A 41,819-nucleotide genomic window follows, 5' to 3' on the forward strand; every position below is an offset into this window, starting at 1 on the left:
ACATCAAATTGGTGTAGTGGTATTTGGGTGGAATCAGGGACAAAGACAAGAAGCGCAGTTAGGTAGAACAACGCAATCATTTGTGCAGATACCAACCGCCAAACTCAAAAAACAAGTTAAACAGTTATGCGAGTACCACGGCATCAAATTTGTAGAAACTGAAGAATCCTATACCAGTAAAACTAGTTTTTTAGATGGTGATTTTCTACCTACTTTCGGCGCAAAACCTGAAGGGTGGAAACCAAGTGGAAAACGAGTAAAACGCGGTATATATCGCACTGGTACAGGAATTCTAATCAACGCTGATTTAAATGGTGCAGCGAATATACTTCGCAAAGTAGAGACACAATTAGGACTCGTCCTAGTCAAGGTCTGTAGGCAAGTTTTGACCCTTGCTACCAGATTTCGTATCTGGGAAACCAAAACTAAAAAGCGAAGTGGTACGGGTTCAGCCTACCACGTAGCATCAGTTTAGAATCCCCGTGTCTTTAGACCGGGGAGAGGTCAACTTCCTTCTCTTTCTTTGCGTACTTTGCCTCCTTTGCGGTTCGTTTCCATCAAATTCTCTCCCCCCTGGGGCTAATTTACTTTCCTCCTCTTTCCCAGCGTCTTGGCGGTTCGTTTCCATAAATCCCCCTCCAACCCTGTGGCAAAATTTAGTAGAGTCCCTGCAAATTTAGTTTTCCCAGCATGACCGCAACTATTCCTAATCTCCCCAGTCTCTATGAAGCCTTCTCCACTGAAGCCAAATGGCAAAAATTCTGGGAAGACAACCAAGTTTACAAAGCTGACCCCAACCACAAAGGCGAACCCTACTGCGTCGTCATCCCCCCGCCTAATGTCACCGGCAGTTTACACATGGGTCACGCCTTTGAAAGTGCGTTGATTGATACCCTCGTGCGTTACCACCGGATGCAAGGGCGTAATACCCTGTGGTTGCCGGGAACTGACCACGCTAGCATTGCTGTGCAAGCGATTCTGGAAAAGCAACTCAAGGCTGAGGGTAAAACTCGCTATGATTTGGGGCGGGAGAAGTTCCTAGAACGCGCTTGGCAATGGAAGGCGGAGTCTGGGGGTACAATTGTTAATCAGCTACGGCGTTTGGGCGTTTCGGTTGACTGGACGCGGGAACGCTTTACCCTGGATGAGGGTTTGTCGAAAGCTGTTGTCGAGGCATTTGTTCGCCTGTATCAGGAAGGCTTAATTTATCGCGGTGAGTATTTAGTTAACTGGTGTCCAGCTTCTCAGTCGGCGGTGTCTGATGTGGAGGTGGAAAATCAAGAGGTTAACGGGAATCTTTGGTATTTCCGCTATCCTCTCAGTGATGGTTCTGGTTATTTGGAGGTGGCGACGACTCGACCGGAAACTATGCTGGGTGATACGGCGGTGGCGGTTAATCCCAATGATGAAAGATATCAGCACTTGATTGGCAAAACTCTGACTCTGCCAATTATGCAACGGGAAATTCCGATTATTGGCGATGAGTTGGTTGACGCTGCTTTTGGTACGGGTTGCGTGAAGGTGACTCCCGCCCATGATCCTAATGATTTTGAAATGGGTAAGCGTCACAATCTGCCGTTTATCAACATTATGAATAAGGACGGGACTCTCAACGAAAATGCCGGGGAGTTTCAAGGACAAGACCGCTTTGTGGCTAGAAAGAATGTGGTTTCTCGCCTGGAGGCTGATGGCGTTTTGGTGAAGGTGGAAGATTATAAGCATACGGTGCCATTTAGCGATCGCGGCAAAGTACCTGTTGAACCCCTCCTCTCAACTCAGTGGTTTGTCAAAATTCGCCCCCTAGCTGACAAATCTCTAGAACTCCTCGACCAGCAAAATTCGCCGGATTTTGTCCCCCAACGCTGGACAAAGGTCTATCGTGATTGGTTGGTGAACCTCAAAGACTGGTGTATCTCTCGGCAATTGTGGTGGGGTCACCAAATCCCGGCTTGGTACGCTGTCAGTGAAACAGGTGGACAAATTACCGACTCGACGCCTTTTATCGTGGCGCAAAATCAAGGGGAAGCTGAGGAAAAAGCAAAATTACAATTTGGTGAAAATGTCCAGCTAGAACAAGACCCAGATGTGCTAGATACCTGGTTTTCTTCTGGACTCTGGCCGTTTTCAACTTTGGGCTGGCCGGAACAAACTCAGGATTTAGCGACTTACTACCCCACCACCACCCTAGTTACAGGCTTTGATATCATCTTTTTCTGGGTTGCCAGAATGACGATGATGGGGACACATTTTACGGGACAAATGCCGTTTAAAACTGTTTACATCCACGGTTTGGTGCGGGATGAGAACAATAAAAAGATGTCCAAATCGTCTAACAATGGCATTGACCCGCTGTTGTTGATTGCCAAATATGGTACTGATGCTTTGCGCTACACCTTAATTAAGGAAGTGGCGGGGGCTGGTCAAGATATCCGCTTGGAGTACGATCGCAAAAAGGACGAATCTTCATCGGTAGAAGCTTCCCGCAATTTTGCTAATAAGTTGTGGAATGCTGCCCGGTTTGTGATGATGAATTTAGATGGACAGACGCCGCCACAATTAGGTCAACCCCAAGCCACAGAACTCAGTGATCAGTGGATTCTTTCCCGCTATCATCAAGTAGTTAAACAAACTACCACTTACATCGACAACTACGGTTTAGGGGAAGCAGCAAAGGGATTGTATGAATTTATCTGGGGCGACTTCTGCGATCAGTATATTGAACTAGTTAAATCCAGGTTGCAAAAAGATGCCGATCCGGCATCGCGCCGAGTTGTACAACAAATCCTCGCCTACGTGCTGGAAGGGATTTTGAAGCTACTGCATCCCTTTATGCCCCATATTACTGAGGAAATTTGGCAAACTCTCACCCAACAACCAGAAGATGCACCGCAAATTTTACCATTACAACTTTATCCCCAGGCAGACGCCAACTTGATCAATCTGCAACTTGAAGAACAGTTTGATTTGTTAATTAACACTATCCGCACAATTAGAAATCTGCGGGCTGAAGCGGATATTAAGCCAGGGGCAAAAGTAACGGTGAATTTGCAAACTGCTAGCGAAAATGAACGGTATATCCTCACTGCTGGAAAGTCTTACATTCAAGATTTAGCCAAGGTCGAGAGTTTAACAATTACTGACGAAACCATTACTGGTGAGCAAGAAAGCCAAAAAGTTGCTGGTAAATCGCCTTTGAGAGGTTTGAAGACTATAGGCTTAATTATCTTGGCAATTGTCTTTGTTCGCTTGGGTTTTGCTGCGGCGGATACAATTAATCAGGTTCCTGTTTTAGGAACCATTTTTGAATTAGTTGGTCTACTTTATACAATGTGGTTTGTTGCCCGCAATTTAATCACCGCTCAGGGGAGACAAAAGTTATGGGCAAGGTTGTTTAAACCAGCTACTGACAACATTCTACCCCAGACAGAATCACAACAGCTTCAGGAATCAGACAACAGTATCGCTGGTGTTGTCGGTACAGTACAAGTACTAATTCCCCTAAAAGGTGTGGTAGATATTGAAGCCCTACGTGCCAAGCTAGAGAAAAGCATCAGCAAAGTGGAAGCGGAAGCTAATTCATTAACTGCTAGATTAAGCAATGCTAAGTTTGTGGATAAAGCGCCAGCAGATGTAGTTCAAAATACTAGAGAAGCTTTAGCAGAGGCAGAGAAACAAGCGGAAATTTTGCGCGATCGCCTGCGTGGTTTAGTATAAGCACAATGGGTAATGGGAGAGTTATCAATTCCCATTTACCCATTACCATTTACCAAAAACTTTTTTATCTCACTTTTTGTAATTTTATTTTGAATTTTAAATTGGAGCGAAGCAAAAGTTATGCTATACCTAGCCCAGGTATGTAAAAATGAGTTTTTAGATCAGTACCAGTTACGCTTGTTAGCACGTCAGGAGGGTGAAAATCTCTGGATAATTATTTCAGAAGAGGCTTTCATTCTATTGGGAAAGGGAAACACTATAAATGAGAAATTACTGGTAATAGTGGAGCTTTCCCCCGCAGGAGTGATTCAAAAACTCGAAGACGCCACCAATTGGGTACTTTATCTAGTGCAAACTTACCTCGCCACTGGCGTTACCCCAGAATTTTTGCAACAAGAAGCAGAGCGAGCAGAACATTGGCGACAATCCCTAACCTTACAAAGCCAAGATTTAGCGCGTCGTTCTTTGGAATTAGAGGCCCGTCGCGAACAAATTCAAGCAGTAGAAGAAAGTATTAAGCGCGATAAAAATGGTCATGATGATCAAAAATAATCTGAATTTTTGAGTGCTGATTTGTCAATGATTGTGATTAACGCAGGGATAAAAAAATTCTTACCCCTGCTGTTACCAACCCTCATCTTTTAATCTTCATTTTTCATATTTGACACTTTCCTCCGCCGCCAACAGTTCCCGAATTATCCTAGCTATAGCCTTTTGGGCGAAGCGGCTGGCTATTTGTTGACCTAAACGCTGCACACCTGGATTAACAAGTATTTGGGCTAGTTGAGGAGCAAATTGGGCGGGGTCAAACCCACGGGTTTGCTGGAGAATTTTAAAGATACGTTTGATATGCTCTAATGTCTGTTGTTGCTCAACTGTCGCCCCTGGGGTTTCATTGACTGCTGTCAATCCTGCTTCTGATAGTAGGTGTGTGAAGTTATGCAGTACATTTTTACCTACAGCATTGAGTCCGTTGATAAATTCATCTACCAATTTGTCGCGAATAAATGAGCCGCGTTCGGATGATAGGAACTCTACCGTCTCATTCAGTACCAAACTGAGATCGTATTCTTGGTTTTTGCGCGCATTGGTTAACAAGTTTTCTAAGCGATTCCAGCGAAATTTGCTATCTTTAAACAGCAAATCTTGCAGTGATGTTCTTAATGCTGGTGCTGGGTCGGTTAACAGGCGTTTAGAAACATAGGGATAAGCTTCGCTGAGAACTTTAAAGTCGGGGTCTATATAGATAGCAATTCCTTCCAGGGTGACGAGGGAGCGAATAATTAATGCATAGTATGGTGGTACGCGGAAAGGATACTCATACATCAAAGCTGATAGTTCATCGGTGATGCTTTTGATGTTGAGGTCGGCTACACTGGCTCCTTGGGCATCAGCGAAGACTCGCGCAAAAGCTGGAATAATTGGGGTTAAATCTGTTTCTGGTGATAAGAAATCTAATTTGACGTAGTCTTTTGCCAAGCCTTCAAAGTCGCGGTTGACTACGTGGACGATCGCTTCAATTAAACCATAGCGTTGGGCTGGCTGAACCTCACTCATCATCCCAAAGTCGAGATAAGCTAATTTACCCTCTGGGGTGGCTAATAAATTACCTGGGTGGGGATCGGCGTGAAAAAATCCATGTTCTAGTAACTGGCGTAGAGAACACTGGACGCCAATTTCAATCATATAACGGGCATTTATCCCTTGGGCACGAATTTCTTCTGTCTGGGTTAATTTAATGCCATTAATCCACTCCATCGTCAACACGCGACGATTGGTGTATTCCCAATAAATTTTTGGTACATATATGTTTTCCATCTGACCATATAACCCAAAAAAGCGCTCGGCATTTTCGCCTTCATGGATGTAGTCCATCTCTTCAAAAATGCGATCGCCTAATTCATCGAGAATCCCGACTAAATCACTCCGCACCCGTTTTACTCTTTGCTGTACCCAGGCGGCTATGCGGCGCAAAATGTATAAGTCAATGGTAATTCGCTCTCTTAAATCAGGACGTTGAACTTTAATGGCGACTTCCTCACCAGTTTTCAACTTACCTTTATAGACTTGTCCCAATGAAGCCGCCGCAATTGGCTGGGGCGAAATTGTGGCGTAAACCTCATCTGGGGTTGCTCCTAGTTCTTCTTCAATAAACTGGTAAGCTATTTCGTTGGGAAAAGGCGGTAATTGGTCTTGTAGCCTAGTTAGTTCTTCTAAATATACTGGCGGTACTAGATCCGGTCTGGTGGACAAAGCTTGACCAATTTTGATGTAAGCAGGCCCTAGTTGTGTCAGCAATTCTCGCAGTTGAATCGCTCTGGGGCGGTCATTTTTGACGACAATTCCCCGCTTGTTATCCCACCATAGCCCCACAACAAAGGCTAGAGTTGGTCGTAAAACTGCGAAAATCCGCCGCAAAACTTGTAGGGGTTTCCTGGCATAATGAGCTTCTATCTCGACAGGATCGTAACCCAAGGACTCAGGTTCATCTGTTGCTAAGTGTCTTGGCGATGGGCTACGCCCGGCTGGAGGCAATCGCACAACCTTCTCTGATGTAACTTGTTTTGGCACTACATCAATCACGGATAGTTCGCCGCCGTTACTATCCTCCGGATTTGGTCGGGTACTAGGGGGAAGTGTCTTCACAATCATGAAAAAGGCCACCGGTGGGATTGAATATGTAAATTATTGTAACAATATGTTGCGATTCCTGCATCATTCTGAGCAGATATTGAGTTCTCAGTTAGCTACTCAAAAAATTCGACTGCTCTAAGCAGAGGCAATTAACAGGTTTGCTACACTTAAATGGGCGTGCTAGTTCAATATTAGTTGGTATTACTGGTTGCTGAAAGATCAAGTTCATACTGCTGAAAGTTGAACTGATCCGACATCTACCCTTATGGAGAATTTTGCTCGATGTTGCTATGCCTGCGAATTGAAAACTTTGCCCTCATTGACCAACTGGAACTGGAATTTGGCCCAGGACTGAATGTATTGACAGGGGAAACCGGCGCAGGAAAATCGATTATCTTGGATGCCATTGATGCTGTCTTGGGCGGTAAAGTCTCTAGCCGAGTCATTCGCACTGGCACTATTAGGGCAATGGTAGAAGCCACTTTTGCCTCTACACCCTGCTTCGCGGCTTGGTTGAGCGAACAGGAAATTGATTTGATTGATGATAATTCTGTAGTTATTAGCCGAGAAATCAGCGTCACTGGTAGTAATATCCGCAGTCGCTCACGGATAAATGGTGTATTGGTGAATCGGCAGATGATGGGGGGATTGCGCGATCGCTTGGTGGAAATTACCGCCCAAGGTCAAACTGTTCAAGTGGGACAATCTGCCCAAGTCCGAGACTGGTTAGATTTGTATGGCGGTGATTCTTTGATGCAGCAGCGGCAAAAAGTGGCGATCGCCTTTACCGCATATCAACAAGCACATTTAGCACTAGAAAAACGCCGGATTTCAGAACGGGAACGCCTGCAACAACTGGATTTGCTCACCTATCAAGTGCAGGAATTAAAAGCAGCCAACCTCAGCGATTCCCAAGAAATGGAACAACTGCTGCAAGAACGGGAACGGCTAAATCATGTCGTGGAATTGCAACAGATGAGTTACAAGGTATATCAGGCTTTGTATCAAAATGAAGATGAAACCCCAGCCGCCTCAGATTTGTTGGGAGACAGCGAGGCTACTTTAAATCACATGGTGGAATATGACGCCCAACTGCAACCGCTGTTGGACTTGGTGAGGGATGCACAAGCAACATTAATGGAAGTGGGAAGGCAGATTAATGCCTATGGGGAAGGATTGGAAGCCGATCCCCAGCGGTTAGAGGAAGTAGAGGAGCGGATTCGGGAATTAAAGCAGATTTGTCGCAAGTATGGCCCGACTCTCACGGAAGCGATCGCCTATTACCAACGCATCCAAGGAGAATTAGCAGAACTCAATGACAGCGAACAATCTATCGAAACTTTAGAACAGCAACAACAAACTTGTTTAGATCAACTCATCCTCTTTTGTCAGCAGCTAACTCAACTGCGGCGGAAATCTTCTGGTAATTTAGAATCCCGATTGCTAGCTGAACTCAAACCTCTAGCGATGGATAAAGTCAGGTTTCAAGTTGAGATTTTGCCTAGTTCCCCAACCCTGGCCGGTGCAGACAAAATTACTTTTATGTTTAGTCCCAACCCCGGAGAACCCCTACAACCGATGATTGCGATCGCCTCTGGTGGGGAAATGAGCCGCTTTTTATTAGCGCTCAAAGCTTGTTTTACCCAAGCTGATACCGCTCAAACAATGGTTTTTGATGAAATTGATGTGGGGGTTTCTGGAAGGGTAGCCCAAGCGATAGCGGAAAAATTACACCAGCTAGGACAACTCCACCAAGTATTATGTGTTACTCATCAACCTTTAGTAGCGGCAATGGCAGACCGTCATTTTCGTGTCGATAAACAAACAATCAATCAAAACAAGGGTAATAAAGCAAACAATGGCAGCACCGAACAGCGGACTGTTGTGCGAGTCACCAACTTGGATAATTTAACCACCCGTCGGGATGAATTGGCGCAATTAGCCGGGGGTAAATCGGCAAATGAGGCGATCGCATTTGCCGAATCTCTACTATTGCAAGCCGCTAATCATCGTCAACGAAATGAAGTGAAGTAGTTTTAACAACCTCAAAAATTACAATTCTCTTAGTCAGAATAAAAACAATTTTGAATTAATTAATTCCGAGTACAGGCTCCCACTGATTGTCTTTAATTTTGAATTTTGAATTTTGAATTTTGAATTTTGAATTTTGAATTTTGAATTCCCCGTTCGCCTTTGGCGTCCCGTAGGGAAGGGGTTGACGCTGGTTTGTTTGCTTAATCAATTAACCTTGATATGCCGTAATTTCTACCCCAGAAACTGTATAACTAATCTCTGTAAATTCGCTCAAGTCCACCAATTGTTTAATTGTAGCATTCACATACAGCTTGCCAAATTCCCCTTTGTCTTGAGCCATTTTAGAAGCAATATTCACCGGCATTCCGGCAATATCTTTACCGCCCACAGCCAAATCAGAAATCAAAACTTGCCCAGCGTCAATACCTATACGTGAAGCAATATCTTGTGCCGCTAGTTCGTAACGAAATGCTTGGGCAAAGTTGAAAGCTGCGGTAGCTTCATCAAAAGTATAAATTCCTAAAGAACCAATTACCTTGATTTCCTCACCATTGCTTTGGGCAAGGAGGCGCAAACCGATATCTTTCATTTTAGCAGAAAATCCCAAGTTCGTAAACATGAAAATCTCACGGGCTGCGGCATCTTTATTTTCCCGTTCAATGAGGACAACTACTTTGTTTTGCAAATACTTATCTGCTAAATATTGCCGAAATACAGGATCATTTTGTCGGTTTTGATAAGCGATTAAGTCAGCATAGAAAGGTTCAGAATAGGGAATAGGATATTGTTTATTTCCAGGAGGTACATTAGATAAAGTCGGCCCATCTAAAACCCGAAACATATTGCCAATTATAGTTTTTACTTCATCTCTTTGAAGAATACTAAAATTGTGGTTAGATGGCAACCGCTCATAAAAGCCTTGGCTGATAGCTATTTCTCCACCTTCGGTTTGATTTTCAGTAATCTCTTCTATAGTGTCGGCTTCTAAACCATACAATCCACCATTAATGTAGTAAAAATCTCCATAATGTGCGCCAATTCCAATTTTAATTTGGCAATTTTTGCTAATTTCTCCTTGGATTGTCAGCAACGCAGATAAAAGAGTTTCTGAATTAACTGATGCTGGGTAAAACATTTGTGTGTTGTCAGCAGCCCAAATACCAACGCTATATCCACCAAGAGCAATACCAAAGCCATAGAGAATTTCTTTTGGCTGATTAATAATTGCTAAAATTTCCAGTAAGCCTCTTTGCTTCGTCAGTTTGGTTAATCCAACGGAATCAGAAGATACGCTATAACCTTTAACTTTATATGGCTCAAGTAACTGCTGGGCTATTTCTTGAGTTTGCTCACTCTCCATCCACTTGGCAATTAGTTTCAGTGGCAAGGTGCCAATGATATCCTGGGTGGTGTCAAACAGCGATGGAGAGTATTGATATTTTTTTAATTTGTTAGTCATGCTCTCATGGCTACTACAGGTTCTAGGTTGTAGGTACAGCAACTTTCCTCAAGATAGTCATTGGGCCATATTCTTTGAGAATCTGCATTTGCTCTTGATTTTTCACCAGCAGCGCTCCTGCGAAGCCTAATGAATTCACAGATATTTTCTCAAACTCTTCATGCGATCGCACAACGATCAACATCCATTCTCGCGTAGCTAGCAAATTATAAGCACCAGATGGCTTTAAATCCACAGCCTGTAATAGGCTATAATAACGCTCAAGTGTTGCTTCAGCGCCCATTAGGGGATTTAGGGTGGTGAAAGCGTGGACAAATGGAAATCTTGGGATAGTTGCGATTGCATCCTGAAATTTTGCCTCTGTCAGCAAGGCTTCCATGGGTATCTGCACCCCTGAAGGTACAAGTGGTAAAGGGACAATTTGCAAATGTTTGTGTCGCTGACTAGCCCCCGCAATTTTCCCACTATTGTAAAATACCAAACCATTGAAATCAGCCAAACACGCCCACATAGCCGCAAAATCTGCAAAAGTGAGTAAGCTTTCCTGTTCTTCAAAAATACGGGTAATCAGCAATAAGTGATAGTCAACAACATTAAATTTATTCAAAATACAAACATGAGTGTCGGAAATATCCGCCACAAACAAATCCTTTTCATAAGGTAAAAAAGGATTAAACTCTTTACCAGAGATAGCGCTTTGTTTATCTTGTTTCTTTTTAGCTGATTTTTTGCGGTTCAGATTAGACAAAATCCGCACCAAGAACCGCACCCCATCCTGTTCGACAAATTCAAACTCTGTCGGTATCGACAGCAACGCCCCACATTGTAAAGCGTGTTCAGTCTGTTCTTTGACACTTGTCCATAAAGTGTCAGGTTTCAGTAATATTTTCCCTAGTGCCATTTGATTTTCCTTCCGGCATAGAGAAATATTTTACCAGTATTGGCAACTACTCACCAAAGGTTCAGAAAATTTAAAATTTCTTTTCCTGAAGTATTGAAATTTTTGCCGGTTTAGGATTTAAACAATATTCAATTGTAATTTCTTCCCAATTATTAGCTACTAATTTTTTACCCAACTTATACAAGTTAGTACTTCTACCCTACCCGAATACAGTCATCCTCACAATCAGGTTGCTGCAAGTTGGATATCAGCAATATCTATCTGTAAGCAGATGCAAAGCCAGCTTTTGAGGATTTAAGATAATTGGTGTTCTAGTATGCAGAATTATTAACTAGGATTATGGTGTAACGGCTAAAACTATAAAGTTGGATAATGCACACGCCGTAGCAATTTGTATACTGCATAACATATAAATTAGACTGATGGGTGTGGCACTTGATGGTGCTGGTACAGCATGGCGCAAGCACTGCAACCCGGAACAGTAGATTGAATAGTATTATTTTGTTAATTGATAGAAAGCTCCTAGTGGCGATCGCACTCCTGGCTGGAGAGGTGATCGCTCCTTTATTTTAAATGGACAGTTTAACCAAAAAGTTCTACAATTTCATTTATTGGGGTAAAATTACTGGTTGTCCAAATTACTAAGGCATAGTAAAGATTTTCTAGTGATTCTGGCTGAATTGAGAAGCGCTCCATTAATATAAGAAAGTCTTTAGTCAAGGACAGCAAAAAAATGGATGTAAAGCTGATTTTAGCCGGATTAACAGTTATATTTACTGTTTCGTGCTTGTTTTTCGGCACGAAAAATGGTTTTTATGATTCAGATGACTATCATGGCAATGGTTCTGCACATTGAGACAAGTCTGTAGAAGTCTCTGCGTCAATCAACTTTCAGAACATCGGAAAAGTGAAAAAGCCAGAGGCAAACTTTCTTAATCGTAGCTTGTGAGCTGCTGATTACTCAAATTTTCTGAACTAACTTGGTTGAACTGGAGGCGTCCTCCCCAATCAAAAAACCACATTCTCAGGGTGTAGGGGCGGATGATTTAACTTACCCCTAGGTCACAAAACCAAAATCCGGATAATTTTTGGCTTTTGGGATATATCCATGAAGAACAGGTACGAGGGGAGGAGCGCATGAGGGATAATCTATCGGCATTCTCTCGCCTTGATGCTGGGGAAGCGGCTAGTGAATTAGAATGTTTGCCCTATAGTGTCCAGCATCAGGATGAGGGTGTATGTTTACTAGTACGGATGGGGCCACACCGCATCCTGCTAGATTGTGGTGTGGGCGATATTTCTTTTTTGGCGAAGGAACTCACTAAATCAAGACGCTTACCAGCAGATTTAGTCTTAATCAGTCATGCCCACCCAGATCATGCCAGAGGGTCTCTGGCACTGCACAAAGCTTTTCCCCTATTACCTATCTATGCTAGCGAAGTGACTAGCAAGTTATTGCCGTTGAATTGGCTAGATCAAGACCCCGAAGAAATTCCGTCATTTTGTCAGGCTCTACCGTTGCGATCGCCTGTGGAATTAGAAGATGGTCTAGTGGTAGAATTATTTCCGGCAGGGCATTTACCGGGAGCTGTAGCAATTCTACTCACCTACACTACCCAAGAACGTGCTTACAAACTACTTTATACAGGGGATTTTTTCTTATCTAATTCCCGGTTAGTAGAAGGCTTACGTTTAGAAGAATTGCGGGGATTAGAGTTGGATGTGCTGATTATCGAAGGGACTTATGGCACATCCCGTCATCCCCACCGCCGCAACCAAGAAAATCAACTAGCCGAGCGAATTAATCGGGCAATTGCTGACCATTATTCTGTAATTCTGCCTACACCTGCTTTAGGGCTAGGTCAAGAACTGCTGATGTTGTTACGTTCTCATCATCACTTTACAGGGAAGGATTTAGATATTTGGGTTGATAGTGCTGTTGCCGTTGGCTGCGATGCTTATCTAGAACTGCTCTCCCATCTCCCCCCATCAGTACAAAACTTTGCCCGTCATCAACCTTTATTTTGGGATGAACGAGTACGTCCCCGTGTGCGGCGGTTGCAGCCAGAATATCGTGCTACCGTGGGCAAATCTCCCTGTATTGTCCTCACCGACTCTACAGATGATTTGGGCAAATACTGCCAACCAGATACAGGTCCTTGGCTGATCCTCCTGCCAGAAAAAATTGATATTAAAGTTAACAAAGAATATTTAGCACCTACCATTGTTGAAAGCTATATCCTCGCCCAACATAGTGATGGCCCAGGGACAACACAGCTAATTCATAACTTACGACCCCAGCACGTCGTTTTTATCCACGGTTCCCCTGCCTATTTAGCTGATCTGACTGGCTTAGAAGAGTTACAAAACCGTTACCACGTGCATTCTCCAGCAGCTGGTATTTTAGTAGAACTGCCAATTGGTGACACATTTCTACAACCAGCTGCCCCAGAGACTAACTATGAAGGCGAACTGACAGAGCTAGGAACAGTAATTACAATCACTATCCCTGAAGCAATTACAGCTGATCCACGTTGGCGGGAATTTGCTGATACTGGTTTAGTCGAAGCCCGTTGGCAGGGCGAAGAACTAGTATTACGGGGGTTATCACCAAGAGAATTGCTTAACCAAAATAGCGATCGCTATACATTGTCTGATGTAGATTGCTGCGGTACTTGTAGACACCAAAGAGGACAGCGGTGTTGGAATTCCGCGTCCCCGTTATATAACTTCAAAGTCACCCTTGAAGGTTATTGCCCTGCCTTTGAAGGCTTATTTAGTCCTGAGTCCTGAGTCCTGAGTTTTGAGTTATGAGTGCTGAGTCCTGAGTGATACCCAATAAATAAATCTACTAGGTGATTTTGGGAGATTTTATACTGAGTGTATTTTTGAATTTATTCACTCAGCAATAATTACTTACTACTCAGCACTCTTGTGATGACTCAACACGCATAACTGGGTACTTAGCACTTATTAGTCTGGATTCGAGTCCGTGTAATGATTACGGATTCGCTCGGCTTCAGGACAATCTTCAGTCGTTAGAGGTTCTACATTACCGCGTGGCACTGAAGCTAATTTTTGCGTTACAGCGCCAATGCTTTCGAGACGAACCATTTCCTCCCAAGAACAAACCTCGTCCTCTTCATCTGTTTCATAGCGTAGGGTCACTAAATCCCCCTCGATATCGATAATGCGGGCACGCTCAATCCAGCGTTGCTGATCCCGCAAAAAAACACATACCTCCCGCCCGTCGCAACACAGTTGATAAATTTTGCGGTGTAGCATGTACTGCTTCTGCCTTTTTAAACAACGTAGTTAAACTTGTCAAAATTTGGGTCTTACCCTTGTAGATTACACCCTTAAGAGATCAAATTCATAGTTTAGAACCACTATCTGTCTTGACCCAATCCAACAACAGAGTTGTAATTGTCAGATATAGGGGAATCTTGGGTCATAAAATTGTGGTGACTGCGCCAGCTAAACTCAATCTCTTTCAGGGTTATTCTAGGAAAAATTCTACTTCGTAGAAGTCAAACAATTCAGGAGTTGTCCTATCCAGATTAATAGTTGTTGGTGAGTCCTTACTACCATCTTGTAATAAAAAGTACTCGAAAACAAGCGATGATTGCGGTTGTTTGAGTTGCCTACTTGTATTCATTGGCATTACTGGTAACTCTGGGGACTCGGCTTAACTTTTACCCCTAATGTATTTGATCTTAACTCATTCTCTGGCTGACCTTAATGGTTTTCGACAACAACACCAGAATAGTTTTGCGTTTAGGGTTGTTGCCTAAGGTGGCACGTCCGTCTTTCACCGACAACACACCGACAGAGCCACCTGTTGCTGGATTATCCGCAATATTTTTAGACTATGGGAAGTTGTATGAGCAGTTTTGAGGTCGCTTCTCGTTTAATTTTACCTGTACGAACTGCATCGTATAAGGCGTTAAGATCAGCCAAATCCTCTGGCTGATAGCACTTTGTGGTTAATACTTGATGAAGTAGACCCTCAGATTCAACACTAAGACATCCAGTTTGAAAAGCAGATTCAATTATTGTGCGAATCATGATAATTAGGGCATAGTAAGCAATTTGTTATTACCTAATAGTGTGGAACACTTTTACCCCTAACTACATTGACAGAGAACAGCCTATCTTAGTGATTCTCATTACCGTTTAATTGTGATCTAAATCACATTAGTCAGCGCAAGGAATCTAGATATTAAGCCACTTTGCTCATTTACTGATAAATAAACCATGTTAATTGTTACAGCAATAAGGCTAATCAATCAGTTGTAGGCATTGTGTTAATCTATACGACCAATATTCAGGATATCCAAAAAAAAAGCGTATTGAAATACAATAAATCCAAAGCCTCTACTGAACTAAGGAAAAAACTGGCGGAAATCTTCATCTTTTTGACTTAATTGCACCCAGTCTAAGTTGAGGGAATGAAATTTTTGTACCAAGCGATCGCAAGCAGGGCGTTCGGTAGCGTAATGTCCAGCGTCAATTAAAATCAGTCCACAATCGCGACTTTCTTGGAATTGATGGAACTTACAGTCAGAAGTCAGATAAGCTTGGGCGCCAGTTTTGGCTACTGCGCTGATAAAACTGGCTCCAGAACCACCCAAAACAGCAACTCGTGAAATTTTCTGCTGTAAGTCAGCATTTGGTGACAAAATCAAATGTGGTGGAGTCAGTCGGGTATGAATTGCCGTGAGTAATTCTTGTAATGTCATCAAAGGCTCTAGCACTCCCACCCGTCCATATCCTAACCCTGCTTGTGTCGGTATGATGGGAGTGACTTTCTGGAGTTCTAAAATCTGAGCTAAAACATCAGCAGTACCGTCCTGCACTTGGTCAAAATTCGTATGGGCGCTGTAGACAGCGATATTGTGGGTAAAGGCTAACCGGATCATTTCTGCGATCGCCGAACCACGACGCAGGGACTTGAGGGGGTTAAAAATCAGCGGATGATGGGCAAAAATCAAATTAGCACGAATGGCGATCGCTTCTTCCATTACCGCTAAAGTTGGAGTCAAGCACACTAATACCCGTGGGTTTTCCTCCAAAATTCCCGGCTCAACCTGCCAGCCACAATTATCCCAACTTTCACACCAAGCGGGATTTGCCCATTCCTCAAACCAGATAATTAAATCAGCAATTTTCATATATATTTAGATACAATTAGATACAAAAGTTTACAAAGTTCCCAATTCAAACCCCATTACTGTAAATCCATTATTTTTTATTCCCGTAGCGTGCCCCAGCCATAGATTGCATTTTAAATTTTCGATAGGAGCGATCATATCAATTTATCTGTTGCGGAATATTAAGTTCTAATGATAACTGTTCACGCATAGTCTGGAAAGGTTTATTCCATATAGGTTGAGTATTCCAATTCCAGACAGCAACCGGGATAAGTTGTTTTTGAGCAAGATAACTTAACAACCGATACTCATCCTCCGGTTCACGGGAGAAGCAGAAAGGATTGCGATAGCCTGTCTCAGACAGTTTATAAGATGTTGTAGACTGATTGAGGTTGATATTTTCTAAAATATCCTTTCCTTTAATGAGTAAATAATCCAAAAAAATCAGACTAAAAGGCTCTATATTCGCGCGAGTTTGTGGTTCCTTTTTTACCCATCTTGCCCATTCAAATCCATAAATAAAATCGTGAACATAGCGAAAGCGAATTTCTGTTTTAATTCCGCACAATTCAGTTATAAATACCATCTTTTCCCGAAAATTATCTAAAAATAAAACAGCGCCATCATCCTCTAATAAAGCTTGTTTAAGCATACTACTGACCATAAAATCAAAATCCCAGAAGATATTTTCTGGAAAATTTTCTAATTGGGCATGGATGATGATTTCTAGTGTCTCCCGCAGCTTTGTGATCAGTTGACTGTCGGTAGTTTGTTCAGCAATCAAATCGCCCAATTCAGCAAAACTGGTAGTTAAAGTTTTACAGGGATTAAGCGACAATAGATGAACAGAATGCTCAGACAGAATTTGATCAAGCGTCCAGAAACAATGAGTTGACACTGAGTTTTGCTTCATAGTCAGTCAAATTTTATCTAATAAAAAATATTTATCAGGAAGCAAAGGGTGTAATATCCCTACCTTACAGAAACGCCAAGGGTGTACCTCCAGATTTAGCTGGTGTTTGAGTCGGTGTTGAAATCCCCTTATGTAACCGTCTTGAATGAGATAATTTTGAATTTTCTAATTAGTTTATATCGAAGCTCATATACTTATTAAATAAAATCAAAAAAATTAACTTTAACTTCCCGAAAAAGCTAAATATTAATTTAATTCATGACTGATATAAATGTTTTTTTAGAGTATTTACACAGTTTAGACAGCAAACACAGGGCGGATATAATCCACGCAGTTACACTGATATTTAACCTTTAACTGTTAAGCAAACTTTCAGAAGTTACTACGCAGAAATGTGAACTACCAACTCTCTCACCTGACTATGGTGACGATGCTCCCAAATATAGATTCCTTGCCAAGTGCCTAGCACCAATTGACTGCGATTAACAGGAATGTGTTCCGAAGTGTGAGTTAAGGCTGTGCGAATGTGTGCTGGCATATCATCTGATCCTTCAGCATCATGGATGTATTGGCCAGATTCTGGCACGAGTTTGGCCATGAAGTTAGCTAGATCCACAAGTACATCGGGATCGGCGTTTTCTTGAATTACTAAACTGGCTGAGGTATGACGCAAAAATAAGGTACAAAGGCCAGTTTGTACCCCTGACTCGGCAACTATGGCGGCAATTTTGGGGGTGATGTTGTAAAAAGATTTGCCCGTTGTGGGAATTCTCAGTAATTTTTGGTAATGAGTCATTTGTAATGACAGTTAGTTCTATATATAGCTAAAGAGAGTGTTTGAGGTTAATGCTTGCCCATTTGTATTATATAGCCGTGAACTACCCACACTGACTTGGAGTACCAAATTCAGTGGGGGACTTACGGCGTAATAGTTAAAGGCTGCCAAAATATTGGATTACAGCATCAGCTATCGCTTCAATGCCATCAGAAGCAATTGCATTTTTGTGCTTTGGTGGTTGGGGTAACTCATGGAGAAAATCCCAAGTCCCTTGAAAAAACTCAGATGGGGTGAGGATTTGATGCTGGTTGTAATTAGCAATCCCTTCTAAGAGAACAGGTGCTTCGGCAAAGTCGTCACGGGGGATGGTAACGATAGGTACTTGCAATTTGGTAGCTTCTGCAAATGTGCTGTAACCAGGTTTAGAAAAGATTCGTCCACAAATGGGCATAAAATCCACAGGGCGGTATTGACGAGTTGTTACTTTCACTAAATTAGGTAATTCAGGTGCAGATTGGTCAAAAACAATAAATTGCCAATCGGCAAATTGCCGCAGGTTTTCGTAAGGAATTTGCTGCAAACCCAAACCGCCAAAGGTGAGTAAGATAGTTTTTTCTCTTTCTGCTGTTATTCCCCAAGTAGCGCGAACATCATCAGCAGGGAAACGGGGAGAACCACTGACTAAGCCGACATCTGTGATATTTGGAAAAGCCGACATCGGTTCGTGGAAAGGGAGACGAAATAAGCGATCGCATTTTGAGTACCAATCACTAATCCAATCAGCAATGGCTGTAAATTCCCCTCCCCAATCTCGGTATATAAAATCCCAGCCAAAATTACTCATCATCCAACAGGGAATATTTGCCGCTTTGGCAAACCCAGCCGCAAGAAAGGGAATATCCGCCAAGATCAGATTTACACGGTTTTGGCGGAGAAAATTCACCTCCGTTGCTATCAGCGAATTTTGCCGCTTTTGAATTTCTCGCAATTTTGCCAAGGTAGCTTCTTTATCCATTGTCAAGCTATCTGATTGCACCACACCCAAATCAAATGCCCGCTGACGCAGGACAAAATCGCCTTCTATATAGCACTCTAAGAACCACCTGGGGGCAGTAGTTACTAAAATTAACAGAACTTCTGGACACAATTTTTGAATTCTTGCGGCTAGTGATGCTGTACGGGTAGTATGACCAAAGCCGTGGTTAGTCATAGCTAAGTATAGAATTGGGCGTTCCATATTCAATTAATCACCCTCGTATAGCAATCCTAAATCATTTGTGATAGCGAACAATATACCCAACCTTTCTAAGAAGTCAGGGATTTGCAGCCCTTTGATTTTCACAAATGGAGCAATAAATTTGAATCCTAGAAGATTTTAATCAGCAGAGCGCAAAATTTCTACCTCAGCACCTTTATTAAATGCTGACAGCAGGATAATCAACCGATTTTTCTAAAAATCAATCTTCTCTGCTTCTATCTATTACATCATCAATTAAGCGTAAAATGTTAACCATTTCATCGCTTTTATAGCAGTGGCTAAGGCGGTTAGGACATTCTTAAAACCTCAAATTCAGTGATGACAAGGGTTTTACTTTTGCATGAGTGCAAGAGCGCCTTCTGCTATATCACATTTTACTTGGTAGCGCTTGTCTGCAAGATGGTTTTTAACATAATGCGAAACGCATTATGTTAATTTTTTTTGCCCTGAGAAAATCAAAAGCTTATTTCTCTAGATTTGGCAAAAATTTTGAATCACATCAACCAATTGGTTGATTTCTGATTCTAGAGTCAAGTAATGAAGACTGACGCGGATACAGTGAGGGTTAGCAATTGTCCGCGTTAATAACCCTTGTGACTCTAAAAATTGCACCAATTTGAGAGGCTGGTGATTAGTGAGTTGAAAGGAAACAATACCGCTTTGGGGTGGGGAAGTTCGCAAACATTTGACTTCGGGTAAAGCCGTCAACTTTTTCCAGAGATATTCACTATGGCGGCAAATTTGCTGATAACGTTCCTCTGCTGTTCCCCATTGCCGATGAATGGCGATCGCTTCCCTAAGACCAATATAAAGCGGATAAGCCAAGGTAGACACTTCGTATCTTCGCCCATCTAGTTGCCAACTCACAGGCTGTCCTTGACTATCGACGACAATACCATTCAAGCCGATAAACGTGGGTTTTAAACTTTCCCGTGTTTCTGGGCGAACATACAAACCACCGACACCCGCCGGGCCACATAACCACTTATGACCGGTGAAGGCATAAAAATCTACCCCTAATTCAGTTAAATTTAAAGGCAGAGCACCCGCTGATTGGGCAGCATCGACGAGTAGTAAGGAATGATTAGTTCTGCACACCTCAGCAATTTTGTCAAGAGGTAAAACTTGACCCGTATTCCAAAAAACATGACTTAAGACTACCAGGCGAGTATTAGGGCGCAAATGTTGGGCAATGACTGCCACAGGATCGGCCTCGTTTAAAGTTGCCATTAGGGGGCAAGTGGTAACTTCCACAGCAAACCTGCGTCCGATTTCTTGGGCGGTAGCAATTACCCCTGGGTGTTCGCAGTCAGAGAGTAGCAAATGGTCGCCAGTCCGCCACTCGATACCCCACATGGCAATATTACAGCCCACAGTCACATTTTCTGTGAGGGTAATGGCTGGGGTGGGGACATTCAACTCTAAAGCGATCGCCACTCTAGTAGCTTCTATCTGGGGTGCAATCCAGCGATATGCCTCAGAACCAAAGGGGCCAATCTGCTGGATGTAAGCTTGACTTTGGGTGATGGCATCCATTGCCCCTTGGGGCATCGGCCCTTGCCCTCCGTAGTTAAAATAAGTCTTATTAGCTAAAGCGGGAAATTGTTCTCGATGGCGATGCAACAACATAGTCATATCAATTTCAGATTTTGGATGGCTGTACTTTTAATTACAGTAACTTTAGTCATCTGAGTTACTGCCAGAGCGTCCTAATTATTGTTAATTTAAAAGGATGTTAATTAATGCTGAAATCCTACTGCAATATCAACGCTGTAAGCGGCGACCTTTTTTAGATACTCACGGTGACAAAAGCCAGCGAGATGCTCCCAATGAGCTGCTGCTAAAAGTGCAACAGGACAAAATCGCCCATCATCGGAGTGTTTTGGCACAGTTGACTTATCATCGACCAGATTATCCACGAGGAAACTGGCAAGCAGGCGCAGCAGCAACTTTAGAATTGATGGAACAAGGGGTTGAGTACATTCGTAAAGGAGTGTTACTAACCACTCATTATGAAGGATACACCTTGTTGAGTCGTCCCGATTTACTTGTGAAACAACCAGGAAGATCCTGCTTTGGCGATTGGATGTACGTTCCGGCGAATATTGAACTAGGTAAGCGTCCTAAACAGGAATACCAAGTTGTAGTTGCATTTCATGCCCAAGTTTTGGCAACAGTGCAGAAAGTCGCACCGGAAACAGCTTGGCTAATATTGCGTCATCAAGACGAGGGCTATGAAGTGGATTTAGCCAAATGGATTCCACAAATGCAGCAAATCCTGGAAGAATATACGCAAGTTATCAAGTCACCTGATGCGCCAGAGATATTTATTTCCCGTCAAAAGTGCAATCTCTGCCATTGGTACAATTATTGTTATGCGATCGCTCAATCTCAGCAACACCTGTCTCTCTTACCAGGTGTAACGCCAGTTCGTTACAATCAACTCCAAGCAATCTCCATCACCACACTAGAATCTCTCGCTAATACCAGTCCCCACACCCTAGAAAACCTGCCTGGTTTTCTCGGCGAAGTTGCACCCAAACTAATATTACAAGCCCAATCGACAGTAGAAAGACGCCCATTGATCTTACCGACAGCGCCACCAAAAAAAAGTCTCACATTCACAGCGCCGATAGAGCTTTATTTTGATATTGAAGCCCAGCCAGACTTAAATTTACATTATCTCTTAGGGGTTTTGGTCGTTGACAGGCAAGCTAACACAGAACAGTTTTATTCTTTTTTGGCAGAAAAACCAGCAGACGAAGCCTTAATTTGGCAACAATTTCTAGATTTAGTTTCCCAATATCCCAAAGCCCCAATTTATCATTTTTGTGTTTACGAATTTGATACAGTCAAACGGCTAGCCAAGCTTTATCACACACCTGACACCGCTGTGCATCCCATCTTAAATCGATTTGTAGATGTATATGAACAATTAATTCAAAGTGTGGCCTTACCAGTAGAAAGCTATGCCTTAAAAGCAATCGCCCGTTGGATAGGGTTTCAGTGGCGTGACAAAGAAGCTAGTGGTGCTAAGTGTATCTACTGGTATGATCAGTGGCTAGAAACAGGCGATCGCACCTTACTAGAAATTATCCAACGCTACAACGAAGACGACTGCCGCGCCACACGCAACGTCAAAGACTGGCTAGTAAACTTTTTCCAAGACCCATAGCTATTGATGTCAGTGTTTTCATTATCATGGTAATTCTGAGCTCACCCCTTACCCATAAACTATTAGCAATGCAGATAACACAAGCATTATTTCCCTATCTCCTAAGTGGAGATTTTTATTTAATCAGTCATTTTCACACTTCAGTAACAAGTCTCTATGCAGCTAATCAAAAAAGTCTTAAAATTCCCACTAATTATTTACTTTAGTATTCCCATTCTAATTATCAGTCTCTTCTTTTTTATCAATTTAGACTCCATACCTGTTACCGTCAGTGGCATTGAGTTTATTGGACAAGCGACCTTACCCACAGGATTATCTTTTCAAAAAACTGAATTGGGAGGACTATCTGGAATTACTTACGACGTCAAACAAGACGTTTATTATCTAATTTCCGATGACCGGGGACAAAAAGCTCCCGCCCGATTTTATACCCTAAAAATTGACCTGAGCAAAGGTTACCTCGACAATAGCGGAGTTATTCCCCTTGGTGTAACCAAACTATTAAACGAAAATAGCCAGACTTATCCCCCTGAGACAAGTGATACAGAAGGTATTGCCTTGACTAGCAAAGCAACTGTATTCATTTCTTCAGAAGGAGATGTTAAGAAATTAATTAATCCTTTCATTAAAGAATTCTCCCTAGCTACTGGCAAAGAAATCACAAACCTGCCAATTCCTAATAAATTTTTACCAAATAAAAGTGGTCAGCAAGGTATCCGTAACAATTTAGCCTTTGAAAGCCTCACTATCACACCAGATAAAAAGTCTTTATTCACAGCCACCGAAAACGCTCTAATTCAAGATGGCCCAGCAGCCAAAGCAAACACTGGTACTCCTTGCCGCATTTTGCAATACAACTTACTCACCCAAAAGCCTGAAAAAGAATTTCTTTACCAAACAGAACCAATCACACCTATTTTTAATCTTCCTGGCAAGTTTGCTAGTGGATTACCTGATTTAATTTCCCTTGATAATCAAGGAACCTTCCTCAGCTTAGAACGGTCTTTTACAGGTTTAGGCTTGACTATTTACCTGTTTCAGATTTCCCTAAAAGGAGCCGATGATATTCACAATATTGATAGCCTTTTGACTACTGACTCCACCAAGATCAAACCAGTTCAGAAAAAAATGCTGTTAGATTTGCGAACCCTAGAAGTGTTACTAGATAACATCGAAGGCTTAACCCTTGGTTCCAAGCTACCAGATGGACAACCCTCATTAATCCTAGTCAGCGATAACAATTTCAATTTCCTGCAACGCACCCAAATACTAGCCTTTAAACTCAAAATTGAACCACCACTGATCAGCTTCTTACGTCATCTGATACCGAAAAGTAACAACTAACTACCACTAGGGATTGGCTATTGCTTACGGGAAACTATTTTTCCTTGTACCCAAAAGCCATAGCCATCGTATCTTTACGTTTATTTACGGCTACAACCAGGCAAATCAATCCAGATTACTTGTATCTCTAGTATAATTACTTATAGGCTTCTATTTATAAATATGTTACACAAGAATTAAGATATTTTCCCTAGGCAGAAACCCTAATTTTTTAAGAAGTACACTTTTTTGTATTGCATTTCATCTGAAAATAATTTGAGGACTAATTGAGATAGTTGGATCTCACAAAATATTATCCACTAACCTTTGCAAAATGCAAAATAGTAAGAGATCATTAATGTCCGGAAATAATTAATATTTGGATAAGCAAAACAATAGTAAATTTTCTCTAAAGCCAAATTTAATTAAGCATTTTTCATGGTAAAGAACCATAATAAAAATATTTCATGCCACCAAACAAAGTTCAGAATATGGACAGGCAAAAAGCTGAGTTAGACATTTACATTGGAAAACTCTTAAACAATCGTTATTTAATCAAAGATTTAATTGGCAAAGGGGGAATGGGTAGGGTTTACCTAGCAGAAGATGTAGCCAAAGGTGGCTTGCGAGTCGCAGTTAAAATTCTCTTGCTGAATCTGATAAATCAGCATATGTCACAACGCTTTGGCAGAGAAATTTTTATTGGTGCTCAATTGGGTCGAAAAAGTAAAAATATTGTCCGCGTGTTGAGTTATGGGGTTACTGAAGAAAAAGTTCCCTTTTATGTAATGGAATATCTCGAAGGTAAAAACCTAAAACAAATTCTCAGAATCCAGCCTTTAACGATATCCAAATTTTTAGATATTTGTCAGCAAATCTGTTTAGGTTTACAGTGTGCTCACCAAGGTATCAGCCTGAAAGGAGAGATTTATCCTGTTGTTCACAGGGATATTAAACCAGAAAATATATTTATTAACGATAATGCCAAAAAATCTGAGGTGGTGAAAATTCTCGATTTTGGTATTGCTAAGTTTTTAACAGAGCGCAGTGGGATGACGCTGACTGATTCTTTTATCGGGAGTTTACCTTACTCTTCGCCAGAACACATGGAAGGACGTAAGCTGTTGGATGTGCGCTCTGATATTTACAGTTTGGGAGTGCTGATGTTTGAAATGCTAATAGGAAAACATCCATTCCAACTTACAAGTAATTCCTTTGGTAGTTGGTATCAGGCGCACCGTTTTCAAGTTCCACCTACCTTTGCAGAAGTTAATCCCCTAGTCAAAATTCCGCAGGAATTACAAAAATTAGTAATAAATTGTTTAGCCAAGGAGGTACGCGATCGCCCCCAAAATATGGGACAAATTTTAGAAATATTAGCTCATATTAATGAGCAGCTTGATGATGAACCTCTGATTAGTAATAGCAATGAATGTTTGCTTCCATCTCCAGTGCAATTAGTTCCTGTAACGACATTTTCAGAAAAAGAGTGTTTGCAGAAGACTTGGCCTAAGAATAAACCGGTTGCAACCATTGGGTTTCCCCATTTATTACATACTCCACAAGGTACAATACCAACTTTTTGGGCTATGTTACCCAAAGCAGAAATTGCCAAATTTTTAGATAAAACACATAGTACTGAATTTCTGACTAAAATGGACTTGTACCCAATGGTATTGTGGGTAACAGTGCTATATGATGACCAGTTTTCTTTGACAAGATGGCTATCTTATTTTTTAGATATCAAAGACAATAAAGGGCAAAAAGTAACCCATACTTTAGCAGAAATAGGCTACTATCATATATTATTTTTTGCTCTAGAAGAACCGACTACCTGCCACCAGGTGATGACTTTTAGTCTCACAGCTAGCCAGCGCCAGCAACTCGCAGATTGTTTAGATGTGAGTCAAAAAACAACTGAACTAATTTTGCCAACTCAAGCCAAAACTATTCTGAAAATAGAATATGAAAAACTGAAGTTAGAAGTTAACCAAAGATTAACTACACCTCATAAAAAAGAAGCAATAGGTTTAAAAGGTTGGATAACTAAATTATTTGATAATTTGTTTTAATTTTTATTATATCCAGCAAATTCTATATGGGCGAAGAAAAATTTATCGGTTAAAATTTTATTTCTGAATTGCATAACTTAGTAGAGGCAATCAAAAGTGAATACAAGCCCATTTTCATCTCCAAGAAGCAGTACGGAATTGCTTGCCAACCGTTATCAACTTAAGCAGTTAATTGGCAGGGGTGGCATGGGTGAAGTTTTTTTAGCAAATGATGTTTTGTTAGGAGGAATACCAGTCGCCATCAAGTTTTTGTCTCAGACTATGTCAGATGCCAAGTTGCAAGAGAACTTTGCTCGTGAAGCTCAGATGAGTGCCGCTTTGAGTCAAAAGAGCCTACATATCGTGCGGGCTTACGATTACGGCTTGAGTGAAAATGGCAAACCGTTCTATGTGATGGAATATCTATGTGGCAAGAGTTTAAAGGATTTAATTCCTCTGTCTTTGCCCATGTTTATGACTCTCTCTCGCCAGATTTGTTTAGGCTTGCAGTGTGCTCATCAAGGGATGAATATTGATGGCAACATTTATCCGCTAGTTCATAGAGATATTAAACCTGCCAATATCTTAGTTATCCCTGATCCGATATTGGGGCAGTTAGTCAAAATTTTAGACTTTGGGATTGCGAAATTCTTAAATTACAAAGCGGTAGTCAGCACGAACAAAGGATTTAATGGTACTTTGCCCTACTGTTCGCCAGAACAACTTGAAGGGGGAGAATTAGACAGTCGCTCTGATATTTATAGTTTAGGTGTGATGATGTTTGAGATGCTCACAGGCGAAAAACCCTGGCAACCAGAGACGGACTACTTTGGCGCTTGGTATAAAGCACATCACTTTGAACCGCCACGAGCGATCGCCGATGTCAATCCCAATCTTAAACTACCTCAACAGCTAAATGATTTAATCATGGCTTGTCTGGCTAAACAAGCCAGCAATCGTCCGCAAAATATCGCCAAAATTCTCCAAATTTTGGAAAGTGTTTCCAATTCTATCAGTCTGACTTTACCCACCAGTTCAGCAGCCAAATCCACCTCTAGCAGTTCTTTATCTTCTGGTTTACTAACGAAAATCGAAGAAACCTGTAGGCAACTTACATGGCCCCAAGATAAACCCATTCAGGAAATTGTGTTTCCCCAGCTTCTAGACACCAACCCAGGATCTATACCTGCACTATGGTTGATGTTGCCTGAGCAAGAAATCAAGAACCGGGCCCTTTCTATCCGTCATAACCAGTTTATCTTTGTCACATCCCCCCATCCCATGCTGTTATGGGTAACAGTACTCTACAGTCGGGAACTAGGCCCTAAATGGCTACCCTGTTACCTAGATATGCAAAATTCCCAGAATCAGAGACTTGTGTGGACATTGGTGGAAAATGAACGCTACCCCTTGATTTTCTTTACTATGGAAGCACCCCACTCCTGCGCCAACGTTCTCAGTAGTCGCATCGCTTCAGCACAGCAGCAAATATTAAAAACTTGGGTAAAACAGAGTCAGAAACTACCACCCTCTTCTGCGCCCCAGTTGAGCAAAAATCTGTTAAAGCAACAATATAAACAGATGCAATTCCAGATATTGCAGAATCTGGAATCTAAGGCGCAAACTATAGCGACAAAACCAATTTAAGATGCTATGATGGCGTAGAGGCAGCAAGAGACATGGAAAAAATCTTTAAATCTCAGCCTCCGAACTACTTGACAAGTAGAAAAAAAGCAGCGATAATGGCAAAGTTGCCAACTGAGGGACTGTAGTTCAATTGGTTAGAGCACCGCCCTGTCACGGCGGAAGTTGCGGGTTCGAGCCCCGTCAGTCCCGTTCTAAGTTATGAGTCCTGAATCCTGAGTGTTATTATCTTAGATTCAGGATTCTTGGCGTAAATATTTTGTGAAAGAGAGAATTAACTGTGACTGTTAGAGTCCGTATTGCTCCGAGTCCAACGGGGAATTTACATATTGGTACAGCGAGAACGGCTGTATTTAACTGGTTGTTTGCCCGTCACCACGGCGGGAAGTTCATTTTGCGAATTGAGGATACAGATTTAGAGCGATCGCGTCCTGAATATACCGATAATATTGTGGAAGGACTGCGCTGGCTGGGTTTGAACTGGGATGAAGGGCCATTTTTTCAATCCCAACGCCTGGAGCTTTATAAAGTAGCAGTACAACAACTACTAGACCGGGGATTTGCCTACCGTTGCTATACCACCTCTGAAGAACTAGAGGCCATGCGGGAAGCTCAAAAAGCTAAGGGCGAAGCTCCCCGCTATGACAACCGCCACCGCCATCTTACCCCAGAACAACAGGCGGCTTTTGAAGCCGAAGGTCGCTCTTCTGTGATTCGCTTTAAAATTGAAGATGAGCGGGAAATTGTCTGGAATGACCTAGTACGGGGCAAAATGTCTTGGAAAGGTAGCGATTTGGGTGGTGATATGGTGATCGCCCGCGCCTCTGGAGACGGTATTGGGCAACCACTGTACAACTTTGTGGTTGTGGTAGATGACATTGATATGCAAATCAGCCATGTCATCCGCGGAGAAGACCATATAGCCAACACGGGTAAGCAAATTTTGCTGTATGAAGCAATGGGAGCCAAAATCCCAGAGTTTGCTCATACACCGCTGATTTTGAACATGGAAGGGCGCAAGCTTTCTAAACGGGATGGCGTCACTTCCATTTCTGACTTTCAGAAAATGGGCTTCACCGCCGAAGGCTTGGTAAATTATATGACTTTGCTGGGTTGGTCGCCCCCAGACTCAACTCAGGAAATATTCACCTTAGAAGCAGCAGCTAAGGAATTTAGCTTTGAGCGTGTTAATAAAGCGGGGGCTAAGTTTGACTGGGCAAAACTGGATTGGTTAAACAGCCAATATCTCCACAGTATGCCGGTAGATAAACTCACAGATTTACTCATACCTTACTGGGAAGCGGCTGGGTATAATTTTGCTGGTGGAAGAGAGCGTCCTTGGTTAGAGCAGCTAGTCACATTACTGAGCGCCAGTCTGACTCGGTTGGTGGATGCTGTGGCTATGAGCAAACTGTTTTTTAGCGATGAGGTGGAATTTAGCGAAGAAGGAAATACACAACTTCAGCAAGCTGGTTCGGCTGCGGTGCTTGAGGGTGTTCTCACAGCTTTGGCAGATCAACCCCAATTGTCAGCAGACACCGCCCAAAACATTATTAAGCAGGTGGTGAAAGAGCAAAATGTGAAAAAAGGCTTGGTAATGCGATCGCTCCGAGCAGCTTTAACTGGAGACGTCCATGGCCCCGACCTGATCCAATCCTGGCTCTTATTAAATCAGATTGGTTTAGATAAACAGCGATTGAGTCAAGCAGCCGCAGCAGCCAATTAGCGCTGAATTGCCAGTTTAGCTATTTCGCCGTAAGCCTCCCACTGAAACGGTACGACCTTCTGTGGTGAGATATAAGGCGGTTAAAAATAACGCGACCTCCGACCAATTCAATCCGCAGGATTGACAGGAAGGGGGTCAGCGTTATTTTTAACCCTCTCTGTTTCGACTCCGCTCAACACAAGTAGATTTGGCAGTCTATCAACCCAGTCTTCTACTATCTGCGTGACTGTTTTATCTTTCATTACAGCATAAGAGCGAAGTTTGTTCAATCTACGTTCAGACATCCTGACATTTAATCTAGTAGTTTTCATATTTGTCTACCCGTTGTTGTCACTTTATTGTATTATAGTCTTGATGGTTGAGGATAAACAAGTGAGGACAGCGTACCAATACAAGCTACGACCAACAGCAAAACAAGCCATAGAGATAGACAGATGGCTGGCTATGCTATGCGCTCAGTACAACTATCTGTTGGCTGATAGATTTGATTGGTATGAGCGTAATCGTTCATCGATTAATGCCTGTCCTCTTGTCTGCCATATACCAGAATTGCGGGATAACCCAGACTATTATTCACAAAAGAAAACGCTACCGCATCTGAAAAAAACTCATCCTTGGTACGGTGAAATTTACTCGCAGGTTCTACAGGACATAGTTAAACGAGTGAAGGTGACATTTGACCGTTTTTTAAAAGGTGATAGCAATGGCAAACGTAGTGGTAAGCCGAGATTTAAGCCCCGTGACCGTTATCGCACATTTACATATCCACAGATGAAAGATGGGTGTTTGCCCTCCGGGTTCGGCAGTTCCCCATCGCCGGAAACCGCCAAGACGGGGACTGCCTCACAAGGTAATTTAATAACTTTACCAATGTTCGGCATAGTTAAAGTTATCTTGCATCGCCCAATACCTGACGGATTTAAAATTAAAACCGCATCAGTAACAAAAAAAGCTGATGGTTATTATTTGACCTTGAGTCTTGAAGATACGACAGTCCCGAATATTAAGCCTGATTTCAATGCGGATTTAATCACGGGTATCGACCTTGGCTTAAAGGAATTTTTGACAACTGCCAATGGTGATGTTGTCCCAATCCCTCAGCATTACCGTAAATCTCAAAAGCGATTGCGCGTCATTCAAAAGCGTGTTTCGCGTCGTAAAAAAGGCAGTAATCGGCGCAAAAAAGCTATCAAGCAAGTTGCCAAACAACACAAAAAAGTAGCTGATAAGCGCAAAGACTTTCACTTTAAAACTGCCAATAATCTCCTGAAAAAATATGACGTTGTAGTTCACGAAGATTTAAACGTCAAAGGTCTTTCTAGTTCGATGCTAGCAAGATCTGTGCATGATGCTGGATGGTCAAGCTTCCTGTCAATTCTAACAACCAAAGCCGAAAATGCTGGGTTATTGGTAATCGCAGTGAATCCATCAGGTACGTCACAATATTGTTCTAATTGTGGTGTGAAAGTTCCTAAAAAACTGCATGAACGCTGGCACGATTGCCCTAATTGTGGGTGCAGTCTTGACCGTGATCATAATGCAGCGTTGAATATAAAAAATAGAGCGGTAGGGCATTCCGTTCTTAAAGCCAAGAGCCTCCTAAGCAATAGCCGGATTGTCTTGGAAGCCTACACTTACTGCGAAGCAGAAGTGTAGGAGTATGTCACGGGTATACATTCATGTGCCCCTATTTATCATCCAAATTTTCCCAGGGTAAATCTAAAATAGGTAGTTAATTTCTCTCATGTTGGGAACTTGGCGTGTAATATTCATGTCATCATGGATACCTAGGAATGAATGTAATTACAATGCCGAAAAAAGCGCTCAATAGAGGGATAAGATTATCGTTCATGATAGTTACGCTCTTCATCACATCGATGATTAGTGCCATTGCTGATGCTCAAGAAGCACCACCAATATTTGGAGATATCACTATCAACCAGAAATTTTCCCCAGACCCCCTGACAGTTCGCGGGATGAGTGGTGGCTCAGTTCCTGGGAAAAAAGTGGCTGGCAGAGCTGAAACAGCTACCGGCCCTTGTACTGGATTTGTTGATCAAGCACCAGATCATAAACTGCAACTAACCAGTAAATTTGACTACCTAAAGCTGCAAGTAGAAAGCCCTGAAGACACTATCATCATCATTAAGGGGCCTGGGGGTACTTGGTGCAATGACGATTTTCAGGGCAAAAATCCTGGCATTGTTGGTGAATGGCTGAAGGGAACTTACCAAATTTGGGTCGGTTCCTACAAAAAGGGCAAGTATTTCCCTTACACACTAAAAATTACAGAAGTGAAGTAGGGGATGGGAGTGCTGAGGAGCCAGTGCTTTGATCGGCCCCATAGACTTGTTAGCGTAGTCACGGGAGCAAGAAGCAGCCCCTGGCGTTGTTAAGTAGGGGAGATGAGGAAGGTATTTCTCCGGTGACTTTCTCTGGTTCCTCTGCTCTCTTCAGCAGCCTAGTTTTTTTTTGTAATGAAATATTGTATGAGAATTAAGTTAAATTTAGTTAAGATTATTGATAGGCGTCATAAATCTACCGTAAGAGCTTTATGGCTCTATGGCGATCCATGACCAGATATCAAATTAAACAAAATGGATTTATAAACATCCGTTACACAGCATGGTGGCTCAAAGACAAGGATTAAGCATGGAGGATAAAAAAGTCTGACCAACCGGACATCATAGCCATTTGGTCAAAATGAGGAATTTTATACTTCATACTTCATCCTGAGTATTTGGTTGCTAAAGCTGATGAATTTTACTGGCATCTAGAGGCAAATAAAAGATGAAATTCTCTTGGAGAGTCGTAGCACTCTGGTCTGTGCTTGCTTTGGTAATTGGCTTTTTCTTCTGGCAAGGGGCATTTGCTGGTGCGCCTGCGGACATGAGTAAGAATGCAGCCAATACCCGCATGACTTATGGTCGTTTTTTGGAATACTTGGACGCTGATCGCGTTTCCAATGTGGATCTTTACGACGGCGGTAGGACAGCAATTGTCGAAGCTGCGGATCAAGACATTGAAAATCGTGTCCAACGGTGGCGAGTAGATCTGCCTGCTAACGCTCCTGAGTTAATCAACAAACTCAAAGAAAAAAACGTGAGTTTTGATGCCCATCCGATGCGGAATGATGGGGCTATCTGGGGACTTTTGGGCAATTTGGTATTTCCAGTTTTATTGATTACTGGGCTGTTCTTTTTGTTCCGTCGTTCTAACAACCTCCCTGGTGGGCCAGGCCAAGCGATGAATTTTGGCAAATCCAAAGCTCGCTTTCAAATGGAAGCTAAAACCGGAGTTAAATTTGACGACGTAGCAGGGATTGAAGAAGCGAAGGAAGAACTGCAAGAAGTCGTTACTTTCCTCAAACAGCCAGAAAGATTTACTGCCGTTGGCGCACGTATTCCCAAAGGAGTGCTGTTAGTTGGCCCTCCAGGAACTGGTAAAACTTTACTCGCAAAAGCGATCGCTGGGGAAGCTGGTGTACCTTTCTTCAGTATTTCTGGTTCAGAATTTGTAGAAATGTTCGTCGGTGTGGGTGCTTCCCGCGTCCGCGACTTGTTTAAGAAAGCTAAAGACAACGCCCCCTGTATCATCTTTATTGATGAAATTGACGCTGTAGGTAGACAACGGGGTGCTGGTATTGGTGGCGGTAATGATGAGAGAGAACAAACTCTCAACCAACTGCTCACCGAAATGGACGGTTTTGAAGGCAACACAGGGATTATTATTATTGCTGCCACCAACCGCCCCGACGTACTAGACTCAGCATTGTTGCGTCCCGGACGCTTTGACCGCCAGGTAACTGTTGATGCGCCGGATATTAAGGGACGCTTGGAAATCTTAGGTGTCCATGCTCGAAATAAGAAATTAGATCCTAGCGTTTCTTTGGAAGCGATCGCCCGGCGTACCCCCGGATTCACTGGCGCTGATTTGGCTAACTTGCTCAACGAAGCAGCTATTCTCACAGCCAGAAGACGGAAAGAAGCTATCACCCTTGGCGAAATTGATGACGCTGTGGATCGGGTAGTTGCGGGGATGGAAGGTACTCCCTTGGTAGATAGCAAGAGCAAGCGCTTGATTGCATACCATGAAGTTGGACACGCCTTGGTAGGTACTTTGATCAAAGACCATGACCCTGTACAAAAGGTAACTTTGATTCCTCGTGGACAGGCTCAAGGTTTGACATGGTTTACCCCCAATGAAGAACAGGGTTTAATTTCCCGTTCTCAGTTGAAGGCCCGGATTACTGGTGCTTTAGGTGGTCGCGCCGCTGAAGAGGTGATTTTTGGAGCTGCGGAAGTGACAACGGGCGCTGGTGGCGACTTGCAGCAGTTGTCAGGCATGGCACGGCAGATGGTGACTCGGTTCGGAATGTCCACTTTAGGGCCACTGTCACTGGAAAGCCAACAGGGAGAAGTGTTCTTGGTCCGTGACTGGACAACCCGATCTGAGTATTCTGATGCGATCGCTTCCCGCATCGATGGCCAAGTTCGACAAATTGTCGAAGAGTGCTATGACTTAGCTAAGAAGCTTGTTCGTGACAATCGTACTGTCACTGATCGCTTAGTAGATTTGCTGATCGAAAAAGAAACCATTGACGGCGCAGAATTCCGGCAAATTGTGGCTGAGTACACTGAAGTACCTGAAAAAACCCAGTTTGTACCTACTCTGTAAGCTTTGAATTAATCGTGAAAATTGACTGGGGATGGATTTTACCATCCCCCTTTTTTTAGTTCCCTTTTTTAACAACAAGATCCCCGACTTCTCTAAGAAGTCGGGGATCTGAAACCCTTGAAGACCCTGGTTACCTTTCTACTTCATTTACTGCTTTAGGAACTCCTGCTGTTAACACTTCATTTCCGTCAGGTGTAACTAACACATCATCCTCAATGCGAATCCCAATCCCCACCCAACGGGGGTCAATTTCTGGTTGATCTTCTGCTGGTTTGGTATCTGGAACAATATAAAGTCCTGGTTCTATTGTCAGCACTTGGCCAGATTGCAAAAGTTGCGGTTTATCTTCACCATGTTGGTAAAGACCGACATCATGAACATCTAAACCTAACCAATGACTGGTACGGTGCATATAAAATGGTTTGTATTTTTCTTCTTCAATTAATTTGTCGATTTCTCCTTTGAGAATGCCAATTTCAACTAAGCCTTCTGTGAGGACGCGCACGGCTGTATCATGGGGTGCTGTAAAGGGGTTGCCTGGTTGCACTTGGGCGATCGCTTTTTCCTGGGCTTCTAAGACAATTTCATACAGAATCTTCTGCTCTGGGGTAAACTTACCATTGACGGGAAATGTCCGGGTAATATCGGAGTTGTAATAGCCGTAGGCACAACCTGCATCAATCAGCAGCAAGTCTTGATCCTGCATCTGGCAATTATTTTCGATGTAGTGCAGGACGCAGGCATTAGCACCAGCAGCCACAATTGAAGGATAAGCTGGGCCCATGCCACCCCGCAGCCGAAAGATGTGTTCTATCTCCGCTTGAATTTCGTACTCATAACGTCCTGGTGCGGTGATTTTCAGGGCGTGATTGTGTGCTTCAGTAGCGATCGCCACCGCTTGCCGCATCAAGTCTAACTCAGCTTGGCTTTTAATCAGTCTCATGCTGTGCAATATGGGGCCAGTATCTTCAATGGCAATTGGCCCGGTACCGCGTTTGGGATAAGTCCGCAGTAAACCTTGGTAATGTCCCAGAATGTTGTCATTGAAAGGGCGATCGCGTCCCAAGTGATAGTAAATGCGATCGCACTTTTCCAAATACTGCGGCAACTTTTCATCCAACTCAGCAATCGGGTAAGCTGCATCTGCACCATAAATTTCCTTCGCTGCATCTACCCCACAGCGATAACCACTCCACACTTCCTTCTCTCTATCCTTCGGTTGGACAAACAGCACAAACCGATGTTCTGGGTGATGTGGGGCTAATACTGCCACTGTCTGGGGTTCGTTAAAGCCAGTCAGGTAGAAAAAATCGCTCTCTTGGCGATAAACATACTCGACATCGTTGTGCATCACTGCCATTGGCGCACTGCGAAAAATGGCTGTACCATTGCCAATTTTTGCCATTAACTGCTCACGACGTTGCCGATATTCTGCTTGCATAGCTAATCTATTTTTGAAACTATTGTGTTATTTTACACTTTTGCTCACTAGGGACTGCACAGATTATGTCTCTGAGTAGTTGCTAATTCTAAGTTATTCTAGCCAATATTTATTTCACCCCAAGTTATAAATTATTGCTCAAACATCACTTCTTTAAATTATAGGAAATCTTGATGAAGCCAAATAATCGTTTAGATGCGCTCCTAGCCCTACGGGCTTTTGCTTGCTTAATGGTAGTGATTCTCCATAGTAATCCTCCTAGAAATTCGATTATTTATCGAGGTTATGATCTGAGTTGGCTAATATTTAGTCATGGCTGGGTAGCAGTTTGGATATTTTTTGTCCTTTCTGGTTACTTAATGGGGAAAGCCTTCTATGCCGAAAGATACACTGCTGACGTTCCAGGAGTTATCAACTTTTGGCGTAACCGTTTTGTCAGAATTGTTCCTCTTTATTATTTTTCTATATTAATTTTAACTATATTAGTTTACCCAAATTGGTTGAAAATAGAAAACTGGGGTTATTTATTGCGGCTCTTTACATTTACTTATGAGTTTTCAGTAACTTCTCAACCAGGAATGAATTTTAATGTTGTTTTTTGGTCGCTCTCCACTGAAGTTCAGTTTTATATTCTTGTCCCCTTTATCTTTAGCTACTTTAAACAGCGATTCTCACAACCTAGACAAATTTATATCGCCGGAATTTTAATATTCTTGCTGAGTCTTGCCATCCGTTTTATATTCTGGGTTTCCTTAAGAAGAGAGATTGGCGACCAATTTACCTATGTTGTCAAATATTGGTATACTCCACTTCTAACAAATTTAGACCTATTATTGTGTGGCTTTTTAGTTAATCCTTGGCTGAAATATAAACCTTTTAAGTTAAAGCCAAAAGTTAATGATAAACTTTACAAAATATTTCATCTAGACAAAGTAAGCAAAAAGCACGTCGCCGTAATTCTCATTGTCATCCTATATTTATTCACAGCATATTACTCATATCATCAAGAACTAACAAATTTACCAGAGCGTGCTGGTAAAGGGATTAGAACTGCAACAACATTTTTTATTCTGCCACCAGTCACGGCATTGATTACATCTTTTTTTGTTTGGGCATTTGAGTCAGACATTTATGATTCTTTAAGTAAAAATGAAAATCTATCATTTAGCACTATTTTGAGAAATCCCTTCAGAATACTCGAAGTATTTGGCAATATCTCTTATGGTGTTTACATCTGGCATAAGCCAATCATCGAAAATATTACACCAATTTTCACCTCAAATATCCCAATTGAAGCATTTTATGCCAGACTCACAGCAGCAATCATTTTATCAACCTTGCTAGCAACTGTTACCTATTACTTAGTTGAACTTCCATCTGCCGGGTGGAAGATTTATCAACGGACAGATCAATAGTCTACAACCTTACAAAGGGCTGGGGAGCTTGAAACTGCCTCTGGAGATAGGGGAAATGGGAACTGGGGAAAGAGAAATTATTGCATAAGCATCTTTCAATTACAGCTTACCGCAAGAAATGCATTGACATACATAGAAGAGCAATCAAATATCTGCAAATACATTATCTAGCATTTAAAAAATATCATTGAACACAAATTATCATTTGTCTGCAAAAAACGATATTTATTAAATAAAAATATTTGTGAAGAAAATGTAAAGCTCATATAAATGTTCTTTATTTACAGAATCTTCATAAACAAATAAGTTAGAAAAATATAACAACCAGCCATAAAAAAAACACACCATGATTGAAAGTAGAAATCTCTCCGGCTTATCTGTAAATACAAGCAGTTGGGCATCAGAGTCTCTCAACAGATCAGAAAGTTTGACAACTTCGCTTAATACTGCAAATTCTGATTCATATCTGGGAGTTAGGAGTTCGTCAGAGTCAACACAAACTACACAAACTAGTGCGTCAGACCAGTTACCAATAGAGGCAGAAAACAGTAATCCTAATCCTTACTTAGCTAGTGCAGCAGTTGCTCCTGACTTCAACGCTGACGGCAAAATAGACAAACTTTGGGTTAATACTGAAACTGGTGAGATTGTGGTTCGGCTGATGGATGGTACAAAGACTCTTGAACAGGGTTCTTTGGGTCAATATGACTTAACTGCCTACGATTACAAAATTGCCGATTTCAACAATGATGGCAAGACCGACTTCTTATTACGCAATAAGACAACCGGTCAGAATAGTATTGTGCTAATGGATGGAGTTCGAGTTTCTAATGCGGCTTCTCTAGACAGAGTTGATCCCACTTGGACTGCTAGCATTGCCGATTTCAATGGCGATCGCAAAACTGATATCTTCTGGCATAATTCTGAAACTGGTGAGAATGCTATTTGGGAGATGGATGGCACAACAGTTCTGACTGCAAATGTACTAGAAACCACGGCCGTGGGGTTGGATGCCACCATTGTTGATTTCGACGGTAATGGCAATAGTGACATCTTCTGGCGCAATGAGACAACCGGCGAGAACAGCGTTTGGTTTATGGATGGCACCCAAGTTAGTAACTATGCGCTGCAAACACAAGATGCATCCTGGACTTATAAGCTTGGCGATTTCAATGGCGACTACCGGACTGACATTTTGTGGAGTAACTCACAAACCGGTGAGAACAAAATTTGGAACATGAATGGCATCTTCGTCACAGAGGGTAGTCTACAAACCCTTGACTCAACCTGGACATCCAGCATTGGTGATTTCAACGGCGATGGCAAAACTGACATCTTCTGGCACAATACAACCAGCGGCGAGAACACTGCTTGGTTAATGGATGGCATCACCGTTAGTTCTGAAGCTTTCCTCCCCAGCAATAGCGCTTCCCTCACACCATCATTTGGCGATTTCAATAATGATGGCAAAACCGATATCTACTGGCGTGATCAGGAAACAGGTGCTGACACCATCTGGACGATGGATGGCACAAAAGCAACTGAAACTGTCGTATCTGATGCAGATAAACTGACCTCAGAATGGTACACAGCCTAAGACTTAGAGGTTTAGCAGTGTTTGGGTTGTAGCACCGTTTCCACCCAAGCTATTAATATTTGTGGCGTTGCTGAATATGGGGATGAACCAGTTCTAAATCCCGGAAATCAGCAACGTTTCCTCATAAAAAAACACTTTTTGATGGGGAAATTATCCTTTACATCATTCACTAAACTGGGTGAAGCGATATGCATCACCCACCTCAAAAACCTTAAAACTTATAACTCAAAATCTGAATAGCCGCATTTTCGGGCAAATTATTTGAGGTAATAGAAATACTGTCACTATTGCTACGACGAACATTTACGTCCGGCATCAAAGAGAGAAACTCATCCACTGGGGAAATATCGCACGCAGCCGTATCAGCAGCCTGTGTCCGGTAATGCGTGGGAATCACCAGTTTGGGATTTAAAACTGCGATCGCCTGTTTTGCTTCCTGGGCATTGTAAGCCTTAGCACTACCGCCCACGGGAATCAATGCCACATCAGGACGCCCCATCAGGATTTTTTGCTCAAGAGAAATCGGTGCAGCGGCTCCCCCTAAATGTAGGATACTAATACCCCCTTGTTTCCATGCCCAAGTGATATTTTTACCAAACTGCTTGCCATTTTTGCGATCGTGGTCTGTAGCAATTCCCTGGAACTTAATACCCTGGAACTCATAAACTCCCGGTTCATAGACTAGCTTTGGATTCCCCGGTAGTTCTTCCACTGCGCCTTCATCCAGTAGTTGACTGCTAATCAGTACTAAATCTGCCACAACTTTTGGTGGACGATATCCAGCAGTGCAGCCAATCGGCCGAAAGGGATTAACAAGAATTTTTGCACCGCCACCAGTAAACAGAAAGCAAGTATGACCCAACCACTGAACCGATAAACCGCTAGATTGTGCATCAGCTTGAAATCCAGAACCCAAGTTAGTAACCAAAGCTGTTGCTAAACCCGCCCCAGCATAGCCCATCAACTGTCGTCGTTTCATTCACTACACTCTCGACTGTAATTGTTCCAGAAAATTTCGCATTAACTGCTTTCCCGAAGATGTCAGGACACTCTCTGGATGAAACTGGACGCCCTGAATGTGAGGATAGTTCCGGTGTCGGACTCCCATAATGGTGCCATCATCAACCCAAGCGGTGATTTCCAATACTTCGGGGCAAGTCTCGCGGTCAATCACCAGACTATGATATCTGGTTGCAGTCATAGGATTTTCTAATCCTTGAAAAACCCCAACCCCACTGTGAGACACCAGAGAAGTTTTGCCATGCATCAACTCTGGAGCAGAGACAATTTTACCACCGAACACTTGACCAATACTTTGATGACCTAAACAAACACCCAAAATTGGCAATTCTTGTCCTAACCTGGCAATTAAATCTAGAGAAATTCCCGCATCTTCCGGGCGACCAGGCCCTGGAGAAATGACTACCACATCAGGATTTAATGCCCGAATCTCATCTACGGTAATCTTATCGTTACGAAAAACCCTAAGATCAGATGCGACTGGAAACTCTGCGGCTAGTTCTCCCAAATACTGCACTAAATTATATGTAAAGCTGTCGTAATTATCGATGACTATAATCATAAAAAACCTAATTTTCAATACTTTTCTGATGATAATTTAGCTATTTTTCTTAACTTTCTAGTCATTATCCGAGGAATATAATCACAATTTTCACCAGACTTACTAATAGCTATAAACTTGGATTTTTACCCATACCTAAAGGCAGGGGATTGTTTTCCTCTGAGGGGCTAACGAATGGAAGCAGACACTGCGAAGTTAGGCTTGAAGACAAAACCTCAAACCAATTGGCGAAGCCATAGCGCTGACTACAATAGTGTCCATGTATCGCAGATACTTTCTACGTATTTTATGGAGTCAACTCTATCTAAACGGCGATTAAAATCACCTATGTCCTGATCCCCATGTCTAAAGCCCTTTTTTCTACAGGCTTTGATTTTCAGTCACAAACCGTATCTAGAAAGCAGAAATAATTAACGCTACTAGAGGGGGGAGTAAGAGAATAGCAGCTACCAGCAACGCTACCAAAGCAGAAACAAGTACGGCACCAGCAGCACAGTCTTTGGCAATTTTTGCCAAATCGTGGTAAGTTTGCTTAACCGTTAAGTCCACAAGGGACTCGATAGCAGTATTCAGTAACTCCAAAGCTAAAACTAAACCACTAGTTATACCAATTACGGCTATTTCCACTGCTTGCAGTTGCAAAAAAACGCTTAAGCCAATGGCCAAAGTACAGACGCTTACGTGGATGCGAAAGTTGCGTTGAGTCTGAAAACTATAGCTAATTCCAGCCCAGGCATACTTAAAACTAACGAATAAATTAGAGGCAACTTGCCAGGAAAGCTCCCGTTCATTGGTCACAAGCGTTGATAAGCTCTTTGACATTGGTGGAGGCGAAACTTTTGGGGACATAGGCTTAAAAATACAAAAACAGAGTAGGGAAGGTGGGAGTCTTCGCCGATTTTAATGGCGCGATCAACTTCAAGGCAATTTTAGGCAATTTTTTTACGGAAGCATTATGCATTATAAAAATATCACCCAAGATTAATACTTGCAGACGCGCGCACAACTACTATTCTATGTCAATAGTAATACCTATTGAGTACAGCAATACCACTTGTTGTTTTAACATTTGCATCAGACTTTCTTCATCAGGATGATCCCAGCCCAAAAGATGCAATAAGCCATGAGCAGTTAACCAGGCTAACTCGGTTGTCAAACTATGACCCTGCTGATCAGCTTGGCGTTGTGCTGTATTTATAGACACAATAATGTCGCCTAAATACAAAGGTAATGAGGCTAGCATTTCCTCGCTTTGCGGCAAGTCTGCTTCTAAGGCTGCAAAGGCTAAAACGTCTGTCGGCTGATTCTTTTGGCGATACTGGGCATTCAGTGCCTGAATTTCCAAATCGTCTGTTAAACGCAGCCCTATTTCGTAACTTGGCGCTGGTGGAAGATGAGAATTAAGCATTTCCAACCAGCCATGAAACCAGTTTTCCCAGGTAGCGGGAGCAACTTGGGACTCTGAGTAACCCATATTCACTGCTTCAGATGGGGATGACTCGGAAAAACAATCCTCCACATATAGTTCGACTCTCAGGGGCACAAAGTCTCCTAGGCTGAGATGATAGTTTGTCGTTAGCGAGTTAGATAAGCAAGACCAATGAGGGCGGCTAAAAGCCCTACAGCAGTCATTGCAAAATGTTTCAAGGAAGTGCCACCTTTCCTCACCATGTTTCGCATGGCAAGTTTCACGTAGCTAGGTTGAGGTTCTGTTGAAGGAGAGGTGCTCATGATTGTTTGAACATATACTCTTTTATAACTTTAACAGCTAGCTCCGGGTAGAGTTGCGATTGCCTGATAAAGGAGCGCACCCTGCACCGGGTGAATCTCCAATCTTTGACCTCTCCCCGGTCTAAAGACACGGGGATTCTAAACTGATGCTACGTCGTAGGCTGAAGCCGTACCACTTCGCTTTTTAGTTTTGGTTTCCCAGATACGAAATCTGGTAGCAAGGGTCAAAACTTGCCTACAGACCTTGACTAGGACGAGTCCTAATTGTGTCTCTACTTTGCGAAGTATATTCGCTGCACCATTTAAATCAGCGTTAATAAATAGTCCTTTTCCTGTGCGGAACATACCGCGGTTTACTCGTTTTCCACTTGGTTTCCACCCTTCAGGTTTTGCGCCGAAAGTAGGTAGAAAATCACCATCTAGAAAACTAGTTTTACTGGTATAGGATTCTTCGGCCTCTACAAATTTGATGCCGTGGTACTCGCATAACTGTTTAACTCGTTTTTTGAGTTTGGCGGTTGGTATCTGCACAAATGATTGCGTTGTTCTACCTAACTGCGCTTCTTGTCTTTGTCCCTGATTCCACCCAAATACCACTACACCAATTTGATGT

Annotated in this window: 35 protein-coding genes and 1 tRNA gene; 17 read left to right on the forward strand and 19 right to left on the reverse strand. The window is 42.4% G+C overall.

Annotated elements, in window-relative coordinates; all coding sequences use genetic code 11:
- From H6G32_RS21590 to H6G32_RS21600, 3 genes are all read left to right on the forward strand, one after another.
- On the forward strand, positions 1-475 hold a 475-nt coding region (locus H6G32_RS21590; protein WP_190461987.1), incomplete at its 5' end, for a zinc ribbon domain-containing protein.
- 215 nt (positions 476-690) lie between these two features.
- Positions 691-3,714: a valine--tRNA ligase gene (locus H6G32_RS21595; protein ID WP_190461989.1), complete on the forward strand. Its 3,024-nt coding sequence runs from the start codon at positions 691-693 to the stop codon at positions 3,712-3,714.
- A 120-nt stretch (positions 3,715-3,834) separates the two neighbouring features.
- Entirely contained in the window at positions 3,835-4,266 is a 432-nt protein-coding gene (locus tag H6G32_RS21600) for a hypothetical protein (protein WP_190461990.1), read from the forward strand.
- 96 nt (positions 4,267-4,362) lie between these two features.
- Here H6G32_RS21600 and H6G32_RS21605 read toward each other — a convergent pair whose 3' ends face one another.
- A complete protein-coding gene (locus H6G32_RS21605) occupies positions 4,363-6,366 on the reverse strand; it encodes an ABC1 kinase family protein (protein ID WP_190461993.1) in 2,004 nt (667 codons plus the stop codon).
- Between the two features lie 264 nt (positions 6,367-6,630).
- Between H6G32_RS21605 and recN the strand changes: the two genes are divergently transcribed.
- A complete protein-coding gene (recN, locus tag H6G32_RS21610; RefSeq protein WP_190461995.1) occupies positions 6,631-8,382 on the forward strand; it encodes a DNA repair protein RecN in 1,752 nt (583 codons plus the stop codon).
- A 208-nt stretch (positions 8,383-8,590) separates the two neighbouring features.
- On the opposite strand, the gene H6G32_RS21615 is transcribed toward recN, so the two are convergent.
- Together H6G32_RS21615 and H6G32_RS21620 are read right to left on the reverse strand one after the other, a co-directional pair.
- Entirely contained in the window at positions 8,591-9,841 is a 1,251-nt protein-coding gene (locus tag H6G32_RS21615; RefSeq protein WP_190461997.1) for a family 3 adenylate cyclase, read from the reverse strand.
- Between the two features lie 22 nt (positions 9,842-9,863).
- The gene (locus H6G32_RS21620) at positions 9,864-10,742 is read right to left on the reverse strand and encodes an ATP adenylyltransferase family protein (protein WP_190461999.1); all 879 of its coding nucleotides are present in this window, start codon (positions 10,740-10,742) and stop codon (positions 9,864-9,866) included.
- A gap of 1,137 nt (positions 10,743-11,879) precedes the next feature.
- Between H6G32_RS21620 and H6G32_RS21625 the strand changes: the two genes are divergently transcribed.
- Positions 11,880-13,535 (forward strand): MBL fold metallo-hydrolase, encoded by a 1,656-nt coding sequence (locus H6G32_RS21625; RefSeq protein ID WP_190462001.1) that lies wholly within the window; start codon positions 11,880-11,882, stop codon positions 13,533-13,535.
- Between the two features lie 180 nt (positions 13,536-13,715).
- Here H6G32_RS21625 and H6G32_RS21630 read toward each other — a convergent pair whose 3' ends face one another.
- Both H6G32_RS21630 and H6G32_RS21635 read right to left on the reverse strand, forming a co-directional pair.
- A complete protein-coding gene (locus H6G32_RS21630) occupies positions 13,716-14,027 on the reverse strand; it encodes a DUF6679 family protein (RefSeq protein WP_190462002.1) in 312 nt (103 codons plus the stop codon).
- Positions 14,028-14,241: 214 nt separating this feature from the next.
- Positions 14,242-14,406 (reverse strand): hypothetical protein, encoded by a 165-nt coding sequence (locus H6G32_RS21635; protein ID WP_190462004.1) that lies wholly within the window; start codon positions 14,404-14,406, stop codon positions 14,242-14,244.
- A gap of 77 nt (positions 14,407-14,483) precedes the next feature.
- Here H6G32_RS21635 and H6G32_RS21640 point away from each other — a divergent pair, with 77 nt between their 5' ends.
- Positions 14,484-14,639 carry a hypothetical protein gene (locus H6G32_RS21640; RefSeq protein WP_190462006.1) on the forward strand — a complete coding sequence of 52 codons (156 nt, stop codon included), beginning with the start codon at positions 14,484-14,486 and terminating at the stop codon, positions 14,637-14,639.
- On the opposite strand, the gene H6G32_RS26885 is transcribed toward H6G32_RS21640, so the two are convergent.
- The 6 genes from H6G32_RS26885 to H6G32_RS21665 form a co-directional block, all read right to left on the reverse strand.
- Entirely contained in the window at positions 14,607-14,810 is a 204-nt protein-coding gene (locus tag H6G32_RS26885) for a hypothetical protein (RefSeq protein WP_242046680.1), read from the reverse strand. The genes H6G32_RS21640 and H6G32_RS26885 overlap by 33 nt on opposite strands.
- A gap of 317 nt (positions 14,811-15,127) precedes the next feature.
- On the reverse strand, positions 15,128-15,916 hold the full coding sequence (locus tag H6G32_RS21645; protein ID WP_190462008.1) for a Nif3-like dinuclear metal center hexameric protein: 789 nt from the start codon (positions 15,914-15,916) through the stop codon (positions 15,128-15,130).
- Positions 15,917-16,055: 139 nt separating this feature from the next.
- Positions 16,056-16,808: a hypothetical protein gene (locus H6G32_RS21650; protein WP_190462010.1), complete on the reverse strand. Its 753-nt coding sequence runs from the start codon at positions 16,806-16,808 to the stop codon at positions 16,056-16,058.
- Between the two features lie 382 nt (positions 16,809-17,190).
- Positions 17,191-17,604 (reverse strand): secondary thiamine-phosphate synthase enzyme YjbQ, encoded by a 414-nt coding sequence (locus tag H6G32_RS21655; protein ID WP_190462012.1) that lies wholly within the window; start codon positions 17,602-17,604, stop codon positions 17,191-17,193.
- A gap of 136 nt (positions 17,605-17,740) precedes the next feature.
- Complete coding sequence (locus tag H6G32_RS21660) at positions 17,741-18,823, reverse strand: glycosyl transferase (RefSeq protein WP_190462014.1); 1,083 nt, start codon at positions 18,821-18,823, stop codon at positions 17,741-17,743.
- A gap of 492 nt (positions 18,824-19,315) precedes the next feature.
- Positions 19,316-20,479: an aminotransferase class V-fold PLP-dependent enzyme gene (locus tag H6G32_RS21665; protein ID WP_190462016.1), complete on the reverse strand. Its 1,164-nt coding sequence runs from the start codon at positions 20,477-20,479 to the stop codon at positions 19,316-19,318.
- Between the two features lie 97 nt (positions 20,480-20,576).
- Between H6G32_RS21665 and H6G32_RS21670 the strand changes: the two genes are divergently transcribed.
- The 6 genes from H6G32_RS21670 to gltX all read left to right on the forward strand — a co-directional run bounded on the left by H6G32_RS21670 (position 20,577) and on the right by gltX (position 28,763).
- On the forward strand, positions 20,577-22,019 hold the full coding sequence (locus H6G32_RS21670; protein WP_190462018.1) for a TM0106 family RecB-like putative nuclease: 1,443 nt from the start codon (positions 20,577-20,579) through the stop codon (positions 22,017-22,019).
- Positions 22,020-22,175: 156 nt separating this feature from the next.
- Positions 22,176-23,363 (forward strand): esterase-like activity of phytase family protein, encoded by a 1,188-nt coding sequence (locus tag H6G32_RS21675; RefSeq protein ID WP_190462019.1) that lies wholly within the window; start codon positions 22,176-22,178, stop codon positions 23,361-23,363.
- A 446-nt stretch (positions 23,364-23,809) separates the two neighbouring features.
- Positions 23,810-25,414, forward strand: a complete 1,605-nt coding sequence (locus H6G32_RS21680) for a serine/threonine protein kinase (protein ID WP_190462021.1) — start codon at positions 23,810-23,812, stop codon at positions 25,412-25,414.
- 96 nt (positions 25,415-25,510) lie between these two features.
- Complete coding sequence (locus H6G32_RS21685) at positions 25,511-27,040, forward strand: serine/threonine protein kinase (RefSeq protein WP_190462023.1); 1,530 nt, start codon at positions 25,511-25,513, stop codon at positions 27,038-27,040.
- Positions 27,041-27,155: 115 nt separating this feature from the next.
- A tRNA-Asp gene (locus H6G32_RS21690) sits at positions 27,156-27,229 on the forward strand.
- Between the two features lie 88 nt (positions 27,230-27,317).
- Positions 27,318-28,763 carry a glutamate--tRNA ligase gene (gene gltX / locus H6G32_RS21695; RefSeq protein ID WP_190462025.1) on the forward strand — a complete coding sequence of 482 codons (1,446 nt, stop codon included), beginning with the start codon at positions 27,318-27,320 and terminating at the stop codon, positions 28,761-28,763.
- A gap of 107 nt (positions 28,764-28,870) precedes the next feature.
- Here the strand turns inward: gltX and H6G32_RS26890 are convergent, their stop codons facing one another.
- On the reverse strand, positions 28,871-29,074 hold the full coding sequence (locus H6G32_RS26890) for a hypothetical protein (RefSeq protein ID WP_242046681.1): 204 nt from the start codon (positions 29,072-29,074) through the stop codon (positions 28,871-28,873).
- 61 nt (positions 29,075-29,135) lie between these two features.
- Here H6G32_RS26890 and H6G32_RS21700 point away from each other — a divergent pair, with 61 nt between their 5' ends.
- The 3 genes from H6G32_RS21700 to ftsH2 all read left to right on the forward strand — a co-directional run bounded on the left by H6G32_RS21700 (position 29,136) and on the right by ftsH2 (position 33,440).
- Complete coding sequence (locus H6G32_RS21700; protein WP_190462027.1) at positions 29,136-30,419, forward strand: RNA-guided endonuclease InsQ/TnpB family protein; 1,284 nt, start codon at positions 29,136-29,138, stop codon at positions 30,417-30,419.
- A 152-nt stretch (positions 30,420-30,571) separates the two neighbouring features.
- A complete protein-coding gene (locus tag H6G32_RS21705) occupies positions 30,572-31,066 on the forward strand; it encodes a hypothetical protein (RefSeq protein ID WP_190462051.1) in 495 nt (164 codons plus the stop codon).
- Positions 31,067-31,553: 487 nt separating this feature from the next.
- Positions 31,554-33,440: an ATP-dependent zinc metalloprotease FtsH2 gene (gene ftsH2, locus H6G32_RS21710; protein WP_190462030.1), complete on the forward strand. Its 1,887-nt coding sequence runs from the start codon at positions 31,554-31,556 to the stop codon at positions 33,438-33,440.
- Positions 33,441-33,570: 130 nt separating this feature from the next.
- Here ftsH2 and H6G32_RS21715 read toward each other — a convergent pair whose 3' ends face one another.
- The gene (locus H6G32_RS21715; protein WP_190462032.1) at positions 33,571-34,881 is read right to left on the reverse strand and encodes an aminopeptidase P N-terminal domain-containing protein; all 1,311 of its coding nucleotides are present in this window, start codon (positions 34,879-34,881) and stop codon (positions 33,571-33,573) included.
- 173 nt (positions 34,882-35,054) lie between these two features.
- Between H6G32_RS21715 and H6G32_RS21720 the strand changes: the two genes are divergently transcribed.
- Positions 35,055-36,296, forward strand: coding sequence for an acyltransferase family protein (locus H6G32_RS21720; protein ID WP_190462034.1), 1,242 nt, complete (start codon positions 35,055-35,057; stop codon positions 36,294-36,296).
- 346 nt (positions 36,297-36,642) lie between these two features.
- Positions 36,643-37,893, forward strand: a complete 1,251-nt coding sequence (locus H6G32_RS21725; RefSeq protein ID WP_190462036.1) for an FG-GAP repeat domain-containing protein — start codon at positions 36,643-36,645, stop codon at positions 37,891-37,893.
- Positions 37,894-38,104: 211 nt separating this feature from the next.
- Here H6G32_RS21725 and H6G32_RS21730 read toward each other — a convergent pair whose 3' ends face one another.
- The 6 genes from H6G32_RS21730 to H6G32_RS21755 all read right to left on the reverse strand — a co-directional run.
- Entirely contained in the window at positions 38,105-38,872 is a 768-nt protein-coding gene (locus H6G32_RS21730; protein WP_190462038.1) for an MBL fold metallo-hydrolase, read from the reverse strand.
- A 3-nt stretch (positions 38,873-38,875) separates the two neighbouring features.
- Entirely contained in the window at positions 38,876-39,475 is a 600-nt protein-coding gene (locus H6G32_RS21735) for an anthranilate synthase component II (protein ID WP_190462040.1), read from the reverse strand.
- 393 nt (positions 39,476-39,868) lie between these two features.
- On the reverse strand, positions 39,869-40,324 hold the full coding sequence (locus H6G32_RS21740; protein ID WP_190462042.1) for a diacylglycerol kinase family protein: 456 nt from the start codon (positions 40,322-40,324) through the stop codon (positions 39,869-39,871).
- A gap of 160 nt (positions 40,325-40,484) precedes the next feature.
- A complete protein-coding gene (gene ybeY, locus H6G32_RS21745) occupies positions 40,485-41,018 on the reverse strand; it encodes an rRNA maturation RNase YbeY (protein WP_190462045.1) in 534 nt (177 codons plus the stop codon).
- 32 nt (positions 41,019-41,050) lie between these two features.
- Positions 41,051-41,206 carry a DUF3285 domain-containing protein gene (locus tag H6G32_RS21750; protein ID WP_190462047.1) on the reverse strand — a complete coding sequence of 52 codons (156 nt, stop codon included), beginning with the start codon at positions 41,204-41,206 and terminating at the stop codon, positions 41,051-41,053.
- 138 nt (positions 41,207-41,344) lie between these two features.
- Positions 41,345-41,819 (reverse strand): zinc ribbon domain-containing protein (locus H6G32_RS21755; RefSeq protein ID WP_190462049.1); only part of this gene is annotated, 475 nt, incomplete at its 5' end.

The organism is Cylindrospermum sp. FACHB-282, from assembly GCF_014697195.1.
GTDB lineage: Bacteria > Cyanobacteriota > Cyanobacteriia > Cyanobacteriales > Nostocaceae > Cylindrospermum.

Excerpts from the sequence above, each read along its gene's own strand:
- H6G32_RS21670 (WP_190462018.1), top strand. The coding sequence starts at position 20,577 with ATGTTAATTAATGCTGAAATCCTACTGCAATATCAACGCTGTAAGCGG.
- H6G32_RS21645 (WP_190462008.1), bottom strand. The coding sequence starts at position 15,916 with ATGAAAATTGCTGATTTAATTATCTGGTTTGAGGAATGGGCAAATCCC.
- recN (WP_190461995.1), top strand. The coding sequence starts at position 6,631 with ATGTTGCTATGCCTGCGAATTGAAAACTTTGCCCTCATTGACCAACTG.
- H6G32_RS21715 (WP_190462032.1), bottom strand. The coding sequence starts at position 34,881 with ATGCAAGCAGAATATCGGCAACGTCGTGAGCAGTTAATGGCAAAAATT.
- H6G32_RS21740 (WP_190462042.1), bottom strand. The coding sequence starts at position 40,324 with ATGTCCCCAAAAGTTTCGCCTCCACCAATGTCAAAGAGCTTATCAACG.
- H6G32_RS21600 (WP_190461990.1), top strand. The coding sequence starts at position 3,835 with ATGCTATACCTAGCCCAGGTATGTAAAAATGAGTTTTTAGATCAGTAC.
- H6G32_RS21665 (WP_190462016.1), bottom strand. The coding sequence starts at position 20,479 with ATGACTATGTTGTTGCATCGCCATCGAGAACAATTTCCCGCTTTAGCT.
- H6G32_RS21605 (WP_190461993.1), bottom strand. The coding sequence starts at position 6,366 with ATGATTGTGAAGACACTTCCCCCTAGTACCCGACCAAATCCGGAGGAT.
- H6G32_RS26890 (WP_242046681.1), bottom strand. The coding sequence starts at position 29,074 with ATGAAAACTACTAGATTAAATGTCAGGATGTCTGAACGTAGATTGAAC.
- H6G32_RS21630 (WP_190462002.1), bottom strand. The coding sequence starts at position 14,027 with ATGCTACACCGCAAAATTTATCAACTGTGTTGCGACGGGCGGGAGGTA.
- H6G32_RS21655 (WP_190462012.1), bottom strand. The coding sequence starts at position 17,604 with ATGACTCATTACCAAAAATTACTGAGAATTCCCACAACGGGCAAATCT.
- H6G32_RS21660 (WP_190462014.1), bottom strand. The coding sequence starts at position 18,823 with ATGGAACGCCCAATTCTATACTTAGCTATGACTAACCACGGCTTTGGT.
- H6G32_RS21705 (WP_190462051.1), top strand. The coding sequence starts at position 30,572 with ATGCCGAAAAAAGCGCTCAATAGAGGGATAAGATTATCGTTCATGATA.
- H6G32_RS21635 (WP_190462004.1), bottom strand. The coding sequence starts at position 14,406 with ATGCCAATGAATACAAGTAGGCAACTCAAACAACCGCAATCATCGCTT.
- H6G32_RS21595 (WP_190461989.1), top strand. The coding sequence starts at position 691 with ATGACCGCAACTATTCCTAATCTCCCCAGTCTCTATGAAGCCTTCTCC.
- H6G32_RS21620 (WP_190461999.1), bottom strand. The coding sequence starts at position 10,742 with ATGGCACTAGGGAAAATATTACTGAAACCTGACACTTTATGGACAAGT.
- H6G32_RS26885 (WP_242046680.1), bottom strand. The coding sequence starts at position 14,810 with ATGATTCGCACAATAATTGAATCTGCTTTTCAAACTGGATGTCTTAGT.
- H6G32_RS21735 (WP_190462040.1), bottom strand. The coding sequence starts at position 39,475 with ATGATTATAGTCATCGATAATTACGACAGCTTTACATATAATTTAGTG.
- H6G32_RS21720 (WP_190462034.1), top strand. The coding sequence starts at position 35,055 with ATGAAGCCAAATAATCGTTTAGATGCGCTCCTAGCCCTACGGGCTTTT.
- H6G32_RS21680 (WP_190462021.1), top strand. The coding sequence starts at position 23,810 with ATGCCACCAAACAAAGTTCAGAATATGGACAGGCAAAAAGCTGAGTTA.
- H6G32_RS21640 (WP_190462006.1), top strand. The coding sequence starts at position 14,484 with ATGGTTTTCGACAACAACACCAGAATAGTTTTGCGTTTAGGGTTGTTG.
- H6G32_RS21750 (WP_190462047.1), bottom strand. The coding sequence starts at position 41,206 with ATGAGCACCTCTCCTTCAACAGAACCTCAACCTAGCTACGTGAAACTT.
- H6G32_RS21730 (WP_190462038.1), bottom strand. The coding sequence starts at position 38,872 with ATGAAACGACGACAGTTGATGGGCTATGCTGGGGCGGGTTTAGCAACA.
- H6G32_RS21725 (WP_190462036.1), top strand. The coding sequence starts at position 36,643 with ATGATTGAAAGTAGAAATCTCTCCGGCTTATCTGTAAATACAAGCAGT.
- H6G32_RS21615 (WP_190461997.1), bottom strand. The coding sequence starts at position 9,841 with ATGACTAACAAATTAAAAAAATATCAATACTCTCCATCGCTGTTTGAC.
- H6G32_RS21625 (WP_190462001.1), top strand. The coding sequence starts at position 11,880 with ATGAGGGATAATCTATCGGCATTCTCTCGCCTTGATGCTGGGGAAGCG.
- H6G32_RS21675 (WP_190462019.1), top strand. The coding sequence starts at position 22,176 with ATGCAGCTAATCAAAAAAGTCTTAAAATTCCCACTAATTATTTACTTT.
- H6G32_RS21650 (WP_190462010.1), bottom strand. The coding sequence starts at position 16,808 with ATGAAGCAAAACTCAGTGTCAACTCATTGTTTCTGGACGCTTGATCAA.
- ftsH2 (WP_190462030.1), top strand. The coding sequence starts at position 31,554 with ATGAAATTCTCTTGGAGAGTCGTAGCACTCTGGTCTGTGCTTGCTTTG.